This is a genomic window from Sphingomonas humi (genome assembly GCF_039536725.1).
In the GTDB taxonomy this organism is placed as follows: domain Bacteria; phylum Pseudomonadota; class Alphaproteobacteria; order Sphingomonadales; family Sphingomonadaceae; genus Sphingomicrobium; species Sphingomicrobium humi.
On sequence record NZ_BAAAZD010000002.1, the window covers coordinates 839,925 to 892,006 of the forward strand.

Below are 52,082 nucleotides of genomic sequence, written 5' to 3' on the forward strand. Positions count from 1 at the left end.
CGAGGATTTTCCGCACATCGCGCTCCAGTCGCGCTTTACCAACCGGGTCGGCGACAATACCAACGACATCGGCAAGGCCGCCGCGTCCGCCGCGCTCAGCAACGGCCCGTCGGTCACGCTGTGGCGCGCCGACGGTCACCTGCGTCCGCTCGAAGAGATCGAGGCCGACCTCATCCGCCTCGCCATCGGCCATTACCGCGGCAAGATGACCGAGGTCGCCCGCCGTCTCGGCATCGGGCGCTCGACCCTCTACCGGAAGCTCGCCGAACTCGGCATCGACACCGGCGCCTGAAACCCCCACATGGAGCGGCGATGCAGATCGTCCTGCTCCTCGTCCTCCTGCTCGCCGCCTGCAAGCGCCCCGACCCCGCGCCCGAGATGGGCGACGCCGCAGCGCGCGGGCCCTGCCGGTCACTGATCTTCGAAGGCGACCGCTTCACCATCTGCCGCGACCCGGCCATGCAGCTTGCGCTCCAGTCGACGGATCATCACGGCCGTCCACTGCGCAGCTTTGCCGCGCTTGAACAGGTGCTCGGGACCCGCGCCGCGACGGTCGGCTTCGCGATGAACGCCGGCATGTTCGACGATGATGGCCACCCGATCGGCCTGGCGATTGCCGACGGTAAGGTGCTGCGCCCGATCAACCGGCGGAAGGACGGTGGCGGCAATTTCCATATTCAGCCCAACGGCGTCTTCATGGTCCGCGCCAACGGACAAGCGCAAGTGATTGCAACCGAGGACTTTCCGGGGCCTAACAATCTGCGAGTGGCGACGCAAAGCGGGCCGATGCTGGTGAAGGACGGCGCGGTGAACCCGCGCTTCGATCCCGATGGGCGCTCGCGCTATGTCCGCAACGGGGTCGGTGTCGATGCCAGCGGCGTGCCGGTGTTCGCGATCAGCGAGGCGCCAGTCAGCTTCGGCAAGTTCGCGCGATTGTTCGCCGGGCCGCTCGCCTGTCCCAATGCCCTTTATCTCGACGGTGCGGTGTCGAGCCTGTGGGATCCGGCCAACGGGCGGATGGACAGCATCGTGCCGATCGGGCCGATGCTGGTCGGCTTCCTGCCCTGATCAGAGCCGCGGGGTCAGCGCCTGGTCGCGAAGCCCGCGCCATACCCGCATCGCCTGCACGGTCTCGAAAACGTCGTGGACCCTGACGAGGTGCGCGCCCTGCTCCGCCGCCTTGATCGCCAGCGCGATGCTCCCGCCAAGCCGCCGGTCGGCCGGCGCCTCGTTGTGGAGCGCACCGATCGTCCGCTTCCGGCTGGCCCCCACCAGCAGCGGGCATCCAAGCGCATGGAAGGCAGCAAGCCCGTTCATTAGTTCGAGGTTGTGCGCGACGTTCTTGCCGAAGCCGATGCCCGGATCGACGATGATCCTGTCGCGCGAAATTCCCGCATCGACCGCCCGCGCGATCCGATCCTCGAGCCAGAAATAGACTTCAACCAATGACCCACGCGGATAGCTCGGCGCCTCCTGCATGGTTTCGGGCGCCCCTTGGTGGTGCATCAGCACGACCGGCACACCGGCCTTTGCAATTACCTCGGCCGAGCGCTCGTCCCAGCCCAGCGCCGAAACGTCGTTGACCATCGCCGCCCCAGCGCCCAGCGCGGCTTCCATGACGCTGGCCTTGCGGGTGTCGATCGAGACCGCGGCCCCGCCCGCCGCCAGTTGCTGCACCAGCGGAAGCACGCGTTCGACCTCGTCGCCTTCCCAAACGGCGCGGGCACCGGGACGTGTGCTCTCGCCGCCGACGTCGAGGATCGCCGCCCCCGCCTGCGCGGCGGCAAAGCCGTCGTCTGCCGTGGCGGCATGGCCGCCGTCCGAAAAGCTGTCGGGGGTCGCGTTGAGGATCGCCATGACCTGCGGCTGATCGAGGCGAATGGTGCGCTCGCCAAGCTGCAGTGGCGCGCGGGGCCCGGTCAGCGCCTTCCAAGCTGCCGCCATGGCGTCATCGTCGAGCCGCTCCTCGATCCGCTCGACAGGCACGAGGTCCGAGGTCACGCGGCCGTCGTCGCCGACCTTCAGCAGCTCTACCGCCGAGAACCAGCACATGGTGCCGGCGAGGCGCGCGACCTGCCCGTCATAGCCGAAGGGCGCATCGACGAAGCCGGTCGGGCGGAGGATGGTTCGAAAGGTCATGTCTTCTCTGTCAGGCGAGACCGGCCAGATGCTCCTGGCGCAAGGCGTCGATCGGCACGAGCTGCCCCTTCCGCTCGACATGCCAGAAGGTCCAGCCATTGCAGCTCGGCGCCTTGTTGAGCCCTGCGCCGACCTTGTGGATCGACCCCGCATGGGGCCCGCAGCTCAGCGAACCGTCGGCCCGGACGGCGGCCTTCCAGCGCCGCTTGGCATCCATCAGCACCGTGCCCGGCGGAACGAGGCCGCCTTCGACCAGCAGGCCAAAGGCCACGCGCGGCTGGCTGCGCTTGTCCGGAATGGTCTCCATCGCGCTTTCATCGAGCGGCAGGGTGGCGGCGATGCGGGCGCGCGCGACCTCGATATAGTCGGCCTCGCGCTCGATCCCGATCCAGTGCCGGCCAAGCCGCTTGGCGACGGCCCCGGTGGTGCCGGTACCGAAGAACGGGTCGAGCACTGTGTCGCCCGGCTGCGTGCAGGCCAGCAACACGCGGTAGAGCAGGCTTTCGGGCTTCTGCGTCGGATGCGCCTTGTGCCCGTCGCCGCCCTTCAGCCGCTCCGAGCCAGAGCAGATCGGGAGCACCCAGTCCGAACGCATCTGGAGATCGTCGTTCAGCGCCTTCATCGCGCGATAATTGAAGGTGTAGCGGCTGTCCTGCGACTTGGAGCACCACAGCAGCGTCTCATGCGCGTTGGTGAAGCGCGTGCCGCGAAAGTTCGGCATCGGGTTCGCCTTGCGCCAAACGATGTCGTTGAGGATCCAGAAGTCGAGGTCCTGCAGCGCGGTGCCCACCCTGAAGATGTTGTGATAGCTGCCTATCACCCAGATCGCGCCATCGTCCTTCAGGATCCGCCGCGCCTCGGTCAGCCAGGCGCGGGTAAACTTGTCGTAGGCCGCGAGGCTGTCGAAATGGTCCCAGTCATTGTCGACCGCGTCGACCCGGCCGCCCTCGGGCCGGAACAGGTCGCCGCCCAGCTGCAGGTTGTAGGGCGGATCGGCGAAGACGAGGTCCACGCTCTTGGCCGGAAGCTTGCGCATCTCGGCGATGCAATCGCCCGCGATGATCCGCCCGCTCGGATCGTCGACCTTGCGGCGAACACGCGGAAGCGCGTCCTGAACGGGCGTCATGAGGTTCATGGATGCGTGTCCCCTGCTTACGGCCGCCATGGTGAGTCCCCCATGAGTCCGGGTCAACGAGGAAAGGGTTAACGGCCCGAAAGCCACGCCGGGAACGGAACGAGTCCGGAACGAGCCAGGCACAAGATGTTGAGTCCGCGGGCGGCATGGGGACTCAAGAAGATGTGGTGTTGCGGCGAGGACTCAGCCGCGGCTCTTCTATTCCGCGGCAAAGGCCAGCATCGGCTGCGCGGCGGCGGCAAGCACTTCGCGGACCAGTCCGAAGCTGCGGCGATGGAGCGGCGTCGGACCCAGTTCGAGCAGGGCGCGGCGGTGATCGGGCGTCGGATAACCGCGGTTCCGTTCCCACCCATATCCCGGATAAACAGCCGCATGATCGGCCATGATCCGGTCGCGGGTGACCTTGGCGACGATCGACGCGGCGGCGATCGAGCGGCAGCGCGCATCGCCCGACACAATCGCGCGTGACGGGCGCTCCCATTTCGGACAGCGATTCCCGTCGACAAGCACGAAGGCAGGGTCGAAGCCGAGCGCCTCGACCGCCCGCGCCATCGCCAGCATCCGTGCCCAATAGATGTTGAGCGCGTCGATCTCCTCGACGCTGCAGATGCCGACGCCGCAGCGCGCCTGCTGCATCAGCTTGCCGTGCAGCGACTCCCGCGCCTCGAGGCTGAGCTTCTTGCTGTCGTCGATCCCGCGCGGAAACCGCTCACGGTCGAGGATCACCGCGGCCGCCACCACCGGGCCCGCCAGCGGCGCGCAGCCGGCTTCGTCCACTCCGGCGAGCGGCAACGGGTGATCCTTCTCGAGCTTGAAACAGGGTCGAGCCATTTGAGTGACTTAGCACGGCGCCGCGGCGAGGGAAGCAACTCTCCTCACCGCTCGGGCATTCCCGCATCATGCCAATCGCAATTCAAGCAGGTTTGTGGGGATTGCTGTCGGGCTCGGCGCTGCTGCTCGGGGCGATGATCGGCTGGTTCGTGCCCCTCTCCCGCCGGATCATTGCGGCGATCATGGCGTTCGGTGCAGGCGTCCTCATCTCCGCCCTGTCGTTCGAACTGATCGATGAAGCGTGGCGGCAGGGCGGTTTCGCTCCGGTCGCGGGCGGATTTCTTGCCGGGGCGCTGGTCTACACCCTTGCCAACTACTGGCTCAGCCATCGCGGCGCGCGGCATCGCAAACGCTCGCACGAGAAGACCCGCGGCGAACAAGCCGAAAAGCATCCCGACAATGGCGCGGCGCTGGCGATGGGCGCGCTGCTCGACGGCATCCCGGAAAGTATCGTCATCGGGGTCAGTCTGCTGCAAGGCGCTGGCGTCGGACTGGTCGCCGTCATCGCAGTCTTCCTGTCGAACATTCCCGAGGGCCTGTCGAGCGCCGCAGGAATGAAGGCGGAAGGCAAGAAAGCCGTCGGCGTGTTCGCCTTGTGGGCGGCGATCGCCCTTGCGTCAGGCGCTTCGGCGGCGATCGGCTACCTCGCCTTCGACGGCGTGGCGCCGGAAGGCGTGGCCTTTGTCCAGGCCGTCGCCGCCGGCGCCATCCTGGCGATGATCGTCGACACCATGGTGCCCGAAGCGTTCGAGGGCACGCATGACTTCGCCGGGCTGATCGCGGTCAGCGGATTCCTGTCCGCCTTCGCGCTCAGCCGGATCGCCTAGGCGTCCGCCTGGGCCTTCAACCGGTTCTGAAAGCTCTTCCGCAACTTGTTGAGCTTGGGCGGAATAACAGCCATGCAATAGGGATTACGCTGGCCTTCGGTCTCCCAGTAGTTCTGGTGATAATCCTCGGCCGGATACCAGGTGTCCGCCGGCTCGACCGTGGTCACGATCCGCCCGCCCTGCTCCTCGTTCAGCGCCGCGATCTTGGCCCGCGCGTCGCTTTCCTGCTCGTCCGACAGCGGAAAGATCGCACTGCGATACTGGGTCCCGATGTCATTGCCCTGCCGGTTGAGCTGGGTCGGGTCGTGCGTCGCAAAGAAGATGTCGAGGAGGTCGCCGTAGCCGACCACGTCGGGATCGAAGGTCACCCGGATCGCCTCGGCGTGACCGGTGTCACCGCCACAAACCTGCTTGTAGGTCGGGTTGATCGTCTGCCCGCCGATATAACCGCTCTCGACCTTGCTGACGCCCGCCACGTCGAGGAACACCGCTTCGGTGCACCAGAAGCAGCCGCCGGCGAGAATGGCCTGTTGTTCGCTCATCAACCTGCACTCCGTTCGTTCGTTGAAGCGCATGTAGGATCGGCATCCGCCGAATGCGAGCGGTCAGCGGTGGTAGCTGGCCTTCAGGGCCGCGAGTTCAAGGCGCTTGCCGACCCATTCGGCGAGTTCCTCGAAGCCGAGCTCGCGATCGAAGACGATTCCGGCGCGGCGCTCGGAATACCAGCGGACCTCGCCCTTGATCGGGCGCAGGCTTTCCACCACCACGACCACCTTGGCACCGATGCAATAATCGTCGATCGGCCCGACCTTCATCCCGCCGAGCGAGATGTCGTGGACATCGACCTTGTAATAGAGCTTGCCGATCTTGACCGTGGCGGAGCAGCCGACCTCGAGCCGCGGCGGGCGCGGGCGAAAGCCGTGGCGCGGCTTGCGGCCTGCCAAAAGTTCGCCAAGGTCGAGGCTCTGGTCGAACTTGAGACCGATCAGCCCCTCGCGAATCCAGACAACGGTCGCGGGGATTTTCTGGTTGCTGAATTCAACCCGCACTTCGGCGCCGACCGGAGGGCAGCGGCCGCAATCGGCCATCAGCCCGCCCGCGGACATGTTGCGGATGCGGATCAGCTGTTCGCCGACCGCGCTGTCGAGCTTGGCGACGCGCAGGGTGGGATGAACGCGCTCATCGGCCCGGCGTTCGGGCGGACGCGGCACGGCAAGGCTCAGCGACACGGTTGTCGAATCGAAGGCGGCAGCAGCGTCCTCGACAGGGCGTCGCAACTGGCGGCGGATCAGGTCTAACACGCGTTCCCGTCTCCCTTGCGCGATACCGTACGCAATATGCGGTGGAGCGTTTCTACCCGACCCAGGGTTAAGAAGCGGTTGCAACTGTCCGGCAAAGAAAGGAAGGGGAGGCAAGTTTATGTCCAATCTGCCCCGCCTCCTTGTGATCGACGATGAACCGGCGCTCGCCGACTTCATGGCCGCCGCCGCCCGCATGACGGGTTTCGAACCGACCATTGCCGCCGACCAGAAGGGTTTCGTGCGGGCGTATGAGGCGGTGACTCCCGACGTCATCGCGCTCGATCTTGGGATGCCCAATACCGACGGCGTCGAATTCATCCGCTTCCTCGCGGACCATGGATTTGCCGGGCCGGTGCTGATCGTCTCGGGGTTTGACCGGCGGGTGCTGGAAAGCGCGTTCCGCCTCGGCAAGGAGCTCGGACTGCGCATGGCCGGCCCGCTCGAGAAGCCGGTCCGCCTCGACGAACTGGAAGAGTTGCTCGCAACGTTAAAGCCAGGCCAGGTCAGGTGACCGCCAAGGACGTGCGGTTGCTCGACGAGCTGGAGCGGACGCTCAGGCAAGGCGGGCTCCGCCTGGCGTATCAGCCCAAGGTGGACGCGCGTGATGGCTCGCTCGTCCGCGTCGAGGCCCTGATGCGCTGGACCCACAGCGAGCTTGGCGCGATCTCCCCTGTCCGGTTCGTGCCGCTGGCGGAAAAGCACGGGCTGATCGATGACATGACGCAGTGGGCGCTGCGCACCGCGCTGCGACAGTGGCGCGAGTGGAAGTCGGCCGGGCTCGATACGTCGGTGGCGGTCAATATTTCCGCGGTCAGCCTCGAGCAGCTCGACTTTCCCGACCTTGTCGAGCGCATGTGCCGCGCCCTCGACGTGCCGACCGACCGGCTGGTGCTGGAGCTGACCGAAGGCGCGACCCAGCCGCTGATCAACCTGATGGACACGCTGACGCGGTTCCGGATCAAGGGTGTCGGCCTTGCCCTCGACGACTTCGGGACCGGCTACTCGGGGCTGATCCAGCTGCGCAAGCTGCCTTTCAACGAGATCAAGATCGACCGCCAGTTCGTCACCGAGTTGCCGACCAGCCGCGACGACCAGGTGATTGTCCGGTCGGTGATCGAACTGGCCCACGGGCTCGGCCTGCAGGTCACGGCGGAAGGCGTGGAGACCGTCGAGCAACTGGCCGCGTTGCGCGAACTCAACTGCGACCTCATCCAGGGTTACCTGCTTGCCCATCCGCTCGATGCCAGCGAGCTTGTCCCCTGGGCCAGCCGGCACAAGCGCCGCTGGAAGCTGCTTACCCGCCCGCTCCAGGACGAGCTGCAGCGCGTCGGCGCCTAGGCCGAGCGGGCAAGCTCCCGCGCCCTGGCCATGGCGGCGATCGCGGCGTCGATAGTCTCGTCCTTCTTCGCAAAGCACAGGCGGACAAGGCCGCGTTCGGGATCGCGTTCGGTAAATGGCGACAGTGGAATGACGGCGACCCCGGCCTGTTCGACGGCCAGAGCGGCGAAGGCGCGATCGTCGAGATCGATGCCCGACGCCTTGAGGTCTACGCACTGAAAGTAGGTTCCCTCGCCCGGCAGCAAGGCATAGCCAGCCGCCTCGAGCCCCGACGCAAGGTGCTGGCGCGCACGGGCAAAACCCTCGCTGGGTGCGTCGAGCCACTCGGGGTGGGCCAGGGCCGAGGCTACCGCCGCCTGCAGATGCGGCGGGGTCGCGAAGGTCAGATATTGATGCGCCCGCGCGATCACGTCCGCCATCCCGTGAGGGGCTGCGGCCCAGCCCACTTTCCACCCCGTCAGCGAGAAGATCTTGCCGGCAGAGCCGACCTTGATCACCCGCTCGGGGGCGAGGCCTGCCAGTGACGTGAACGTGGTGCCCGGGGCGAGTACTTCCTCCCATACCTCGTCGCTGAGGATGAGAAGGTCGTGGGCTCGCGCCGTGGCAACGATGGCGTCGAGCTCCGCCGCGGAAAGGACCCGGCCGGTGGGATTGTGCGGGTTGTTGATGATGAGAATTCTGGTTTGCGGCGTGATCGCAGCCTCAAGCAGGTTACGGTCGAGCGACCAGTGCGGGGGCCGCAACACGACTTCCTGCACCACGCCACCGGCGCGGCGAATGAGCGGGGCGTAGGCGTCATAGGCTGGCGCAATGATGAGCGCTGCATCGCCAGGTTGAAGCGCAGCGAAGAGGGCCGCGGCGATCGCCTCGGTCGCGCCGCTGGTTACAACGAATTGTCCGGGATCGAGCGCAAGCGATTGGCGCGACGCGTAGAACGCAGACAGACTGTCGCGCAGCGCGGGCAATCCACGTGATGGCGGATATTGATTGCTGCCCTCCCTGATCAGGCGGGCGGCCTCGTCCAGCAGCGCTTCGGGCCAGCCGAAATCGGGAAAGCCCTGCCCCAGGTTGATCGCGCCATGTCTGGCGGCGGCAAGGCTCATCTCCTCGAAAATGCTGACCGGCATGGTCTCGAATTGCGGGTTCACAGCACCACCATCGAATCTCGCAGGTCGGAAATCTCCGCGTCCGAAAATCCGATCCCGGCGAGGATGGCGTCCGCATCCTCTCCTTCCCTCCGGGGTGGTTTGGGCAAGCCGGCCGCTGTGCCCTGGAGGCGTGGCGCGGGGCCAGGCTGCACCACGCCGCCGACCTCGATGAAGGTGCCGCGCTCCTCGTTGTGCGGATGGAGTGGGGCTTCGCCAAGCCCGAGGACGGGCGCGATGCAGGCGTCCTTGCCTTCGAACAGGCCCACCCATTCGGATCGGGTGCGGGACGCAAAGGCGGCAGCGATAGCGTTGCGGTCCGCGCCGGGTGCGACGCCCAGTCCTTCGTAGAGGGCGGCCCGGAATTGCGGCTCGAGCGCCCCGACCGCCACCTCCTTGCCATCGGCGCAGGCATAGCAACCGTAGATCGGGTCACCCCCGTCGAGGAGGTTCGCCTGCCGCTCGTCGCGCCACAGCCCGGCCGCACGCAGACCATAGACAAGAGCGCCGTTCAGCGCAGCGCCATCGGTCATGGCCGCGTCGATCACCTGGCCCTTCCCGTCCCGTTGCGCGGCAATCAGCCCCGCGAGCATGCCGAACGCCAACATCAGCCCGCCGCCCCCATAGTCTGCGACGAGATTGAGCGGCGGGACCGCGGGACGGTCCTTCTCCCCAATGCATGACAGAAGCCCGGTCAGCGCCAGATAGTTGATATCGTGACCTGCGGCCTGCGCGAGTGGCCCGTCCTGGCCCCACCCCGTCACTCGCCCATAGACCAGGCGCGGATTGTCGCCGAGCAGGCGGTCCGGCCCGAGACCGAGCCGCTCCATCACGCCCGGTCGATAGCCTTCGATCAGCCCGTCGGCCCCTGCCGCAAGCCGGCGGACGAGGGCCCTTCCCCCTTGCTGCCGGAGGTCGAGCGCAATGCTTTCGCGGTTGCGGGTCAGCGGGTCGTTCGGCACCGACAGGTTTCCTGGCCGTTCGACCCGGATCACCCGCGCGCCGTGGTCGGCCAGCATCATCGCCGCGAAGGGCCCCGGCCCGAGCCCCGCCATTTCGACGATCGTGATGCCTTCGAGCGCTCCGGCCATTCGCTGCCCTTTCCTTTGCCGCCTTGTCGCCTAGGCTAGGCGAAAGGCAAGGAGGGTAATTCATGCTCGACACTTCATCTCGGTCCCTGTTCGAAGGCGAGCATGACGCGTTTCGCGACACCGTGCGGCGGGTCGTCGCAACGCTCGATACCGATCGCCACGAGCGCGAAGGGATCGTAGAACGCGAGGCGTGGCTGAGGGCGGGCGAAGCCGGGATGCTGTGCCCGACCGTGCCGGAGGAATATGGCGGGCTCGGCCTCGACTTCCGCTTCAACGCCATCGTCTCCGAAGAAGCGTCCTACGCCGGAAGCGCGGTGGGCTGGTCGCTGCAGAGCGACATCGTCGCCGACTATATCCTCGCCTACGGAAGCGAGGAGCAGAAGAAGAAATGGCTGCCGAAGATGGTTTCGGGCGAGGCGATCACCGCCATCGCGATGACCGAGCCGGGCGCAGGCAGCGACCTTCAGGGGATGAAGACAATCGCCCGCAAGTCCGGCAACGGCTGGAAGCTTTCGGGGTCGAAGACCTACATCACCAATGGCCAGGCCGCCGATCTCGTCATCGTCTGCGCTCGCACCACCGAGGATGGCGGCGCCCGCGGCATTTCCCTGTTCCTGGTCGAAACGGGCGATGAAGGTTTCACCCGCGGCCGCAACCTCGACAAGATCGGACTGCACGGCAACGACACGTCCGAGCTCTTTTTCGACGAAGTCCCGCTACCCGGCGACCGCCTCCTCGGGGCAGAGAATGGCGGCTTTGCCATGTTGATGAACCAGCTGCCGCAGGAACGGCTGTCGATCGCGGTGCAATGCCAGGCTGCGGCGCAGCGTGCCTTCGACCTGGCGGTCGAGTTCACCAAGGATCGCAAGGCGTTCGGCAAGAGCGTATTCGACTTCCAGAACACGCGCTTCACCCTCGCCGATCTCAAGGCCAGGCTGCAGGTCGGCTGGGCGCATCTCGACTGGGCGATCCAGCGCCATCTCGCTGGCGAGCTGACCCCGGCCGAGGCGAGCGCGGCGAAGCTGTTCCACTCGGAACTTCAGTTCGCCGCCTGCGACACCTCGCTGCAATTGCACGGGGGAGCGGGTTACATGAACGAATATCCGATCGCCCGGCTGTGGCGCGATGCGCGGGTGACCCGCATTTATGGCGGCACCAGCGAGATCATGAAGGAGCTGATTGCGCGGTCGATCTGACGCCCGTTACCCCACAGAAACCTTCTTCCACTTACATTGTTGTCAGCTATGAGTGGCGGGGGAGGGAAGAGGATGAACGTGACGGCGCAAATGGCAGGCCATCCGGTGCCACCCGGCTGGCTTCCGGAGCCATTGCCGGTTGGTGAACTCGTCGTCCGCAGTGCCGCGCGGCATGGGGATCGCGACGCACTCGACTTCATGGGAAGAACGTGGACCTATCGCGCGCTGCTGAGCGAGGCGATGGCGGCGGCACAGGGCTTCCTCGCGCTAGGCGTCAGGCCGGGCACCCGCGTCGGGCTGTTCCTTCCCAACACCCCGCATTACCCGATCGCTTATTATGGCGCGCTGCTGGCGGGCGCGACGGTGGTCAATTTCTCGCCCCTCTATTCCCCGGAAGAAGTCGCCTTTCAGGCCCGCGATTCGGGCACCGAGTTGATGGTCTGCCTCGACCTTGCCAAGCTGTGGGCGCCCATGCAGCGCCTCCTCGATGACGGTTTGCTGACGCGATTGATCGTCGGCAATCTGCCCGAGGTGCTGCCGGCAGCCAAGGCGCTCGGCTTTCGCCTCCTGAAGCGCAAGGAGCGTCAGCCGCTCCCGCATGATCCGCGTGTTTCGCACTGGCAAGCTTTACTCCGCAGCGGCGGCAAGAAGACTCTTCCGGTCATCGAACCGTCGGCGATCGCCTTGCTCCAATATACCGGCGGCACCACCGGCGTCCCCAAGGGCGCGGCGCTGACCCATGCCAACCTTTCCGCCAACGCCGAGCAGCTCGCCGCGATCGACCCCGGTCACGGAACGCGCGAAGGCCGGGTGCTGGGTGCCCTGCCCCTGTTCCACATCTTCGCCAACAGCTGCGTCCTCAACCGCAGTATCATTTCGGGCGGGACGATCACCCTCCTCGCCCGCTTCGATGCCGGCGAGGCGCTTGCCGCCATCCGCCGCAACCGCCTGACCGACCTCGCAGGGGTGCCGGCCATGTACCAGGCGATGATCGATCATCCCGACGTCGCGAAGACCAGCTTCGCCTCCGTGCAGCAATGCTTCTCCGGCGGTGCCGCCATGACGTCAGCGCTGAAGGCGCGCTTCGAGGCGACCACCGGCGCGCGGGTGCTCGAAGGCTATGGCCTGACGGAAACCAGCGGCGTGGTCTCGGTGAATCCTTATGTCGGCGAAACCCGTGCCGGGACGGCAGGACTGCCCCTCCCCGGCACCGAAATCAGGATTGCCGATCCCGAGGCGCCCGAGCGCGTGCTGAGCCCCGAGGAAACGGGCGAGATCCTGATCCGCGGGCCGCAGGTAATGACCGGCTATTGGCGATCCTCCGAGGGTAAGCCCGAACCGCTGGCCGATGGCTGGTTGCACACGGGCGACCTCGGCTTCGTCGAGCCGGGCGGCTACCTGCGGCTGGTCGATCGTTCCAAGGACATGATCAACGTCGGCGGCTTCAAGGTCTTCCCAAGCCAAGTCGAGGCCGCGCTCCTGAAGGATCCGGCGGTCAAGGAAGCGCTGGTGATCGCCGTCCCGGACGAGCGCGTCGGCGAGCGGCCCAAGGCGTTTGTCGTTCTTCAGGAAGGTGCGGAACGTTCGCCGCAGCAGCTTCTGGCCACGCTATCGGAGCGGGTGGGCAAGCATGAGCGTCCCACCGCACTTGAGATATTGGACGACTTGCCACGAACGATGATCGGGAAGCCGGACCGCAAAGCGCTGAGCAAGATCGAGGCCGAGCGGCGGGAAGCGGCTACCAGGCAGGCCGCTGAAGGACAGTCGTCGGGCCGTGATAATCGACTGATTGCAACGGCTTGAAGCCAAGTCTTGCGGCCAGTTTGAAGCTTGGCTCGTTACCTTGGCTGATGATCGCCCAGATCGGCTGCGACGGCAGGTTCGCCTCGGCCCAGGCCAGCAGCGCCGAGGCCGCCTCATGCGCCATGCCGGTACCATGGGTTTCGGTCGCGAAGATCCAGCCCATTTCGGGCTGATCACCGAATTGCGGTTCGAAGTCGCGCCAGGCGGTGAAGAGGCCGATATTGCCGACCAGCTTGTTGTCGCTCAACCGCTCGACCGCCAGGCCGCCGAAGCCGTTCATCGCCCAATTGCCGTGCGACGCGCAGATGCGGCGCCAGCATTCTTCCTGGCCCATCGGCTCAGGCCCGAAGAAGCGGTGCACTGCCGGCTCGGACATGATGGCGTGGTAGGGGCGAAAATCCTCCCGCCGCCACGCGCGTAAACGAAGACGCCCGGTCTCCAGGGTGGGAGCCGGGCGTCCTTGCGTCATCGGTAAAGGACCGACTTACTTCTTGCCGAGCGACAGGCCGCCGAAGCGCTTGTTGAAGCGCGCCACCTGGCCGCCCGCGTCGAGCATCTTGCCGGTGCCGCCGGTCCACGCCGGGTGGGCGGTCGGATCGATGTCGAGATGGAGGGTGTCGCCTTCCTTGCCCCAGGTCGAACGGGTCTGATACTTCGTACCGTCGGTCATCTCGACAGTGATGAAGTGATAGTCGGGGTGGGTACCGCTCTTCATGGGTCAGTGTCCTTGTGGATGTGGCTGGTTCCGACCAGCCTTGAAAAGGTGTGCGCCCCCTAGCGACTGAGCGCCTGCTTGACAAGGCGCGCCCGCCCCGGCTCCGCCTGCTTGACAAGGCGCCGCCCCTCGGCGGACAAGCAGCGCGGGTTCAGGACCCGAGGAAGCCGGTGAGATTCCGGCGCTCTGCCCGGAACGGTGTGCAGCCAGACGCTGGCTGCAAGTCCGATCGTCGGCCTGAACCGTCGTCCGTTCAACCGTCCGGGGCCAGGCGGAAGACGTGGCAGCAAGCCTCCGCGACGACTTTGTTGTTCAAGTCTGTTGCGGGAGTGCCTGATCCTTGTTCCTGACCGACCTTCCTCTTCCGCCCCCGGCGGCGGACGCCATCATCGTTACCGCCGCGCGGAGCGGCGAGAAACAAGCCACGACGCCGGCCAGCGTCAGCCTGATCGAACCCCCGACGGTGGAGCGCCTGGGCGAGCCCCTGCTTGCAAGCCTGCTCCGCCTCACCCCGTCCGCCAGCCTGTCCACCGCCGGCACCGCAGGGTCGCAGATGCAGGTTCGCCTGCGCGGCGCCGAGGCCAATCACACCCTGCTGTTCGTCGACGGCATTCGCGCCAATGACCCGGCCGCGGGTAACGAACCGCGCTTCGAAGTGCTTTCCGCGGACCTCGGCGACCGGATCGAAATCGTTCGTGGACCGCAGTCGGCTTTGTGGGGAAGCGAAGCGATTGGCGGCGTGATCGCCCTGACCGCAACCCCGCGCCAGGGCGCAAGCGCGTCGGCCGAAGACGGAATCCACGGCTTCGCCCGGATCGGCGGCTCGGCTGGACTGAAGAGCGGCGATGTGACGCTAGGGCTTGGCGGCGGGGTGCAGGGGGCGGGCGGCATCAATGCGTTTGCCGCCGGCCCGGGCGACCGCGACGGCTATCGCAACGCCGTCCTGCGTGGCCGTCTCGACTGGAGCCGAGGTCCAGTCACTCTTTCGGCATCAGGCTTCGGCATCCGTGCGCGAAGCGAATTCGATGGCTCGGACCCGCTGACATTCCAGCGCGCCGACACCGCTGACCTCAGCCGTAATCGGCTTGCCGCAGGCAGGGCGGGACTGCGCTACGAAGAGAATGGCTGGACCCTGGCGCTCGGTGCGTCACGGCTGGGGTCGCGCAATCGCAACTTCCTTGGCAGCGAGGAGCAGAACCGCACCAGCGGGCGCCGTGACAATGTGACGGCGCAGGCCGCTCGCGAGGCGACCCTGCTCGGCATCACGCAGCGCTTTACCATCGCTGCCGAGTGGACGGGCGAGCGCTTCACGGCCTCCGACACCATCTATGGCGGCCTCACCAACCAGCGCCGCAAGCGCGACCAAGCAGCCCTGACCGCCGAGTATCGCGCAGAGGCGGGCCCACTCGTCACCACGCTCGCGCTTCGCCGCGACAGGTTCAGCGATTTCAGGGACGCGACCACCTTCCGCGCGGGCGCGCTGTTGCGGCTGGCCAATCAGCTTTCGCTGGCAGGCAGCTGGGGCGAGGGAATTGCCCAGCCGACCTTCTTCGACCTCTACGGCTTCTTCCCCGGCAGCTACGTCGGCAACCCGTTGCTGAAGCCCGAACGCAGCCGCGGCGGCGAACTTTCGCTCCGCGCGAGCAGCGGGCAATGGCGCGCGGCGGTCACCGCCTATCGCCAGCGCCTGCGCGATGAAATCGTCCCAAGCCCAAGCTTCACCTCGGCGGTCAACGCAGCCGGACGAAGCAAGCGTGACGGGATCGAACTGGAGGGCGGCTGGAGCGGCGGCGAGTGGCTCAACCTGAGCGCTGCCTACTCCTATCTCAAGGCCTCTGAGCCCGCCGGGCGCGAACTCAGGCGCCCGAGGCACAGCGGTTCAATCGCTGCGGATGGCATCGCCGGGCGCATCACCTACGGAGCGGCCCTGAGTTATACCGGATCCCGTCTCGACCGCGATTTCGACCTCTTCCCCTCGCCGCTGGTGCGTTTGGAACCCTATTGGCTCGGCAGCGCCCGGGTCGGTTTTCGCGTGGCGCCGACCGTGGAATTATTCGGTCGCCTGTCGAACGCCTTTGACGAACGGGTCGTCGATGTCGTCGGCTATCGTGCGGAAGGGAGGGCAGTCTTTGCCGGCATTCGCCTTGGCCCTCGCCGCTGACGCGGCCCTTAGGGTCGCTTCCCTTAACCTGTGCACCGACGAGTTGCTGCTACTGCTCGCCGGGCCGGGACAGATCGTATCGGTCAGTCACCTCAGCCAGTCGCCGCGGGAAACGGCGCTGTGGCGGTCGGCCCGCGCCTTTCCAGCTAACGACGGCAAGCTCGAAAGCGTCCTTGCCCGGCAGCCGCAAGTGATCCTGACCATGGGCGGTAGCGGCGGGGCCCGGCAGGCACTTGCCCGGCGCTTCGGCGCGCGTCTGATCGAGCTGCCCTACCCATCGACCCCGGCAGAGGTCGTGAACCAGGTCGAGCAGGTCGCCCGGCTGCTGGGTCGTCCGCAGGCGGCCGCGCCCTACCAGCGTACGCTAGATCGTTTGCAGGCGCGCCGCCCGCCGCTTGCGGAAGGAGCGTTCGTCGGCGGCGGGGGCCTCAGCCTGTCGCCACAAGGGCTTGGTGCCGAGTGGCTGGCCCTGGCGGGTTTCCGCCAAACGATGATCACCGGCGGACGGTTGACCTTGGAAAAGCTCGCAACCAATCCGCCCAAGTGGCTGATCCGAAGCGATTATCGGGCCGACCAAGCCAGTCGCGGCACCGCTTGGCTCAACCACCCGATAGTGACCCGCCTCAAATCCCGCACCATCGTTACCGATGGACGCGCCTGGACCTGCGGCGGCCTCGCCATGCTTGGCGAAGTGGAGCGGCTGCGGGGTGCCAGGACGGCAAGATGACAAGGCTCGTCGCGCCCTTCGTGCTTGTTCTTGTGCTGAGCGCCGCCGCACTGCTGCTGCCCTGGGCACCGCTCGCTGGACCAGAGGAACTGGCGCGGTTGATCGTCATCGAGCTTCGCCTGCCGCGGCTGCTGCTCGGCCTCGGCTATGGCGCGGTGCTGGGACTGACCGGGGCCGCCTTGCAGGCGATGTTCGCCAACCCCCTCGCCTCGCCCGATATCACCGGCGCAAGCAGCGGCGCTGCGCTCGGCGCAGTGGTCGGAACGACCATCCTCGGCTTCGCCAGCCCGATGGCGATGGGGGCCAGCGGAGCCGTCGGCGCAGCGCTTACCCTGCTGCTCCTGTTCGCCGTGGCCGGACGGCGTCCCAACGCCGCCACCCTGCTCCTCGCCGGGCTTGCGATCAGCCTTGCCGCCGGCGCCCTGACCAGCCTCGCCCTCGCGCTCGCCCCCTCCCCGTTTGCGTTTTACGAGGCGTTCGACTGGCTGATGGGAAGCCTGGTCGATCGCAGCCTTGGCCAGGCCGTTGCCGCGCTGGTTCCCGCCGCCCTTGCTGCCGTCTTCCTCCTCCGCAGGTCAGGAGCGCTGGACCGCCTCGCGCTTGGAGAAGATGTCGCGGCATCGATGGGGGTGGTGCCAGGCCGGCTGCGGCAGGAAGTGGTGCTGCTGTCGGCAATCGCGATCGGCGCCTGCGTCGCAGTCTGTGGGGCGGTCGGCTTTGTCGGCCTGATCGCGCCCGTGATCGCGCGCCGACTGACTCGCGGGCATCCCGGGCGCGCCCTCGTTCCAGCAGCCCTGATCGGCGCAGTGATTCTGATCGCCGCCGATCTCCTTACCCGCCTGGCGCCGCTCGGCCGGACGATCCCGCTCGGGGTCGTCACCGCCAGCCTCGGCACCCCCATCTTCCTGTGGGTGCTGCTGGGCATGCGGGGCAAGCTGGCGTCATGACGGCGCTTCTCCACGCCTCGGTCGCCTCGCCTCCGCGCCTTCAGGTGACCGAGGTGAGCCTTGCACCGGGCGAGCGGATCGCCCTGATCGGCCCCAATGGCAGCGGCAAGACTACCCTGCTGAAGGCGCTTGCCGGTATCGAGGGCCAGGCGACCGATCTCCGCCTCGACGGCGAGCGGCTCAGCGACATCCCGCCCGCCCGCCGCGCGGCGCTCCTCGCCTTCCTCCCCGCAAGTCGCGAGGTGCGCTGGCCGATCCCGGTACGCGATGTCATTGCGCTGGGTCTCAACCGGCCGGACCCCGAGCGTGTCGACGAGTTGCTGGATCGGCTAAGTCTCACCGAACTTGCGGAACGGCCGATCGATCTTCTGTCCACCGGAGAGCGCGCCCGCGCCCTGCTCGGCCGCGCGCTGGCGAGCCGCCCGAAGATATTGCTGCTGGACGAGCCCCTGTCGAACCTCGACCCGGCATGGGTGCTGCGAACGCTCGACCTGCTGGACGAGGTGACACACGAGGGATCCGCGGTCGTCCTCGCCCTTCACGACCTGTCGCTGCTGGGGCGGTTCGACCGTGTGCTGATGCTGGACGGGGGAAGGCTGGTCGCCGACATGCCACCGGCGGCGCTTCTCGCGTCTCCCTTGTTCGGTGACGCATTTGGCGTGGAGCCGGACGGCGCCGGCTGGACGCTCAGGCCTTAGGGGGATCCGCGATCATCGCGGTGAAATTGGCTTCGGCGGCGAGCTTGCCGTCGACAAGGGCCTGGCCGGCGAACTTGCAGACGCTGGAGCGCTTTTGGACGAAGCTGACCTTCAGTTCGAGCAGGCATCCAGGTTCGACCGGCGCGCGGAACTTGGCCCCGTCGATCGCCATGAAATAGACGAGCTTGCCCGACCCCGCGAGGCCGAGGCTTTCGACCGCCAGCACGCCAGCGGCCTGCGCCAGCGCTTCGACGATCAGCACGCCCGGCATGATCGGACGGCCGGGAAAATGCCCCTGGAAGAAGCTTTCGTTGATCGTCACCGCCTTGATAGCGGTGATGCGCTCGTCGACCACCAGTTCGGAAACCCGGTCGACGAGCAGCATCGGATAGCGATGGGGCAGCGCCGCCATGACCTGGCGGATGTCCCGCGTCATCGGCGCGGCGGTGCTGCCCCCTTCGCTCATCAGCTTAGCGCCCGGTCGGCTGCTGACCGGCCGGCTGCTGCGGCAGCGGCGTGACGCTTACCGACGGCAGCTGCGTGTTGAGCGCCGTCAGGACGTCGGTCGTGATGTCGACGCCATTGGCGCGGGCCAGCGTGGCATCGGTGTCGAGCGCGACATTGGCGCCGCGGGCGGTCATCACCTGGTTGATGATCGGGCCGAGGCGGGCATCGATCTGCTGGCGAACGTTCGCCTGCGTCGACTGGATATTCTGCTGCAGGCGCTGCAGCTCCTGGTTGGCGGTCTGCTGCGACTGCTGCCACTTCTGGACGCGCTGCTGAAGCGCGGCCGGCGGGCTCTGGCGCTGGGCGGCCGGAAGCGCATTGATGGCGGCCTCGATCGCCTGGCCCTCGGTCTGGATCGGAGCGGCGAGCGCCTGCTGGCGCGCCTGCAGCGAGTTGGCCTGGCCCTGAAGCTGCGAGACGGCGGCGCGGCAGGCGGTGCACTCGGTGTAGATGCGGCCGGTGTCGACCACGGCGATCACGGCAGCCGGAAGGCGAGCCTGCGCCTGGGCGGCAGCCGGCGCTGCAACGGCAGTGGCCGCGAGGAGGCCAAGAAGAAGCTTGTTGGTCATCAGAATGCAGTCCCTACGTTAAATTGGAAGAGCTTGGTGTCGTCGCCGTCCTGCTTGAGCAGCGCCTTCGCAAGGTCGATGCGAAGCGGGCCGAAGGGCGAGGTCCAGTTGACGCCGATACCGATGGCGAGTCGCGGCTTGGCGCTGTTGCCGAGGAATTCCTCGCGATAGCCCGGGCTGAAGCTGAGCGCCGTGTCGGTCGGCGCAGCGGCGCAATTGGCTGCGGTCTGGCCATTCGCCAGCACCTGCGCCGCGGGGGCCGTGACGCCTTCCTTGGTCGGCACGTAGAAACAGGTGCCGGGGAAGTTCACCAGGTTCGGCTGGCGCAGCTTGAACAGCGAACCGACGTCGATGAAGGCCGACGGCCGAAGCCCGAGGTTGCGTGCACCGGCGCCGAGCGGAAGCTCGAGCTCGAGGCGGCCCATGTAATAGGCACGTCCGCCGAGCGCGTCGGTGATCTGGCCCTTCTCCTCGAGCGCCGTCGCATCGACGTTGAAGCTGGTACGACGGATGCGCGGACCAATGCCGCGAATGTCGAAGCCGCGCAGCTGGGGCGTGAAGAAGCGGTCCGAAATGCGGATCGGGTCGAGCCCGGCGCGCTTGGCTTCCTGAAGCGGATGGACGTAGCCGCCCTCGGCGCGTGCCGAGAGGATGAAGCCGCGCCCAAGGCCCCAATATTTGACGCCTTCCGCACGCGAACGGATGTATTTCACGTCACCGCCGAGGCCCGCGAAGTCCTGGCTGAACGACATGCGCTGGCCGCGGCTGGCGCGGATGCCGTTGGTGTTGTCGAATACCAGGCTGTAGCCGACCAGAGAGGTCGTGCGCTTGCCGATTTCGTCGCACAGATACTGGCCCGCCTTGCCCGGATCGCAGACGAGACCGCCTGGGCCCGAACCGTCGAGGTCCGAATAGAACTGCGTCTTGTCGAGCGAGATCTTGTCGAAGTTCAGCGTGTAGCGGGTGCCGAAGTTGACATATTCGTTGACCGGGAAGCCGAGCGAGAAGCCGCCGCCGGTCTGGCCCTGGCTGTAGGTGCGATTGCGCTCGTTGCCGATGAAGTTGAAGCTGTTGAAGTCGCGCCGGTAGACCTGACCGCCGAGCAGGATCTGCTTGTCGAACAGATAAGGCTCGGTGAAGCCCAGCTGGACCGACTTCGAATAGCGCGAATAGTTGACCCCGGCGGACAGCGACTGCCCCATGCCGCGGAAGTTGTTCTGCTCGACGCTGGCGGCGATGATGAACCGCTCGAGGCTCGAATAACCTGCCGACAGCTGCAGCTGACCGGTCGGCTTCTCCTCGACTTCGACATTCAGCGCGACCCGGTCGGGCGCGACCTGCTCCTGCTTGATTTCCAGCTTTTCCTGGAAATAGCCGAGGCTCTGGATGCGGTCCTGGCTGCGCTTAACCTTGATGCTGTTGAAGGCGTCGCCCTCGTTCACGCGGAACTCGCGGCGGATCACCTTGTCGCGGGTGCCGGTGTTGCCCGACACGTTGATGCGATCGACATAGGTCCGCGGGGTTTCTCCGACGCGGAAGGCGATATTCATCGTCTGCGTGTCGGCATTGCGATCGTAATTCGGGTCGATCTCGGTGAAGGCATAGCCGAGCAGGCCGGCCGCCTCGTTCATCCGGGTGACCGAATCCTCGACCGCCTTGGCGTTGAACCAGTCGCCCTTCTTCATCCCGGCAAGCGCGACGATCACCTCGGGCTTGAAGTCGCGCAGTTCGGATTCTGCGGTGATGTCGCCGAACTTGTAGCGCTTACCTTCCTCGACCACGTAGGTGATGACGAAGTCGCGGCGGTCGGGGGTCAGTTCGGCAAGCGCCGAAACGACGCGGAAATCGGCGTAGCCCTGGGTCAGGTAAAAGGCGCGCAGCTTCTGCTGATCGGCAGCGAGCCGGTCAGGATCATAGCTGTCGTTCGACTTCAGGAAGCCGAGGAAGCCCCCGCTCTCGCGTGTGTACATTTCCTTGCGGAGACGGCCATCGGCAAACTGGTTGTTGCCGATGATATTGATCGCGCGAACCTTGGACTTGTCGCCCTCGCTGATCTCGAACACCAGGTCGACGCGGTTCTGGTCGAGCGTGACGACCTTGGGCTCGACCCGGGCGGCGAAGCGGCCCTGGCGCTTGTAGAGCTCGATGATCCGCTCGACGTCCGAACGGGCCTTGGAACGGGTGAAGATCTGCCGCGGCGCAAGCCGGATTTCGGGCAGGATCTTGTCGTCCTTGATGCGCTTGTTGCCTTCAAGCACGATGCGGTTGATGACCGGGTTCTCGCGCACCACCACCACGATGTTGCCGGTGTCCGCGCCCTGAATCTGCGCATCGGCGAACAGTTCGGTGTCGTAGAGCGCCTTGATCGCGGTATCGAGCGTCTCGCTGTCGTAGGTCTGGCCAGGCGAAAGCCCGGCATAGGAGCGCACCGTATCCGCCTCGAGCCGCTGGGCACCCTGGACGGCGATCGAACGGATCACGCGCTGCTGTGGCTGCTGCACGGGCGCCGGCGCTGGCGAAGGAGTGGCAGGACCCGTTGCGGGCTGCGCCGCAGCGGCAGGTGCCGGGGCCGCGGCCTGCTGCGCCAGGACGGGCGCTGCCCAACCCCCAGCGATGGTACCGAGCAGGAGTGACGCCCTCATCCGGATGATCAAAGCCCTATCGCCTTTCAAGCTGACGTCGCCTTTTGAACTCACGTAAATCTTTCCCCGCCTTCGCACTGGGTGGCTGGTGCTGCATCCGGCCCGCCCAAAGTGGGCCGCGACGCTACTAGACGCGGGCCCCTGCCGCGCCAACCGATATTGTTCAAGCCGGGATCAGCCCAACAATCGCCCCAATGTCTGCCACAGGCCAACCGACCCGAGGTCGTTGATGGTGGCAACAAGCATCAAGGTGATCAGCGCAGCGAAACCGCCGCGGAACAGCCACTCCTGCGCCTGGTCCCCAAGTGGCCGGCGGCGTGTAGCCTCGACCGCATAGAGCGCCAGATGACCCCCGTCGAGCATGGGAACTGGCAGCAAGTTGATGAACCCGAGGTTTATCGAGAAGAAGGCGATTAGCTGGATGAATTCGAACCAGCCGATGCTTGCGACCTGCCCGGCGACCTGCGCCATCTTGATCGGCCCGCCAAGCTCCTGGAGAGGGCGGCGGCCGGTGATGATCTGCCACAGGCCGACCGCGGTATTCTCGATCGTCGACCAGGTGATGCGGGTGGCCTCGGGGATGAGCTGCAGCACCGGCACGGTCTCGAACACGCGCTCACCCGTGCCGATCCCGAGACGGCCGATGCGATAGGTCTGCCCGAAGCGATCCTTTTCGATCACTTCCGACAGTCGGGTCGCGGCGGTGAACAGCTGCCCGGCGCGTTCGACCTTGAGCGTGACCTCTTCACCGGGACGAAGCCGGCTGTAGTCGGCAAGATCGTCGAACCGGCTGATCTCCTTGCCGTCGATACCGACGACGCGGTCGCCCTTGATCAGCCCGGCGCTCGCAGCAGGCGAACCGGGGAGCACCACAGCAACCACCGCTGGCGTGCGCGGCGCGCCGTTGGCGGCGATGAAGGCTGCGAAAATCAGGATCGCCAGCAGGAAATTGGCGGCGGGTCCTGCGAACACGACCAGGGCGCGCTGCCACACCGGCTTGGCGTGGAAGCTCCTGGCGCGCAGCTCGGGGCTCAGCTGATCGAGGTTCTGCCCCATGCTGGCCGGGTTCATGTCGCCGGTGAAGCGCACGTAGCCCCCAAGCGGCAGCCACCCGACTTTCCACCGCGTTCCCCGCTTGTCGGTCCAGCCGGCGACTTCCTTGCCGAAACCGATCGAAAAGGTGTCGGCCCCGATGCCGAACCAGCGCCCGACGATATAATGGCCGAACTCGTGGATGAAGACGAGCGGACCGATCGCCGCGAAAAAGGCGATGGCGATGAACCAGATCGGCGGCGTTTCTAGCATGAGGGCGCACCAGTCCCGAGCTGCGCGCGGGTCGCTCGGCGCACTTCCGCATCGAGTGCGAGCACGTCGTCGATCGAGGCAGGGAGAGGCTTGTCCATCCGCGTCAGTTGCTCCTCTACGTGGGAAGCAATGTCGCCGAAGTGAATGGCGCCCGCAAGGAAAGCCTCGACCGCCACTTCATTGGCGGCGTTGAGCGTGAGTGGCCCCGCCCCGCCGCGCCGAAGCGCCTCACGGGCAAGCCTGAGCGCCGGAAAGCGAACCGGGTCGGGCGCTTCGAAATCGAGCCGGGCAACCTCCAGAAGGTCGAGCCGCCGAGCGCCGGTCGCCATCCGTTCGGGATAAGCGAGGATATGACCGATCGGCACCCGCATGTCGGGCGAGCCAAGCTGCGCCAGCATCGAGCCGTCCGCATATTCGACCAGGCTGTGGATTACCGACTGCGGATGAACCAGGATGTCGATCCGCTCCTCGGGAAGCGCGAACAGGTGATGCGCCTCGATCAGTTCGAGGCCCTTGTTCATCATGGTCGCGCTGTCGACGCTGATCTTGGCGCCCATCGACCAATTGGGATGCGCGACGGCCTCAGCCGCCGTGGCCCGCGCCATTTCCTCGGCGCTCCAGGTGCGGAAAGGACCGCCGCTGGCAGTCAGGATGAGCCGTGAGACCTGTCCGCAATCCTGACCCGCAAGACATTGAAAGATCGCATTATGTTCGCTGTCGATCGGAAGCAGGACGGCGCCGGTGCGACGCGCTTCCTCGATCATCAGCGCGCCCGCCGAAACCAGCGCTTCCTTGTTGGCGAGGCCGATCGTCTTGCCGGCCCGCACCGCCGCCATCACCGGCGCAAGTCCCGCGGTTCCGACGATCGCGGCAATGACGAGGTCGGCAGATACCGCCGCTTCGGCCAGCGCCTCGCCGCCCGCCGCCGCCTGGATGTTCGATCCTGACAGCGCTTCACGCAGTTCGCTCAGCCGGCTCTCGTCGGCGATTACCGCCAGCGAAGCACGCGTTCGGCGCGCGATGGCGGCAAGCTCGGCGACATTGCTGGAAGCGGTCACGGCGGTGACCTCGAAGCGCTCGGACGCGGCCTCGAGCAGGTCGAGCGTCGAAGTGCCGATCGAGCCTGTCGCTCCAAGGATAGCGACCCGCTTCATCAGCTCAGTCCCGCGACGACGGCGAAAGCGGTCAGGACCGACACCGGGACGAGCCCGTCAAGGCGGTCGAACACGCCGCCGTGGCCCGGGAGGATGCGGCCGCTGTCCTTGACCCCTGCCCGACGCTTCATCCAGCTTTCGAACAGGTCGCCGATGGCCGACGCCAGTGCGAAGGGAGCAGCGAGCAGCAGCCAGCCCCAGTGCAGCCCTTGGCTCTGCGCCCAGATCCCGCCAAGCAGCGTCGCGGCGACCAGCCCGCCGATCAGGCCCGAGATGGTCTTGTTGGGGCTGATGGTCGGCGCGAGCTTGGGTCCGCCAAAGGTGCGTCCAGTGAAGAAGGCGCCGATATCCGCGCTCCAGGTAACGATGAACGACCACAGCACCAGTTCGAAGCCCTGGCTGCCCGGTGGGTTTCCGCCCCGCTCGCGCACCCACAGCAGCGACAGCGCGGGCAGCAGCGCGAAGATGAAACCGGCAAGGTGCCAGGCAAGGCCCCAGCCCCGCACCATCTTCGCCCATTCGTAATAGATGGCAGTGGCGGCAAGCGCGACCAGCAGGGCGAAGGCGGTGCCGCCGAACCATTCGGCGGTCAGCGCGGTCAGGATCATCAGCACGCCGGTGATCGTGCGCAGCCAGATTTCGCTCATCGGCCGCCGAACCGCCTTTGCCGTCTCGAAAATTCGGCCAGCGCCGCGGCAAAGGCCGCTTCGTCGAAGTCCGGCCACAAGGTGTCGACGAAGTGCAGCTCGGCATAAGCCGCCTGCCACAGAAGGAAGTTCGACAGGCGCACTTCGCCGCTGGTGCGGATCAGGAGATCGAGCGGCGGGAGGTCGCGGGTGTGGAGCAAATTCTCGATCGCCCCGATATCGATCGTGTCGGGATCGACCGTTCCGTCCCTTGCGCCCTGCGCAAGCGCCCGGGCAGCAGCGGCCAGTTCGGCCTGGCTGCCGTAATTGAGCGCGATGACGAGGGTCAGCCGGTCGTTGCTGGCGGTTTCCGCGACCGCCTTCTGCAACCGGTCATAGAGTTCGTTGCCGAAGGCCGCGGGCTCGCCAATCAGCTTGAGGCGAACCTTTTCCTTCTGCAGCGTTCCAAGCTCGCGCTCGAGGTAGAAGCGCATCAGCCCCTTGAGGTCGCTGACCTCGTCCTCGGAGCGACGCCAGTTCTCGCTTGAGAACGCATAAAGCGTCAGCACCTCGACGCCATTGTCGACCGCGGCCTGCATGGTCCGGCGGACGGCCTCGGCGCCGGCGCGATGGCCGGCAACCCGCGGGAGGGAGCGCTTGGCGGCCCAGCGGCCATTGCCATCCATGATGATGGCGACATGGCGCGGAACCGTGACGGGAGCGGACGGCCCCTCGACGACGCTCGAGGCAGAGGGGGTGAGGTTCATCGCACCACATCCTCTGTCATTGCGGACGCAGCGAAGCAATCCATCGTCAGATCCCGGGATGCTTCGCCTCCTTGCCCCTCGCAATGACGAAGAAGGGCGGGCCTCACTTGTTGAGGATTTCCTTTTCCTTGGCCGCGGCCGCCGCGTCGATCTCCTTGATCGTGTCGTCGGTCATCTTCTGGACCTCGGTGTCGAGCCGCTTGTGCTCGTCCTCGCTGATTTCCTTCTTCTTCTCGTCGGTCTTGAGCGCGTCCATCGCATCGCGGCGCACGTTGCGGGCGGCGATCCGGGCCTTTTCGGCATATTGGCTGACAAGCTTGGCGAGCTCCTTGCGGCGCTCCTCGGTCATGTCCGGAATGGGAAGGCGGATCATCTGCCCGTCGGTGATCGGGTTGATCCCGAGGCCAGCCGAGCGGATCGCCTTTTCGACCGCATTGAGGTTCGACCGGTCCCACACCTGGACCGACAGCATCCGCGGCTCGGGTACCGAGACGGTCGCGACCTGGTTCAGCGGCATCTTGGCACCATAGACCTCGACTTGGACCGGATCGAGCAAGGCGGACGAGGCGCGGCCGGTACGAAGGCCACCAAGATCACTCTTGAGCGCTTCAACCGACCCGCTCATGCGGCGCTGGGTATCGGCCTTGTCATAGGCTGGCATTGGTCTGTTCCTCCTGGTTCTGAACGATCGTTGCGGTCCCCTCCCCAGCCAGCACCTTGGCAAGATTGCCCGGCTGACGGATGTTGAAGACGACGATCGGAATGTCGTTGTCGCGGCACAGCGCGACCGCGGCCGCGTCCATGATCTTGAGGTCCTCGGCCAGGACCTTGTCGAAGCCGATGGTGTCGTAGCGCTTGGCGTCCTTCACCTTCTTGGGATCGGCCGAATAAACGCCGTCGACGCTGGTGCCCTTGAACAGCGCGTTGCACTTCATCTCGGCCGCACGAAGCGCAGCGCCGGTATCGGTGGTGAAATAGGGCGAACCGACGCCGGCGGCGAAGATCACCACCCGCCCCTTGGCAAGGTGGCGCTCGGCGCGGCGGCGGATCACCGGTTCGCACACCTGATCCATCTTGATCGCCGACTGGACCCGGGTGTCGACCCCGATCTGCTCCAGCGCATTCTGGACGGCGAGCGCGTTCATCACCGTTGCGAGCATGCCCATGTAGTCGGCCTGGGCCCGGTCCATGCCCTTGGCGGCGCCGGCCATGCCGCGGAAGATGTTGCCCCCGCCGATGACTAAGCACAGCTCGAACCCGGCTTCCTTGGCGGCCTTTACCTCGGAGGCCATGGCAGCCACCGTGTCGGGATCGATCCCGAACTGTCCCGGCCCCATCAACGCCTCGCCCGACAGCTTCAGGAGAATGCGGTTGAAGCGGCGAGGCATGGGGCTGGCTTGTCTCTCGAATAAGAAAACGGACGGCAGCGCTTCTATAAGCGCCGCCGCCCGCTTTGGAAGTGCCTTCTCCCCTCGACGCGAGAGGAGGAGGAAGGTCAGCCCTGCTTGACGCCCGACACGGCGGCAACTTCGGCAGCAAAGTCGCTCTGCTGCTTTTCGATGCCTTCGCCGAGCTGGAAGCGGACGAAGTCCTTGACCGCGACCGAGCCGCCCGCCGCCTTGGCTTCGGACGCGACCCAATCCTGGACCGGGGTCTTGCCGTCGAACACGACCGCCTGGCTCAGCAGCGCGCTTTCCTTGCGGAACTTGTCGACCGGACCCTTGAGGATCTTCTCGGCAATGTCGGCGGGCTTGCCGGCAATCTTGTCGGCATTCTTCTCGCGGGCGATCGCCGCTTCACGCTCGATCACGGCCGGGTCGATGTCGTCGCCGGTCAGCGCGAGCGGATTGGCGGCGGCGATGTGCATCGCAAGCTGCTTGCCGAGCGTTTCGAGCTTGTCGGCCGGGGCGTCGCCCTCGAGCGCGACGAGCACGCCAATCTTGCCCATGCCCGGGGCCGCGGCGTTGTGGACGTAGGACACGACCGCGCCGTTCGCCACCTCGAGGCTCTTCATGCGGCGCAGGTTCTGGTTCTCGCCGATGGTGGCGATGTTCTCAGTCAGCGCTTCGCCGACGGTCTTGCCCGACGGCATGGCCGCGTTCTTGAGCGCTTCGACATCGTCCTCGCCAGTGGTCAGCGCAAGCGCGGTGACGTCACGGACGAAGTTCTGGAACTGGTCGTTCTTGGCGACGAAGTCGGTTTCCGAGTTGACCTCGACGACAACGCCCTTCTTGCCATTGACGGCAACGCCGACCAGGCCTTCGGCAGCAGTGCGGCCCGCCTTCTTGCCCGCCGACGCGAGGCCCTTGGCGCGCAGCCAGTCGATCGCCGCCTCGATGTCGCCGCCAGTCTCGGCCAGCGCCTTCTTGCAGTCCATCATGCCGGCGCCCGAGCGCTCGCGCAGTTCCTTGACCATCGCGGCCGTGATGTCAGCCATGTCCAATTCCTTTTGCTCCCCTCCCGCTGTCGGGAGAGGCTGGGGGAGAAATGTAAAAAGCAGTGGAGAGCGTCACGCCTGTGACAGCCCTCCACTGAAGATCCCCTCCCGCAGGCGAGAGGGGGAAAAGGCTTACGCCTCGAGCGCGGCTTCGGCCGGCGGCTCGGCCATGGCGCCGATGTCGACACCCTGGCGCTGCTGGTTGCCGGTCTTGCCCGAGGTGGCCGCCTCGGCGACCGCATCGGCGTAGAGGCGGATGGCGCGGCTGGCGTCGTCGTTGCCCGGGACCGGGAAAGCGATGCCTTCCGGGTTCGAGTTCGAATCGAGGATCGCGACGACCGGAATGCCAAGGACGTTGGCTTCCTTGATCGCCAGCTCTTCCTTGTTGGTGTCGATCACGAACATGACGTCGGGCAGGCCGCCCATGTCGCGGATGCCGCCGAGGCTCTTCTCGAGCTTGTCGCGCTCGCGGGTGAGCTGAAGGACTTCCTTCTTGGTCAGACCGGCGGTGTCACCCGACAGCTGCTCCTCGAGGCTCTTGAGGCGCTTGATCGAGTTGGAGATGGTCTTCCAGTTGGTCAGCATGCCGCCGAGCCAGCGGTGGTTGACGAAGTGCTGGCCCGAACGACCGGCGGCTTCGGCCACCGCGTCCTGCGCCTGGCGCTTGGTGCCGACGAACAGCACCTTGCCGCCGCGGCCGACGGTCTGCTGGACGAAGTCGAGCGCGCGGGCGAACAGCGGAACGCTTTGCGACAGGTCGATGATGTGGACACCGTTGCGGTCGCCGAAGATGTACGGCTTCATCCGCGGGTTCCAGCGGTGGGTCTGGTGGCCGAAGTGAGCTCCGGCTTCGAGCAATTGCTGCATGGAGACGAGCGTGCTCGCCATAGGATAATTCCTTTCCGGTTGTTCCTCTGGGGGGCGGGAACGGGCGACCGGTAAGGCCACTCGCACCGGGCTATGATGCCCCCCATGCGGGTTTTGCGTCGCCGTCCCTGGCACATCCGAATGGTAGCGGAGGAGGGACTTGAACCCCCGACACGCGGATTATGATTCCGCTGCTCTAACCAGCTGAGCTACTCCGCCCCTGTTCGGGGTGCCGTGACGGCGGGCGGGCCTATACGCGGCAGGTCCCCCACCGTCAACGCCAAGGAACCGTCCTCTTCCAACCTTGTTAGGCTGCGCAAAGGAGACACACCACCATGGACCCGCTCACGCCGCTCGATACTCTTTGCCGGATCATTCTCAGGGCGCGCGAATATGAAGCGCAGACGCCGTCGGATTATGACGAGGGCGAAGGCGCCGACAATGTCGACGACGACAGCAGCGGTGAAGCGCTGTCGGTCCTCGACGACGATATCAACGACGGCGTGGAGGAAGAACTTCGCGCGGTGATCGACGATCTCGCCGAAGATCAGCAGGCCGAACTGCTTGCCTTTTGCTGGGTCGGCCAGGGCACCTACGACGCGTCCGACTGGGACGAGGCGATGGCCGAAGCCACCGACGAGATCCGCGGCGGCGACGTGGTCGACCAGTTCCTCGAGATGCCGATGCTGGCAAGTGTCCTGGAAGCCGGCATGGCCGCCTTCGAACTCAGCTGCGACGGGGTCGGCGACCTCAGCTAACCGCGGAAGCTCCACCGCCCGAGGCGTTCCCACGGACCGCCAAGGTAGCGGTGGAGCTCAAGCCCGGCGATCTTGAGCGGTCGCGGGCTGAAGCCCGCCTCCAGCTCGCGCAGCAGCGCCTTGGCCGCCTTGGGCTCCGCCTTGTTCATGATGGTGACGTGCGGACGCCAGCCCTGCCCGTCCTGCGCCGTCAGAAATCCATGGAAATGGTCCGCGATACTGCGGCGGACGGCCTCCAGTTCATCCGACACAATGCGGTAGGCGACGCCGCGGCCAAGGTTCATCAGGCCGGCGACCTTTGCCGCCGGCGCCGGGGTGCTCGCTTCGCGGGCCAGCACCCTCCCCGCTTCGGCTTCGGCGCTCGGCGGGAGCGCGTGGAACATGGTGAGATGCGCGGAAAGCTGGTTGCGCTCGGGCGGAAAATAGGTCCGGCGCTGCCCGTCGAGCCAGGCGAAATCCTCGGCGCCAAGAGCCGCGGTGACGATCAATGCGCCGCTCATCGGTGATCCTTGCTTGCGATGTGGGTCACGCTCCCGGCCAATTGTCCTTCTGGAGTTCGGGCAGGCGCTCGAACTGGTCGGGGCAGATGTCGGTCTTCACCGCCCCTTCCTCTACCCCCGCATAGTGCCAGTCGACCCGGCGGAAGGTCTCCCCCACCCCGGCGACACCTCCCTGCGCCACCACGAGATAGCAAAGCCGCCCGCCATCGCAGCTGATCATCGCGTCGACCGTGGAGCCGAGCACCTCCCCGCCGCGACCGAGCAGGTGCGCGGCGGTCAGGCTGGATGCCGGGAAAAGATTGTCGCCCGGCAGCGCGGTGCTGGCCTCGGCAGCCTTGCTTGCGCCTTCCTCCAGCTTGGCCTGCCGCCCGAGCCAGCGATAGACACCGAACAGGTTGAGCAAAGTCATGACGACATTGGTCCACATCAGGGCCGGCTGTCCGGTCAGATAGCCGGTGGTGAACCAGGCGATCGATCCGACGGTGAAGATGATGAAGCCGATGCCCGTGACCCGGCTGCCAAGGTTGGAAGCGGTGAAACAGGCGGCGATGATGGTGGCGGCAGTGGCGATCCACGAAGCGGTTTGATCCATTCGCCGCCAATGCCGGAACCACACTCAATGTTTCGTCATGCGGACCTTAGGCGAAGCAAACAGCTCAGACTGCTCCGCTTCCCTGACGACGGGCGTCAGATTTCGACCTGGCTGCCGAGTTCGACCACGCGGTTGGGCGGAAGCTTGAAGAACTCCATCGCGCTTTCCGAATTGCGCAGCATCCAGGCGAATAGCCGTTCACGCCAGCCTGCCATGCCGGGCCGGGCCGTCGAGATGAGGGTCTGGCGCGCAAGGAAGAAGCTGGTGTCCATCATCTTGCACTTTGGCCCGCAGCCCTCGAGCTTGCTCAGCTCCTCGGGCACGTTCAGTTCGTCCATGAAACCATAGCGCAGGACCACGCGGAAGAAGCCGGCGGTATAGTCCTGCGTTTCCATCCGCTTGGCGACCGGCACGTAGGGCACGTCCTCGATCTTCACGGTCAGCAGCATGATCCGCTCGTGAAGCACCTTGTTGTGCTTGAGGTTGTGGAGCAGCGCGTGGGGCACTCCCTTGGCCGAGCTGGTCATGAACACCGCGGTGCCGGGAACGCGGGTCGCGCTGCCGGCGGCGGACTTGACGAACACTTCCATCGGCAGGCTCGCTTCGGCCATCCGGTCCATCATCAGCTTGCGGCCCTTGGCCCAGGTCGTGAGGAGCGTGAAGGCGACCACACCGACCACCAGCGGGAACCAGCCACCGTCGGGGACCTTGAGCAGGTTGGCGCTGAAATAAAGGATGTCGACGAACAGGAAGAGGCCGATCAGCGGCCAGGCCTTCCACGCCGGCCACTTCCACAGTGCCCCGAACACCACCGCCAGCAGCAGCGTATCGATGAACATCGCGCCGGTCACCGCGATGCCATAGGCCGCGGCGAGGTTGGACGAGGTCTGGAAGGTGATCACCAGCAGGATGACCATCACCATCAGGGCCCAGTTGATCACCGGGATGTAGATCTGGCCCGCCGCCGTTTCGCTGGTGTGAAGGATCCGAAGGCGCGGGATGAAGCCAAGCTGGATCGCCTGCTGGGTGACCGAGAAGGCACCGGTGATGACCGCCTGGCTGGCGATGATCGTCGCGCAGATGACCAGCAGCACGATCGGCAAGCGGAACATCTCGGGCGCGAGATAGAAGAACGGGTTCTTGACCAACTCGCGCGCCTGCTCGGGCGTCTGCGCCAGCAGCATGGCGCCCTGCCCTAGATAGTTGAGCAGCAGGCAGATCAGCACCAGCACCCAGGCATAACGGATCGGACGGCGCCCGAAGTGGCCCATGTCGGCATAAAGCGCTTCGGCGCCGGTCACCGCCAGCACGACCGAACCCATGGCGATGAACGCCTTGACCGGCTCCGCCCAGAAGAAGCGGAAGGCGTTCAGCGGGTTCACCATGTGCATCAGCAGCCCGGGGCTGTCGGCAAGGTGATAGATGCCAAGGATCGCCAGCACCGCGAAATAGAGCAGCATCACGGGCCCGAACAGGCTGCCGACCGTCCCCGTCCCGCGGCTCTGGATCGCGAACAGGCCGAACAGGATTGCGACCGCGAGCGGGATGACGAAGGGGGTGAAGGCCGGGCTGACCGTCTCGAGGCCCTCGACCGCTGACAGGACGGAGGTCGCGGGCGTGATCATGCTGTCGCCGTAGAACAGCGCCGTTGCGAATACGCCGAGCAAGACGATCCCGCCGGTCCAGCGTCGCTTGTTGCTGGTCGAGCGGTTGATCAGCGCCAGCAGCGCCAGGCTGCCGCCCTCGCCCTTGTTGTCGGCGCGCATGATGATGGTGACGTATTTGAGCGTCACGATGATCATCATCGACCAGAAGATCAGGCTCAGCACACCGTAGATGTGGAGCACGTCGGGCTCGAGCGTGTGGTGGCCGGCGAAGGTTTCGCGGAAGGCGTAGATAGGCGAGGTGCCGATGTCGCCGAACACGACTCCGACCGCGCCCACCATCAGCTTGGGGAGCGATCCCTGGACATGGTGATGGCCATGGCTGTCCTCGGTCACCGCCGGGGGGGCGGGCTGGGCAGCGCCTTCAGCGGTGACGTTCATCGGGCGCGGCCACTAGCAGCGGCGTTCAAGCGCTGCAATCGGCTGGTGCAACCGCTGGTTTCAGGTCTATAGGCGCGCGCAACCACCAGACATCAACTCTCGAAAAGGCGACTGTTCCCATGCGCGTCGGCGTGCCCAAGGAAATCAAGAACCACGAGTATAGAGTCGGCCTGACGCCGGCGTCCGTCAAGGAGCTGGTCGCAGCCGGCCACGAGCTGTTCGTCGAGACCGGCGCCGGCATGGGGATTGACTGTCCCGATGCGGCCTACGTCAAGGCGGGCGCGACCATCCTGCCCGACGCCGCCGCGGTGTTCGATACGGCCGAGATGATCGTCAAGGTCAAGGAACCGCAGCCGGGCGAGATCGCGATGATCAAGCCTGACCACCTCCTCTTCACCTACCTCCACCTCGCCGCCGACAAACCGCAGGCCGAGGGGCTGATGAAGTCGGGCGCGACGTGCATCGCCTATGAAACGGTGACCTCGCGCTCGGGCGCTCTGCCGCTCCTCAAGCCAATGAGCGAAGTCGCAGGACGGCTGAGCATTCAGGTCGGCGCCCATTATCTTGAAAAGGCGCAGGGCGGCCGCGGCGTTCTCCTCGGCGGCGTTCCGGGTGTCGCCCCGGCCAAGGTCGCGATCCTCGGCGGCGGCGTCAGCGGCGTCAACGCGGCGCAGATGGCGGTCGGCGCGCGGGCCGACGTCACCGTCTACGACATTTCGAACGAACGCCTCGCCGAACTCGACATGTTCTTCGGCAGCCAGATCAAGACCGCTTATGCCAGCCGGGCGGCGATCGCGCAGGCCGTGGAAGAAGCCGAACTGGTGATCGGCGCGGTGCTGGTCCCCGGGGCTGCGGCGCCCAAGCTGGTCAGCCGCGAAATGCTCAAGACCATGAAGCGCGGCAGCGTGCTGGTCGACATCGCGATCGACCAGGGCGGCTGCTTCGAGACGAGCCATGCGACGACCCACGCCGACCCGGTCTACGAGATCGATGGCGTCATTCATTATTGCGTCGCCAACATGCCGGGCGCGGTGGCGCGGACCAGCGCCTTTGCGCTGAACAACGCCACCCTGCCCTTCGCGCTCAAGCTTGCGAACCTGGGGGCCGAAGCGGCGATGGCGGCCGACCCGCACCTCGCCAACGGGCTCAACGTCAGCGGCGGGAAGATCCGCCATCAGGCAGTCGCCGAAGCGCTCGACCTGGAATTCGTGCCCGTCTGACCTGACGGAACATAAGCGGAACGTCGTCGTTCTTCCGGCAACTCAATCCTTTGAGAAGGCTGGAAGAATGACGACGATGCCCGACTCCGATCCCAAGGCCCATCCGACCGGCAACGCGGTCAAGGATCCCGATAACTGGACCACTGGCGGCGAGCCGATGACCGGCGCGCAGGCTTCCTACCTGCAAACGCTCAGCGAAGAAGCCGGCGAGGAATTCGATCCCGAACTGTCCAAGGCCGAAGCGTCGAAGAAGATCGATGCCCTGCAGGAAGAAACCGGACGCGGGGAGTAGGCTTCCCGCTCTGAAATCAGGGCCGGGGCGGCGGCGCGGCGGCTCCGGGCGGAGGAGCAGCTGCCCCCTGCCCTGGCCCAGGCACCGTCTGCTGTTCCGCCAGCGCCGTGCCGACCATGATGACGCCCTGTTCGATCATCGGCCGATAGCTCGTTCCCGCCGGCGTCAGGGCGAGCGCGGCGCGGAAGCTCGCCAGGCCACCTTCAAGATCACCCGAACGGGCCCGAGCCAGGCCTTCGAAGAACAACGGCGCCGGATGCTTGGGAGCGATCCTGCGGGCCTGCTCGAACGCCAGTTCGGCAGCCGGCGTGATCATCTGGGCATGGTCGACCAGGGCATTGGCGAGCCCGATGTGGAGCGCGAGGTCGTTGGGATAAGATTTGAGGCCGGCCCGGATCGCGCCGAGCTCCTCGGTCGTGTTGCCGCGCCGGGCGAAGCTGTCGGCGATCAGGAGATAGCGCTCACCGGCGGTGAACTGGCCGAGCATCGCTTGCCGCGCTTCGGTCAGCGGGACCGCCGGACGGCTAAGCTCGCCTTCGCGCGGGGTTCCGGCCAGCTCGGGCCGGCCTTGGAAGGCATAGCCGGCAGCGCCCAGCATCAGTGCCGCAAGGGTCACCTGCAGCGCCGCGCCGCGCATCCGGCCCGCGACCCACAGGCCGCTTGCCGTTGCGGCCAGCAGCAGGAACAGCCACAACCAGCCCATCAGCGCCTGACCTTTATGCGCCGCAGCACGAGCACTGCGCCGCCGAGCAACAGGACCAGCGGCGCCAACCACAAGACATAGGTTTCGCGGTCCAGCCGCGGCTGATAGCTCACCCAACTGCCATAGCGATCGATCAGAAAGGCGCGGACCTGGTCGGGGGATTCCCCGGCCTCGATCCGGGTGCGGACGAGATGCCGCATGTCGCCCGCCATCTCGGCGTCGCTGTCGTGGATCGACTGGCCCTGGCAGACGAGGCAGCGGAGCTCGGTCATGAGCGCGGTTGCCTCGGCTTCCTTCCGCGAGTCAGCGAGCTGCTTGTATGCATAAGGCGCCGGCGGGCGGTTCGATTCGGCGGTGGCCGGCTCACTCCACGCCGTCGTCATCGCAAGAAGTGCTAGCGCCGCGGCAATCCATGCGCGCGGCTGGTAGAACGCTGCGCTGCGCCCGGCATGACGACCAGAGGTCATGAGCGAGCCTTTTCCCATTCGGCCATCACCTCGGCAACCTGTTCGGGCGCGATCGGGCCGATGTGCTGATAGCGGATCACGCCCTTGCCATCGACGATGAAGCTTTCGGGCACGCCCGATGAGCCGAACGCGATCTGCGTCTCGCCGATCGGATCGCTGCCGATGGCGGCAAAGGGATCGCCGTTTTCGGCCAGGAACTTGCGAATGTCGTTCGGGTCGTCGCGAAGGGCGATGCCCTCGATCACCACGCCGCGCTTCTGGAGGTCGAGCAGGACCGGCGCTTCGGCGATGCACGGAACGCACCAGCTGGCAAAGAAATTGACGAGCCGCGGCTTGCCGTTCTTGAGGTCGGCGGCCGCAACGCCGGGGCGCTCGGGAAGCATCGGGGCGGCGGCAAAGCTGGGCGCGTCACGCCCGACCATCCGTGATCGGACGCTGGTGTCCGACGGAGCGCTCAGCCGCCATGCCGCAGCAGCAACGAAGCCGATGAACAGCAGCAACGGCAGGAGCAGCCAGGCGCGCCGGCTCATGTCCGAACTTCCGCGAGGGGGAGCGGCTTGCCGCGTTCACGGCGGAGGCGTCCGATCAGCGCCAGGAAGCCGCCGAATGCGATCAGCGCGCCGCCGAGCCAGATGAAGGTGACCATCGGTTTCCACCACAGGCGCATCTGCCAGCGATCGCCGTTGCGCTTGCCAAGGACGGTGTAAAGCTGCCCGTCGAGCCGCGTGGTGATCGCCGCCTCGTTGGTCTCGGTCGGCGGTGAGCTGAAATAGCGGCTCTGCGGGTTGAGGCGGATCGAGCTGCTCCCGCGGGTCGCGACGAGATGACCTTCGACGGCGGTCCAGTTGGGGCCCGCGACCGGGTCGACGCCCACGAGGCGGACCTGCCACGGGCCGACAGTCAGCGACTCCCCGATCCGCGCCGCGGCGAGCGTTTCCTTGGTCATCGACGCGTCGGACGCCGCCCCAACCATCGCGACCGCGATCCCGAGATGGCTGATTACCATGCCCCAGATCGTCAGCGGCGTGCGCCGCAGGTCGCGTCCGGCGAGCGGAAGGAAACTTGCGGTGGCAAGGCCGGCGGCGAAAGCCAGTCCCAGCCGCGGCAACCAGCCCATGTCGGAATTGATTAAGGTCAGCCCGAGCGCGACCAAAGTGACGATCGCAGGACCTGCGATGCGGCGGAGATTGGGGCGGCTGTCACGCCGCCAGCGGAGCAGCGGACCGATGAACAGCAGTGCCGCCAGGATCAGCACGAGCGGCCCGCTGACCGCATTGAAATAGGGCGGACCGACCGAGATCTTCTCGCCCGACACCGCTTCGATCAGCACCGGATAGAGGGTGCCGACGAACACCGTGCCAAGGATGACGGAAAGGATCAGGTTGTTGGCGACCAGCGCGCCTTCGCGGCTGACCGGGTCGAAGCGCGCGCCTTCGCGGACCGAGGCGACCCGAAGCGCGAACAGCAGCAACGCGCCGCCGGTGTAGAACACCAGCAGGCCGAGGATGAAGCTGCCGCGGGTCGGATCGACCGCAAAGCTGTGGACGCTGGTGAGGATGCCGGAGCGGACCAGGAAGGTCCCGATCATCGACATCGAAAAAGCCACCACCGCCAGCATCACTGTCCAGGCGCGAAGCGAGCCGCGCGCCGCCAGCACGTTGATCGAATGGAGCAGCGCCGTGGCGGCCAGCCAGGGCATCAGCGAGGCGTTCTCGACCGGATCCCAGAACCACCAGCCGCCCCAGCCGAGCTCGTAATAGGCCCAGTAGCTGCCGGCGACGATGCCGATGGTGAGGAGCACCCAGGCGCCAAGCACCCAAGGGCGCATCGCGCGGGCCATGGCCGGACCCACTTCCCTCGTCACCAGCGCGCCGACGGCGAGGCTGAAGGCAACGCTGAGCCCGACATAGCCGAGGTAGAGCGTGGGCGGATGGAAGGCGAGACCGGGGTCCTGAAGCAGCGGATTCAGTCCCTGCCCGTTGAGCGGTGCAGGATCGAGCCGGGTGAAGGGATTGGAGGCGATCAGCAGGAAGCCGAAGAAGCCGAGCGCCAACAGCGCCTGTGCGCCCAGCGTCGCGCGAAGCGAGCGCTCGGGCAGCCGGCGCTCCACCAGCGCGAGCAACGCGCCGGCGGCCGACAGCACGGTCACCCACAGCAGCATCGAGCCTTCGTGGTTCCCCCACGTTCCCGAGAAGCGGTAGATGAAGGGCTTGGCGCTGTGGCTGTTGGCGGCGACCAGCTGGACGCTGGTGTCGGTACGCACGAACAGCCAGATCAGCAAAAGGAAGGCAAGCAGGGTCAGCAGTCCCTGCGCCACCGCCACCGGAGCGACCAGGGTCTTGAGGTCACCCAGCCGGTTACCCGCGGCGGCGAGGCCGAATTGCAGCAGCGCCAGCGCAAAGGCGAGCCACAGCGCGGCGAGGCCGGTTTCGGCGATCACTTGGCGGTCTCGCGCGTCTTCAGCTCCGCCGCCTGGTTGCCCATCTGCGGCGGCATGTAGCGCTCGTCATGCTTGGCGAGGATGTTGTCGGCAACGAAGGTACCGTCCGGGCCAAGCTGCCCCTCGGCGATCGCGCCGCTGTTTTCCTTGAACAGGTCGGGGACGATCCCCTTGAAGCGGACCGGGACCTGCCCGACCCCATCGGTCAGCACAAAGGCGACGCTGACCCCGTCGGGCTGACGCTGGATCGAGCCCTTCTCCACCATCCCGCCGAGCCGCAGTGGAACCCCAACTTCGGCGCGGCCGGCGGCGACATCCTGCGGCGTCCGGAAATAGGCGGCGCGGTCGGCAAGGCCCCACATGGCGAGCACGGCCGCGCCGATCAGGGCGACTACCGCCAGGAGGACCAGCACCAGCCTCTGGTGCTTGGGCGCGAGGGTCATTGCCGGCGGCCGATCCTTGTCGCCTGATCCTCTGCCTTGCGGCAGGCGGCAAGCGACCAGGCCAGCAGCCCGCCCGTGCCGCACAGGAATATCGCATAGGCCGCGATGACGAAGGGCCACTGGTTCATGCCGCCGCCGTCCGGCGCAGGCGCGCCTCGATCTTGGTCGCCGCAAGCTCGGCCCGCATCCGCAATAGGACGATCGCGCCGAACAGAGCCGAGAAGCCGAACAGCGTGAAGCCGAGCGGCCAGAGGATGGAAGGAGCGATGGTGGTGCCGGTCAGCTGGATGCTCTCACCCTGGTGAAGCGTGTTCCACCATTGCACCGAGAAATGGATAATCGGGATGTTCACAGCGCCGACCAGCCCGAACACCGGAGCAGCGCGGCCGTCGGGTCCCCGCTCCTTTTCTGCCGCGGCCAGCGCCATGTAGCCGCAGTACAGGAAGAACAGCACGAGCATGGAGGTCAGGCGCCCGTCCCATTCCCACCAGGTGCCCCAGGTCGGGCGCCCCCAGATCGATCCGGTCGCGAGACACAGAAAGGCAAAGGTCGCGCCGGCGGGCGCAATGGCGCGAGCAGCGACGCCGGCCAGCGGATGGCGCCAGATGATCTGCATCGCCGAGGCCACCGCGATCCCGGTCCAGCCCCCCATGCCGAGCCAGGCGGCAGGCACGTGAATATGGAGGATCCGCACCGTCTGCCCCTGCAGATAATCCTGCGGGATGAAGAAGAGCGCGCCGACGATTCCGATCGCGCTCAACACCAGTCCGATCGCCAGCAGCCACGAGGTGACTGGCTTCGCGATTTTCAGGAAACGGGCGGGATTGGCGAAGCGATGCATGGGATTGTTCCGCACTCTTATTACGGTTCAATCCGCTTTGCACTAGGCGGTTGGTCGGGGTTTTTATCGCTTCGGCTCGTCATTGCGAGCCGAAGGCGAAACAATCCACGCTCTTGTGGGGTGAATTGCTTCGCTACGCTGCCGATGATGCCGCGAAAGGCTCAGCCGCGGCCGATCAGCTTGCGGGCCATGGCGTCCGACACGGTCGCGGGGTCGCGGCCGCTCGCGGCGCTTTCGCTCCAGATCGCTTCGAGGCGATCGGGAATGCCCTCGATCCTGCTGCGCACGACGTCGGCGTCGCCGTCCTGCAGATATTCGGTAGAGACGTTGATGATCCCGCCGGCGTTGATGACATAGTCCGGTGCGTAGAGAATGCCGCGCTGCATCAGCGCCGCCCCATGTTCCGACCGGGCCAGCTGATTGTTGGCGCCGCCAGCGACGATCGGCGCGCGCAGGGCCGCGATGCTCTCTTCGTTGAGGATCGCGCCGAGCGCATTCGGGCTGATCACGTCCGCTTCGAGCGACAGGATGGTCGCCGGATCGCCGACGCTACCGCCGACTTCGCTAGCCAGCTGCGCCGCCTTGGCCTGATCGACGTCGGCGATGGTCAGGCGGGCGCCTTCCGCGGCGGCACGACGAGCTACGCCGCTGGCGACGCTCCCTGCACCCTGGATCGCGAGATGGAGCCCGGAAAGGCTGTCCTTGCCAAGCGCGCGGCGAACCGCAGCCTTGATCCCGAGGAACACGCCGAGCGAGGTGTGCGGTCCCGGATCGCCGCCAACCGCACCGGCTTCGACCGGCAGGCCAGCGACATGGCGGGTTTCGCGGCGCACGGTCTGCATGTCGGCGACATTGATCCCGACATCTTCGGCGGTGACGTAGCGCCCGCCGAGCATGTCGACCGCTCTGCCGAAGGCGGCGATCATTGCCGGCGTCTTGGTCCGCTTGTCGTCGGCCAGGATCACGGCCTTGCCGCCACCCAGCGGAAGCCCCGCCATCGCATTCTTGTAGCTCATTCCGCGCGACAGGCGCAGCGCGTCGTTCAGCGCATCCTCGCCCTTGGCATAATGCCAGAAGCGGGTTCCCCCGGCCGCCGGCCCGAGATGGGTGCTGTGCATCGCGATGATCGCCCGAAGCCCGCTCGCGGGGTCGGAAACATGGGTCACGGCCTCGTGCCCGTCGAAATCGGGCAGGCTCCAAAGATCGGTCATGAGCGGGGTGAAATCCGGATCGCTGGAAGGGAAAGATGGGGCGATCGACGGGACTTGAACCCGCGACCCTCGGTACCACAAACCGATGCTCTAACCAACTGAGCTACGATCGCCACGATCATGACATAACGGTTCCAAAAACCGCTTGGCATGGCGCGACAGCCCCTTAAGGGGGGTCGCCACGCGATGCAAGCAATGTCCTCCACCTGATGCGTACCGATCCGCCGAACGCCACCCTTCTCAAGTTCGGCTATCCCGCAACCTTGCTTCACGAGGGTCGGCACTGGGCTGTTCTGGTCCGCCCGGCCCAGCCCACCCTTGGCAGTCTCGTGCTCTGCGCGCTCGGCGACTTCCGCTCCTACGGCGACCTTCCTGCCGAGGCCTTCACCGAGCAGGGACAGCTCGTTGCACAGATTGAGCGGCTGCTCCGTAGCGTCAGCCGATATGATCGGATCAATTATCTCATGCTAATGATGGTTGATCCGAACGTTCATTTCCACGTCCTGCCGCGCTACGAGGGTGCTCGGCAATTCGACGGAACAAGCTTTCCCGACACGGGATGGCCGGGCCAGCCTGACCTCTCTGCGACTCAGCCTGCCAGCCCCGCGCTGGTGACGGCGCTCCGTTCCTCTTGGCAATCAGAAATGAGCCAAGAGGATGAAATTTAACCTGTGTTAATTCGCTTGCAGAACAAGGCGGGAAAGCCGATATTCCTTGCTGCAGGGGTTGAAAGGTAACGACGATGAGCAAGCGCTCACAAGCCGTTGCCGGAGAAGTCCGGCTCGGCGCTGCCCTGATCAAGGCAGGCCTGCAACCAGAACTCGCGGCGCTGATCCAGGATCTGCCCTGCAAGGCGGTCGAGGCGGATTCGCGCCGGCCGTTCCGCGAAGCGGGCATCGCGCGCAACGAGTTCTTCTTCGTCGAGAGCGGCATTCTCGCCAAGTACAAGACCGACGGCGCCGGGCGACGGCAGATCATCGCACTGCGCTTCGCCGGTGACTTCGTGCTGCCGCGCGACACCGCCGCCGATTACGCGATCCAGGCGATCGTCCGCAGCAGGATCGTGATCGTCCAGAAAGCCGATTTCGACCGGGCCATCGACACTCATCCCGAGCTTGCGCGCTTCTTCTGGACGATGACGCAGCGGCATGCCTCGATCGGTTATGAATGGCTGCTCAATTGCGGCCGCCGCGATTCGACCGCGCGTGTAGCCCACCTGCTCTGCGAGCTTGCCGAGCGCAGCGGTGTCGATCCTGCCGAACGCCGGCTGGCTAACCCGTTCACCCAGCAGCAGATCGCCGACATCACCGGCCAGACCAGCGTCAACGTCAACCGGGTCTTCGCCGATCTCGAGCGGCAGGGCCTGATCCGCCGCGAAGGCCGCGAAATCCTGTTCGAGGACTGGGACGAGATGCGCCGGGTGGCGAGCTTCTCGTCGACCTACCTGCAGTAGAAATGCGTGTGCTGAGGGCCGCGGCAGCCTATGCCGCTGCGGCCTTCGCGTTTGGCTTTCTCTTAGGCACCATTCGCGCACTTCTCGTCGTACCGCGGCTCGGCGATGTCCGGGCGGCGATGCTCGAAGTTTGGATCATGCTTGCCGCAAGCTGGCGCATCTGCGGCTGGTGCATGGAACGCCTCGGCGTGTCACCAAAGCGCAAGGTCAGGGTCGCCGTCGGCGCGCTAGCTTTCCTCTTTCTCATCGCCTTCGAGGCGATCCTTGGCGTGCTGCTGCTCGGCCGCTCGGCAAGCGAACAGCTGCAATCCTTCACCGCCCCCGCAGGGCTGATCGGATTAGGCGCGCAACTGCTGTTCGCGGCAATGCCGACGCTGCATGCCGCAAGAGATGAAAGGAGAAAGCGTGGTGGGCGCGGTAGGGATTGAACCTACGACCCCACCCGTGTGAAGGGTGTGCTCTACCACTGAGCTACGCGCCCACGCCTGATGGGAGGGGCGGTTAGCCGAGGCTCCGCACCCTGTCCAGCGTGATTACTGCACTGCTTCCTTGAGCAGCTTGCCGGCCCGGAATTTGGGCTGGGCGGTGCTGTCGATCTGCAGCGGTTCGCCGGTCCGCGGATTGCGGCCGACCGAAGCCTTGCGGCGGGTCACGACGAAATTGCCGAAACCGACCAGGCGCACCTCGTCACCGCGGCGAAGTGCGTCGGTGACCACTTCCAGCATGGTTTCAACGGCACGTGACGCGTCCGTCCGGCTGAGGCCCGCACGTTCGGCAACCTGCCCGATCAGATCCTGCTTGTTCATTCACTCTTCCCCTACCCGCCGGCAACGGCCGGCGGGGTACTAAACAATGGTAAGTCCGGTGCCTCGCTCCGCGCCTCGGCGCTAGTGGCGAAGCGTTGAAGAGGCCTGTCCCTGCGTTGGCGCGACGGCCTCGGCGGCATGTTCGTCCGCTTCGGTCCACTCGATCGGCTCGAGTTTGGCACTGAGCGCGCGGCTCAGCACCTCGTCGACATGCGCGACGGGAACGATGGTCAGCCCTTCGCGCAAGTTGGCCGGTAGCTCGGCCAGGTCCTTTTCATTCTCCTGCGGGATGAGCACGGTGGTGATCCCCCCGCGCAGCGCCGCCAGCAGCTTCTCCTTGAGGCCGCCGATCGGAAGCACCCGCCCGCGCAGGGTGACTTCGCCGGTCATCGCCACATCGCGCCGGACGGGCACGCCGGTCAGCGTCGAAATGAGCGCGGTGACCATGCCGATACCCGCCGACGGACCGTCCTTTGGCACGGCGCCTTCGGGCAGGTGGACGTGAACATCCTTCTTCCCGAACACGCTCGGCTTGACGCCATAGGCAGGACTGCGCGCCTTGACGAAGCTCCAGGCGGCCTGGACGCTTTCGCTCATCACCTCGCCGACCTTGCCGGTGGTCTTGATCTGGCCCTTGCCGGGAACGGTCACCGCTTCGATCGTCAGCAATTCGCCGCCGACTTCGGTCCAGGCAAGCCCGGTCACCGCGCCGATCTGGTCCTCTTCCTCGCTGACGCCGAAGCGGTAGCGCTGCACCCCGAGGAAGTCGTTGAGGTTCTCGGCGGTGACGACCACCTGTTCGGCCTTGCCCTCGAGGATCTGGCGAAGTGCCTTGCGGGCGATCTTGGCGAGTTCGCGCTCGAGGGTGCGGACACCTGCTTCACGCGTATAGTAGCGCAGGATGCCGCGCAGGCCGTCGTCGGCGATGGTCAGTTCGCCATCCTTCAGTCCATGCGCTTCGAGCTGCTTGGGAATGAGGTGGCGGTTGGCGATCTCGACCTTCTCGTCCTCGGTATAGCCTTCGAGACGGATGATCTCCATCCGGTCGAGCAAGGGCTGCGGCATGTCGAGGCTGTTCGCGGTGGTCACGAACATGATGTCGCTAAGATCGTAGTCGAGCTCCAGATAATGGTCCTGGAACTTGCTGTTCTGTTCGGGATCCAGAACCTCAAGCAGCGCCGCCGCGGGGTCGCCGCGGAAATCCTGGCCAAGCTTGTCGATCTCGTCGAGCAGGAACAGCGGGTTGGACGTTCCCGCCTTCTTGAGGTTGGCGATGATCTTGCCCGGAAGCGAGCCAATATAGGTCCGGCGATGGCCCCGGATCTCTGCTTCGTCGCGCACGCCGCCAAGGCTCTGGCGCACGAATTCGCGCCCGCAGGCCTTGGCGATCGAGCGCCCAAGCGAGGTCTTGCCGACGCCGGGCGGGCCCACGAGACACAGGATCGGCCCCTTGAGCTTGTTGGTGCGCGCCTGAACCGCAAGATATTCGACGATCCGGTCCTTGACCTTCTCAAGCCCGTAATGATCATCGTCGAGCACCTTTTCGGCGACCACGATGTCCTTGTTGAGCTTCGATTTCTTGCCCCACGGCAGGCCGAGCAGCACGTCGAGATAATTGCGCGCAACGGTCGCTTCGGCGCTCATCGGCGCCATCGCCTTCAACTTCTTCAGCTCGGCATTGGCGCGGTTGCGGGCTTCCTTGCTGAGCCGCGTCTTGCGGATCTTGGCCGCCAGTTCGAGCAGCTCATCGCCGCCATCCTCGCTCTCGTTGCCGAGTTCGCGCTGAATCGCCTTCAGCTGCTCGTTGAGATAATATTCGCGCTGGGTCTTCTCCATCTGCCGCTTCACGCGGCTGCGGATCTTCTTCTCGACCTGCAGGACCCCAAGCTCACCTTCCATGAAGGCAAACACCATCTCGAGCCGGCGCGCGGGGTTGAGTTCGCCCAGCAGCGCCTGCTTGTCGGCGACCTTGACCGACAGGTTGGACGCGACCGCATCGGCGAGGATCGAAGGCTCCTCGATCTCGGCCAGCTGCACCCCGGTCTCGGCCGGCAGGCGCTTGTTGAGCTTCGCGTAATTTTCGAACTGTTCGAGCACCGAGCGCATCAGCGCCTGTGCTTCGGGGCCCTCGGCGGGCTCCTCCTCGACCTCCTCGATCTCGGCGGTGAGGTGACCCTCGTCATTCGAAAGAGCGATCAGCCGGGCGCGCTTCACGCCCTCGACCAGCACGCGAACGGTGCCGTCGGGCAGCTTCAGCAGCTGCATGGCGGTGGCGATCACGCCAAGGTCGTAGAGCGCGTCCCGGTCGGGATCGTCCTCCGACGGATCGAGCTGGGCTACGAGGAAGATCTGCTTGTCCTGCCCCATCGCCGCCTCGAGCGCGGCAACCGATTTCTCGCGGCCGACGAACAGTGGGACGATCCGCTTCGGGAACACCACGATGTCGCGAAGAGGCAGGATGGGCAAGGTAAGGGTCAACGTAAACAAGCTCCTTCGAGCCGTCCGAGGCGGCGGCTCGCTTCCCCGCACATATGGGACGGGCCGCCTGCCTAATCAATCGAGACTGGAACCAGTGTCGCCTTGCGAACTTAAGTCTTTCGTCCAGCGGCAAGGAGACAGGATCATGCAGGAAAGCGAGAAGATCAGCACCGGCCCGAACGAATCTCCCAAGAACGAGACGATTGCCGGCACAGGTCCCGGCATCCCCGACGAGGCCGCCTCACCCGGGCGCGACATCCCCGGCCTGCCGAGCGACGAGGAAATCCGTCGGATCGCCGAGAAGCTCGGCGCGCCGGTCCCGATGTGACTGGCTAGTTCAGCCCGCTGACCAGCAGCAGCGCGGGTCCCAGATTCTGGAGCCCGTGCACCAGCATGGGAAGGCCGAACGCGACGGCAAGGCTGCGCTGCTTCCAGGTCAGGAAGACGATCGAGAAGATCAGGAAAGGCCACCAGATCACCAGCCCCCAGGCCGGCGCCTGGAGGGAATGGGCGATTCCCCACCCGAGGCTGCTCATCAGCACCGCCGGGACGAAGCCAAAGAGCCGCTTCAAGATCAGCAGGATCCCGCCCATGATAAGGGTCTCAACCACCGGCGCGAAGACCACCAGCAGGAACAGGAGCAGCCCGGGATGTACCTCGGGAAAGGCCGGCGCGTGGTCGGGGAGAATGCGGCTGGCGATTGCCGAAAGCAGCAGCGAGGGGAAGAAAGCGCAGGCCCACGCCAGCGCGACATAGCGCAATGGCCGTTCCGGCGTGAACAAGCCGGCCGGAAGAAAGCCGAGTGCTCTCGGCCGTTCGCGATGCGCCAGTGCTGTCGCCACGATCAGCCCTGTCGCGGCCCACGCGGGCCGCGGGGCCCACGCGGTGCGCCGCCGCCGGGACGGCCACCGCCCGGACGGTCGCCGCGCGGCCCGCGGGGGCCATCGCTGCGCGGACCTCTTGCCGGCGGACGCGAGGGACGATCGACCCCGCGGGCGACGACTTCACCCTGCCGCATCTGCGGACGGGCCGGACCCGCATCGCGCGGCGCAATCGAATAGCCTTCCTTCAGCAGCCCGGCGAAGGCGGCGCGGGTGCTTGCGGCGATCGCGTCCTGCAATTCCTTGGGCAGATCGGCCATGGTGACATTGCCGTGGATCGCCTGCACCTGCCGCAGCAGGTTGTTCGGCAGGTTGCCGCTCGCGCTCTTCAGCGCCGCGATCGCGTCGAGCACCGCAGAGAAGATCAGGCTCTGCATGACGTCTTGGGCAGCGCGGGGCATTGCCGATATACTCCGGAAAAGTGGACTAAGGTTCGCCGCCCCCCTAAGTCGCCGATGATGCTTCGGCAATTCCACAAGATGCATGGCCTCGGAAACGACTTCGTCATCCTCGACGCGCGCGCAGAGCCGCTCGAGATAACCGAAGGGCTCGCCCGGCACATCGCCGACCGCCGCGACGGCGTTGGCTGCGACCAGCTGATTCTGCTCGAACCGAGCACGCTGGCCGACCTTCGCATGCGCATCTTCAACGCCGACGGCAGCGAGGTGCAGAGCTGCGGCAACGCGACCCGTTGCGTCATCAGCCTGACCGGCGCCGCCACGATCGAAACCGCCGGCGGTCTCCTTGAGGGTGCAACCCACGGTGACGAGGTCGAAGTGACCCTGATCGAACCGCGGTTCGACTGGGACGCGATCCCCCTCGCCTATCCGATGCCGACCAATCCCATGCCGATGGGCTGGGAAAACCTCGACCGCCCGCAGGCGATCAACGTCGGCAACCCTCACCTCGTCTTCTTCGTCGAGGATCTCGACGATATCGACATCGAAGGCCTCGGCCCCGGGATCGAGACCGACCCGGTCTTCCCCGAACGGATCAACGTCAACGTCGCGAGCATCGAGGGCGGCGCTATCCGTCTGCGCACCTTCGAGCGCGGCGCTGGCCTGACCCGCGCTTGCGGCACCGGGGCCTGCGCCACCGCCATCGCCGCCATCCGCGCTCGCCTTGTCACGTCGCCGGTGACCGTCCACATGGCTGGAGGCAGTCTCGCCATCTCCTGGGTTCCCGGGCAGCCCGTGCGCATGCGCGGCGCCGCAACCCACGTCTTCAAGGGCATGATCGACCTTTAAATGAGCTGGATCGACAAACTTACCGGTGGCTTCAAGAAGACCGCCGACCGTCTCGGCGACAATATCGGCGGGCTCGGCACCGGCGCGAAGGCCGCTCTCGATACCGCGACACTCGACGACATCGAGGAAGCGCTGATCGCGTCGGACATCGGCCCCGAAGCTTCAAAACGCATCCGCAACGCCATCGCCGCTCGCAAGTTCGAACAGCTGGACGAGCGCGGCCTGCGCACCATCCTCGCCGAGGAGATGGAAGCGATTCTCGCCCCCGTCGCCAAACCGCTCGACATCTGGGGCTTCCCCCGCCCGCACGTCATCCTGGTGATCGGCGTCAACGGTTCGGGCAAGACCACCACCATCGGCAAGCTCGGCGCCTGGCTCAAGGAGCAGGATTATGGCGTCATGCTGGCGGCCGGCGACACCTTCCGCGCGGCGGCGATCGAGCAGCTGCGCATCTGGGGTGAACGGATCGACGCGCCGGTGATCAGCGGCAAGGAGGGCGGCGACGCGGCGGGGATCGTGTTCGACGGCGTCCGCCAGGCGACCGAGACGGGCATCGACTGCCTGATCGTCGACACCGCCGGGCGCCTCCAGAACAAGACCCACCTGATGGAGGAGCTTGCCAAGGTCCGCCGTGTCCTCGGGCGTCTCAATCCGGAAAGCCCGCATGACGTCATCCTCGTGCTCGACGCGACCACCGGCCAGAATGCGCTTAATCAGATCGAGGTGTTCCGCGACCTCGCCGGGGTCACGGGTCTCGTCATGACCAAGTTGGACGGCACCGCCCGCGGCGGGATGCTCGTTGCCGCTGCGGAAAAATACAAACTGCCGATCCACGCCATCGGGGTGGGCGAAGGGGTGCAGGATCTGCGCCCATTCGATCCCCGCGCGGTCGCCCGCGCCATCGCGGGGCTGACCCAATGAGCGGCGCGCAGGCAAACAAGCGGGCAGAACCCGCCGGCGGCGCAAAGCTGCTGATCGACTTCGGGCCGCTGCTCGTCTTCTTCCTGGTGAACGCGCTCGCGCCTGTTCCTCCGCTGGTAAAGATCTTCGTCGCGACTGGTGCCTTCATGGTCGCGATGATCGCGGCGGTGGCCTTTTCGGCGATCCGCTACCGGTCGGTTTCGCCCCTCCTGTGGTTCAGCGGGTTCATGGTCGTCGTCCTCGGCGGGTTGACGCTGTGGCTGCACGATGAGACCTTTATCAAGCTCAAGCCCACCATCTATTACCTGCTGGTCTCGTCGCTGCTCGGCTTCGGGCTGTGGAAGGACAAGCCGCTGCTGAAGATCGTGCTCGGCAGCGCCTACCCCGGCCTCGACGAGGAAGGCTGGCGCAAGCTCACCCGCAACTGGGCACTCTTCTTCCTGTTCATGGCCGCGCTGAACGAGGCGGTGTGGCGCAACAGCAGCACCGATTTCTGGGTCGGCTTCAAGCTGTGGGGTGCGATCCCCCTCACCTTCCTGTTTGCCGCGGCCAACGTGCCGATGCTGCTGCGCCATGGCCTCACCGCCGAACAGCCCGAACCGCTCGAGCCGGGACCAGTCGAATGAGCGTTCCAGCCCTCTCCATCCGCGGCCTTCGCAAGGCCTATGCCAGCGGCACCGAAGCGCTGAAGAGCGTCGATCTAGACATCATGCCGGGCGAGATCTTCGCCCTGCTCGGGCCCAATGGCGCCGGCAAGACGACGCTGATCTCGATCGTCTGCGGGCTGGTCCGCTCGACGTCGGGCGAGGTGCTGGTCGAAGGCAAGCACTGGCACCGCGACTACAAGGCTGCGCGGCGGCGGATCGGTCTCGTCCCGCAGGAAATGAACATCGACGTGTTCGAGCCGGTCTGGAACACCGTCGCCTTCAGCCGCGAGCTGTTCGGCCTGCCGCGCAACGACGCGCATATCGAGCAGGTGCTGCGCGACCTCACCTTGTGGGACAAGCGCAAGAACATCCTCAAGGACCTGTCCGGCGGCATGAAGCGGCGCGTCATGATCGCCAAGGCGCTCGCCCACGAGCCCGACATCCTGTTCCTCGACGAGCCCACCGCCGGCGTCGACGTCGAGCTGCGCAAGGAGATGTGGGCGATGGTCCGCCAGCTGCGCGAGCGCGGCGTCACCATCATTCTCACCACCCACTACATCGAAGAAGCCGAGGAGATGGCCGACCGGGTCGGCGTCATTAACAAGGGCGAACTGATCCTGGTCGAGGACAAGGACGCCTTGATGAAGAAGCTCGGCCGCAAGACGCTGCACCTGCAGCTGGCCGAGCCGCTGACCGCGGTTCCGGCGGCCCTTGAGGACTGGCGGCCGCAACTGAGCGAGGACGGGCTAACGCTGACCTACGATTTCGACCGCCATGCCGAGCGGACCGGCGTGCCCTCGCTGCTCGCGGCGATGCGCGACGCGGGGATCGCCTTCAAGGACCTCGACACCAAGCAGTCGAGCCTCGAGGACATCTTCGTCGGCCTGATCCACGGAGGCGCGAAATGAACGCTCGCGGCATCTTCGCCATCTACAAGTTCGAGATGCACCGCTTCCGCCGCACCTTGTGGACGGGGCTTGCTGTGCCGGTGATCACCACCTGCCTCTATTTCATCGTGTTCGGCTCGGCGATCGGCAGCCGGATGACCGAGGTGAACGGCGTCCCCTACGGCGCCTTCATCGTGCCCGGGCTGATGATGCTGAGCCTGTTCACCGAAAGCATCTTCAACGCGAGCTTCGGCATCCACATGCCGCGCTTCACCGGGACCATCTACGAGATCCTTTCGGCGCCCCTGTCGGCGGTCGAAACGGTGATCGGTTATGTCGGCGCCGCGGCCAGCAAGGCGACCATCGTTGCACTGGTGATCTTCGCCACCGCCCACCTGTTCGTACCGGTGCGGGTGGAGCATCCCCTGCTCGCGCTGGCGTTCCTGATGCTGGTCGCCGTGACCTTCTGCCTGTTCGGCTTCATCATCGGGGTCTGGGCCAAGGGGTTCGAGCAGCTTCAGGTCATCCCTCTGCTGGTCGTCACGCCGCTGACGTTCCTCGGCGGTGCCTTCTATTCGATTGACATGCTGCCTGAACCGTGGCGCACGGTGACCCTGTTCAACCCGGTGGTCTACCTGATCAACGGCTTCCGCTGGTGCTTCTTCGGCACCGCGGACGTCAGCTTCGGGGTGGCGCTGGCGGCGACGCTGGCGTTCGGCGCGGTCTGCCTGACCGGCATCTGGTGGATCTTCCGGACTGGCTACCGGCTGAAAGCATAAGGGCCCCGGTTTTCACCGGAGTCCCTTGCATGGTCAAGCGCTGGCGAGCCGCTCGCTCGCCTTGTCCCAGTTCACCACGTCCCACCAGGCCTTGAGGTAGTCGGCGCGGCGGTTGTTGTAGGTCAGGTAATAGGCGTGTTCCCACACGTCGTTGCCGAGGATCGGCGTACCCTTGACCTCGGCGACGTCCATCAGCGGATTGTCCTGGTTGGGGGTCGAGCTCACTACCAGGCCCTGCCCGGGCACCGCGACCAGCCACACCCAGCCCGAACCGAACTGGCCGGCACCGGCGGCGTTAAACTTTTCCTTCAGACCATCGAGCGAACCGAACGCGCTGTCGATCGCCTGGGCCAGCTCGCCCGACGGGCCCTGCCCGCCAGCGGGTGCCATGATCTCCCAAAAGAAACTGTGGTTCCAGTGACCGCCGCCATTGTTGCGGACCACCTTGGAGCCGCTGCCGGCGCTCGCGACCAGCTCCTCGAGGCTCTTGCCCTGCAGCGAGGGATCGCCGTCGACCGCCCTGTTCAGATTGTCGACGTAGGTCTGGTGATGCTTGTCGTGGTGCAGCTTCATCGTCGCCGCGTCGATGGTCGGCTCGAGCGCCGCATAATCATACGGCAGTGGGGCGACGGTGAAGGCCATGATCAAGCTCCTTGGCTGGGTAAGACGTAGCGGCCATGTGGTCGGCGACCCCCTGACTGTCAACGAGCAGTCAGGCCGGTTCGCTGTCCATCAGCTTGTGGCGCTTCAGCGCATGGCGCAGCTGGTCGTAGCTGAGGCTGAGCGCCGCCGCGGTCGCGCGCTGGTTGAAGCGATTGGTCTTGAGCGCCTGCTCGAGGATCGCGCGCTCATAGGCGTGGACCGCGCCGCGAAAATCGTTGGTTTCGATTGCCGGTCCTGTCGCAGGGGCAGGCGCTTCACCCCCCTCACCCGGTTCTGCAATCGCGGACGGCACTGCCGGCGCTGACGGCGCAGCCGGCGCCGCTCCCAGCGACCAGGGTGAGGCGAACGGATCGAACTGGATGGCGGAGATCGGCTTTTCCGGATGGTCCCAGCGGTAGACCGCCCGCTCGATCACGTTGCGCAGTTCGCGGACATTGCCCGGCCAGCCATAAGCCTCGAGCGCCGCCATCGCCTCCCTGGAAAAGCCCGGCCAACCGCTCCACTCCAGCTCGGCCGCCATCCGCCGCCCGAAATGCTCGGCCAGCAGCGGCACGTCGCCCTGGCGAAGCCGCAATGGTGGCAGCGTGACCACCTCGAAGCTCAACCGGTCGAGCAGGTCGGCGCGGAACTTGCCCTCCTCGGTCAGGCGAGGCAGATGTTCGTTGGTGGCAGCGACGATGCGGACATCGACCTTGACCGGACGGCTGGCGCCGATGCGCGTCACCTCGCCATATTCGACCGCGCGCAGTAGCCGGTCCTGCGCGGGGCTGGCCAGCGTCGCCAGTTCGTCAAGGAAGAGGGTGCCGCCGTCGGCTTCCTCGAACCGGCCCTTGCGGGTCTTGGCGGCGCCGGTGAAGGCGCCCGCCTCGTGCCCGAACAG

60 protein-coding genes, 3 tRNA genes and 1 riboswitch (2 of these 64 cut by a window edge) are annotated in these 52,082 nt (G+C 66.1%); of the genes, 23 read left to right on the top strand and 40 right to left on the bottom strand.

What is annotated here, in order from left to right; all coding sequences use genetic code 11:
- On the top strand, positions 1 to 292 hold the final stretch of the coding sequence (locus ABD729_RS12005; RefSeq protein ID WP_344710584.1) for a sigma-54-dependent transcriptional regulator. It extends 1,145 nt beyond the left edge of the window; only the last 292 of its 1,437 coding nucleotides appear in the window; the start codon falls outside the window, past its left edge; it ends in the stop codon at positions 290 to 292.
- A gap of 20 nt (positions 293 to 312) precedes the next feature.
- Positions 313 to 1,068, top strand: coding sequence for a phosphodiester glycosidase family protein (locus tag ABD729_RS12010; protein WP_344710586.1), 756 nt, complete (start codon positions 313 to 315; stop codon positions 1,066 to 1,068).
- Here ABD729_RS12010 and folP read toward each other — a convergent pair whose 3' ends face one another.
- From folP to ABD729_RS12025, 3 genes are all read right to left on the bottom strand, one after another.
- Positions 1,069 to 2,139, bottom strand: coding sequence for a dihydropteroate synthase (gene folP, locus ABD729_RS12015; RefSeq protein WP_344710588.1), 1,071 nt, complete (start codon positions 2,137 to 2,139; stop codon positions 1,069 to 1,071).
- 10 nt (positions 2,140 to 2,149) lie between these two features.
- The gene (locus ABD729_RS12020; RefSeq protein WP_344711439.1) at positions 2,150 to 3,265 is read right to left on the bottom strand and encodes a site-specific DNA-methyltransferase; all 1,116 of its coding nucleotides are present in this window, start codon (positions 3,263 to 3,265) and stop codon (positions 2,150 to 2,152) included.
- A gap of 207 nt (positions 3,266 to 3,472) precedes the next feature.
- On the bottom strand, positions 3,473 to 4,105 hold the full coding sequence (locus ABD729_RS12025; RefSeq protein ID WP_344710590.1) for a ribonuclease HII: 633 nt from the start codon (positions 4,103 to 4,105) through the stop codon (positions 3,473 to 3,475).
- Between the two features lie 68 nt (positions 4,106 to 4,173).
- Here ABD729_RS12025 and ABD729_RS12030 point away from each other — a divergent pair, with 68 nt between their 5' ends.
- Positions 4,174 to 4,932, top strand: a complete 759-nt coding sequence (locus ABD729_RS12030; protein WP_344710592.1) for a ZIP family metal transporter — start codon at positions 4,174 to 4,176, stop codon at positions 4,930 to 4,932.
- On the opposite strand, the gene msrA is transcribed toward ABD729_RS12030, so the two are convergent.
- Together msrA and ABD729_RS12040 are read right to left on the bottom strand one after the other, a co-directional pair.
- Positions 4,929 to 5,474, bottom strand: coding sequence for a peptide-methionine (S)-S-oxide reductase MsrA (msrA, locus tag ABD729_RS12035; RefSeq protein WP_344710594.1), 546 nt, complete (start codon positions 5,472 to 5,474; stop codon positions 4,929 to 4,931). The genes ABD729_RS12030 and msrA overlap by 4 nt on opposite strands.
- A gap of 63 nt (positions 5,475 to 5,537) precedes the next feature.
- Positions 5,538 to 6,233 (bottom strand): PilZ domain-containing protein, encoded by a 696-nt coding sequence (locus tag ABD729_RS12040; RefSeq protein ID WP_344710596.1) that lies wholly within the window; start codon positions 6,231 to 6,233, stop codon positions 5,538 to 5,540.
- A 118-nt stretch (positions 6,234 to 6,351) separates the two neighbouring features.
- Between ABD729_RS12040 and ABD729_RS12045 the strand changes: the two genes are divergently transcribed.
- A complete protein-coding gene (locus ABD729_RS12045; protein ID WP_344710598.1) occupies positions 6,352 to 6,744 on the top strand; it encodes a response regulator in 393 nt (130 codons plus the stop codon).
- Positions 6,741 to 7,571 carry an EAL domain-containing protein gene (locus tag ABD729_RS12050; protein WP_344710600.1) on the top strand — a complete coding sequence of 277 codons (831 nt, stop codon included), beginning with the start codon at positions 6,741 to 6,743 and terminating at the stop codon, positions 7,569 to 7,571. Before ABD729_RS12045 ends, ABD729_RS12050 begins: the two co-directional genes overlap by 4 nt.
- Here the strand turns inward: ABD729_RS12050 and ABD729_RS12055 are convergent.
- Together ABD729_RS12055 and ABD729_RS12060 are read right to left on the bottom strand one after the other, a co-directional pair.
- Positions 7,568 to 8,719, bottom strand: coding sequence for an aminotransferase class I/II-fold pyridoxal phosphate-dependent enzyme (locus ABD729_RS12055; protein ID WP_344710602.1), 1,152 nt, complete (start codon positions 8,717 to 8,719; stop codon positions 7,568 to 7,570). The genes ABD729_RS12050 and ABD729_RS12055 overlap by 4 nt on opposite strands.
- Positions 8,716 to 9,807, bottom strand: coding sequence for a CaiB/BaiF CoA transferase family protein (locus ABD729_RS12060; protein ID WP_344710604.1), 1,092 nt, complete (start codon positions 9,805 to 9,807; stop codon positions 8,716 to 8,718). Before ABD729_RS12060 ends, ABD729_RS12055 begins: the two co-directional genes overlap by 4 nt.
- A 62-nt stretch (positions 9,808 to 9,869) precedes the next feature.
- Here ABD729_RS12060 and ABD729_RS12065 point away from each other — a divergent pair, with 62 nt between their 5' ends.
- Both ABD729_RS12065 and ABD729_RS12070 read left to right on the top strand, forming a co-directional pair.
- The gene (locus ABD729_RS12065; RefSeq protein ID WP_344710606.1) at positions 9,870 to 11,003 is read left to right on the top strand and encodes an acyl-CoA dehydrogenase family protein; all 1,134 of its coding nucleotides are present in this window, start codon (positions 9,870 to 9,872) and stop codon (positions 11,001 to 11,003) included.
- Between the two features lie 72 nt (positions 11,004 to 11,075).
- Complete coding sequence (locus ABD729_RS12070; RefSeq protein ID WP_344710608.1) at positions 11,076 to 12,806, top strand: AMP-binding protein; 1,731 nt, start codon at positions 11,076 to 11,078, stop codon at positions 12,804 to 12,806.
- On the opposite strand, the gene ABD729_RS12075 is transcribed toward ABD729_RS12070, so the two are convergent.
- Both ABD729_RS12075 and rpmE read right to left on the bottom strand, forming a co-directional pair.
- Positions 12,742 to 13,182 carry a GNAT family N-acetyltransferase gene (locus tag ABD729_RS12075; RefSeq protein ID WP_344710610.1) on the bottom strand — a complete coding sequence of 147 codons (441 nt, stop codon included), beginning with the start codon at positions 13,180 to 13,182 and terminating at the stop codon, positions 12,742 to 12,744. The two genes, ABD729_RS12070 and ABD729_RS12075, sit on opposite strands and share 65 nt — an antisense overlap.
- 108 nt (positions 13,183 to 13,290) lie before the next feature.
- The gene (gene rpmE / locus ABD729_RS12080) at positions 13,291 to 13,521 is read right to left on the bottom strand and encodes a 50S ribosomal protein L31 (RefSeq protein ID WP_168069369.1); all 231 of its coding nucleotides are present in this window, start codon (positions 13,519 to 13,521) and stop codon (positions 13,291 to 13,293) included.
- A gap of 149 nt (positions 13,522 to 13,670) precedes the next feature.
- Positions 13,671 to 13,764, top strand: a riboswitch (adenosylcobalamin-variant (AdoCbl-variant) riboswitch).
- Between the two features lie 97 nt (positions 13,765 to 13,861).
- Between rpmE and ABD729_RS12085 the strand changes: the two genes are divergently transcribed.
- The 4 genes from ABD729_RS12085 to ABD729_RS12100 are packed head-to-tail and all read left to right on the top strand — an operon-like array spanning position 13,862 to position 18,054.
- Positions 13,862 to 15,682 (top strand): TonB-dependent receptor plug domain-containing protein, encoded by a 1,821-nt coding sequence (locus ABD729_RS12085; RefSeq protein ID WP_344710616.1) that lies wholly within the window; start codon positions 13,862 to 13,864, stop codon positions 15,680 to 15,682.
- Complete coding sequence (locus ABD729_RS12090) at positions 15,666 to 16,409, top strand: ABC transporter substrate-binding protein (protein ID WP_344710618.1); 744 nt, start codon at positions 15,666 to 15,668, stop codon at positions 16,407 to 16,409. The genes ABD729_RS12085 and ABD729_RS12090 overlap by 17 nt, the downstream gene beginning before the upstream one ends.
- Positions 16,406 to 17,356, top strand: a complete 951-nt coding sequence (locus ABD729_RS12095) for a FecCD family ABC transporter permease (protein WP_344710620.1) — start codon at positions 16,406 to 16,408, stop codon at positions 17,354 to 17,356. Before ABD729_RS12090 ends, ABD729_RS12095 begins: the two co-directional genes overlap by 4 nt.
- Positions 17,353 to 18,054, top strand: a complete 702-nt coding sequence (locus tag ABD729_RS12100; RefSeq protein ID WP_344710622.1) for an ABC transporter ATP-binding protein — start codon at positions 17,353 to 17,355, stop codon at positions 18,052 to 18,054. Before ABD729_RS12095 ends, ABD729_RS12100 begins: the two co-directional genes overlap by 4 nt.
- On the opposite strand, the gene fabZ is transcribed toward ABD729_RS12100, so the two are convergent.
- From fabZ to ABD729_RS12160, 12 genes are all read right to left on the bottom strand, one after another.
- Complete coding sequence (gene fabZ / locus ABD729_RS12105) at positions 18,044 to 18,520, bottom strand: 3-hydroxyacyl-ACP dehydratase FabZ (protein WP_344710624.1); 477 nt, start codon at positions 18,518 to 18,520, stop codon at positions 18,044 to 18,046. The genes ABD729_RS12100 and fabZ overlap by 11 nt on opposite strands.
- 4 nt (positions 18,521 to 18,524) lie before the next feature.
- Positions 18,525 to 19,130 carry an OmpH family outer membrane protein gene (locus ABD729_RS12110; RefSeq protein WP_344710626.1) on the bottom strand — a complete coding sequence of 202 codons (606 nt, stop codon included), beginning with the start codon at positions 19,128 to 19,130 and terminating at the stop codon, positions 18,525 to 18,527.
- On the bottom strand, positions 19,130 to 21,772 hold the full coding sequence (gene bamA, locus ABD729_RS12115) for an outer membrane protein assembly factor BamA (protein ID WP_344710628.1): 2,643 nt from the start codon (positions 21,770 to 21,772) through the stop codon (positions 19,130 to 19,132). The genes ABD729_RS12110 and bamA overlap by 1 nt, the downstream gene beginning before the upstream one ends.
- Before the next feature lie 174 nt (positions 21,773 to 21,946).
- Complete coding sequence (locus ABD729_RS12120; RefSeq protein ID WP_344710630.1) at positions 21,947 to 23,077, bottom strand: M50 family metallopeptidase; 1,131 nt, start codon at positions 23,075 to 23,077, stop codon at positions 21,947 to 21,949.
- Entirely contained in the window at positions 23,071 to 24,231 is a 1,161-nt protein-coding gene (locus tag ABD729_RS12125; protein ID WP_344710632.1) for a 1-deoxy-D-xylulose-5-phosphate reductoisomerase, read from the bottom strand. Before ABD729_RS12125 ends, ABD729_RS12120 begins: the two co-directional genes overlap by 7 nt.
- Complete coding sequence (locus ABD729_RS12130) at positions 24,231 to 24,878, bottom strand: phosphatidate cytidylyltransferase (RefSeq protein ID WP_344710634.1); 648 nt, start codon at positions 24,876 to 24,878, stop codon at positions 24,231 to 24,233. Before ABD729_RS12130 ends, ABD729_RS12125 begins: the two co-directional genes overlap by 1 nt.
- The gene (gene uppS / locus ABD729_RS12135) at positions 24,875 to 25,624 is read right to left on the bottom strand and encodes a polyprenyl diphosphate synthase (RefSeq protein ID WP_344710636.1); all 750 of its coding nucleotides are present in this window, start codon (positions 25,622 to 25,624) and stop codon (positions 24,875 to 24,877) included. The genes ABD729_RS12130 and uppS overlap by 4 nt, the downstream gene beginning before the upstream one ends.
- 103 nt (positions 25,625 to 25,727) lie before the next feature.
- Positions 25,728 to 26,285, bottom strand: coding sequence for a ribosome recycling factor (gene frr, locus ABD729_RS12140; protein ID WP_344710638.1), 558 nt, complete (start codon positions 26,283 to 26,285; stop codon positions 25,728 to 25,730).
- Positions 26,272 to 27,012, bottom strand: a complete 741-nt coding sequence (gene pyrH / locus ABD729_RS12145; RefSeq protein ID WP_344710640.1) for a UMP kinase — start codon at positions 27,010 to 27,012, stop codon at positions 26,272 to 26,274. The genes frr and pyrH overlap by 14 nt, the downstream gene beginning before the upstream one ends.
- 107 nt (positions 27,013 to 27,119) lie before the next feature.
- Complete coding sequence (gene tsf, locus ABD729_RS12150; RefSeq protein ID WP_344710642.1) at positions 27,120 to 28,061, bottom strand: translation elongation factor Ts; 942 nt, start codon at positions 28,059 to 28,061, stop codon at positions 27,120 to 27,122.
- A 132-nt stretch (positions 28,062 to 28,193) separates the two neighbouring features.
- A complete protein-coding gene (gene rpsB, locus ABD729_RS12155) occupies positions 28,194 to 28,949 on the bottom strand; it encodes a 30S ribosomal protein S2 (protein WP_344710644.1) in 756 nt (251 codons plus the stop codon).
- A 121-nt stretch (positions 28,950 to 29,070) separates the two neighbouring features.
- Positions 29,071 to 29,147 (bottom strand) — tRNA-Met (locus ABD729_RS12160).
- 116 nt (positions 29,148 to 29,263) lie between these two features.
- On the opposite strand from ABD729_RS12160, the gene ABD729_RS12165 reads away from it, so the two are divergent.
- On the top strand, positions 29,264 to 29,686 hold the full coding sequence (locus ABD729_RS12165) for a DUF3775 domain-containing protein (protein WP_344710646.1): 423 nt from the start codon (positions 29,264 to 29,266) through the stop codon (positions 29,684 to 29,686).
- Here the strand turns inward: ABD729_RS12165 and ABD729_RS12170 are convergent.
- The 3 genes from ABD729_RS12170 to ABD729_RS12180 form a co-directional block, all read right to left on the bottom strand.
- The gene (locus ABD729_RS12170) at positions 29,683 to 30,186 is read right to left on the bottom strand and encodes a 2'-5' RNA ligase family protein (protein ID WP_344710648.1); all 504 of its coding nucleotides are present in this window, start codon (positions 30,184 to 30,186) and stop codon (positions 29,683 to 29,685) included. The two genes, ABD729_RS12165 and ABD729_RS12170, sit on opposite strands and share 4 nt — an antisense overlap.
- 25 nt (positions 30,187 to 30,211) lie before the next feature.
- On the bottom strand, positions 30,212 to 30,778 hold the full coding sequence (locus ABD729_RS12175; RefSeq protein ID WP_344710650.1) for a PRC-barrel domain containing protein: 567 nt from the start codon (positions 30,776 to 30,778) through the stop codon (positions 30,212 to 30,214).
- 95 nt (positions 30,779 to 30,873) lie between these two features.
- Complete coding sequence (locus ABD729_RS12180) at positions 30,874 to 32,823, bottom strand: potassium transporter Kup (RefSeq protein WP_344710652.1); 1,950 nt, start codon at positions 32,821 to 32,823, stop codon at positions 30,874 to 30,876.
- Between the two features lie 119 nt (positions 32,824 to 32,942).
- Here ABD729_RS12180 and ald point away from each other — a divergent pair, with 119 nt between their 5' ends.
- Positions 32,943 to 34,043, top strand: coding sequence for an alanine dehydrogenase (gene ald, locus ABD729_RS12185; RefSeq protein WP_344710654.1), 1,101 nt, complete (start codon positions 32,943 to 32,945; stop codon positions 34,041 to 34,043).
- A 76-nt stretch (positions 34,044 to 34,119) separates the two neighbouring features.
- Positions 34,120 to 34,335 carry a DUF3072 domain-containing protein gene (locus tag ABD729_RS12190; protein ID WP_425564914.1) on the top strand — a complete coding sequence of 72 codons (216 nt, stop codon included), beginning with the start codon at positions 34,120 to 34,122 and terminating at the stop codon, positions 34,333 to 34,335.
- A gap of 16 nt (positions 34,336 to 34,351) precedes the next feature.
- Here the strand turns inward: ABD729_RS12190 and ABD729_RS12195 are convergent, their stop codons facing one another.
- The 9 genes from ABD729_RS12195 to ABD729_RS12235 all read right to left on the bottom strand — a co-directional run bounded on the left by ABD729_RS12195 (position 34,352) and on the right by ABD729_RS12235 (position 40,553).
- Positions 34,352 to 35,038 carry a tetratricopeptide repeat protein gene (locus tag ABD729_RS12195; RefSeq protein WP_344710658.1) on the bottom strand — a complete coding sequence of 229 codons (687 nt, stop codon included), beginning with the start codon at positions 35,036 to 35,038 and terminating at the stop codon, positions 34,352 to 34,354.
- Positions 35,038 to 35,310, bottom strand: a complete 273-nt coding sequence (locus ABD729_RS12200) for a cytochrome c-type biogenesis protein (protein WP_425564894.1) — start codon at positions 35,308 to 35,310, stop codon at positions 35,038 to 35,040. Before ABD729_RS12200 ends, ABD729_RS12195 begins: the two co-directional genes overlap by 1 nt.
- Before the next feature lie 191 nt (positions 35,311 to 35,501).
- Positions 35,502 to 36,035: a DsbE family thiol:disulfide interchange protein gene (locus ABD729_RS12205; protein ID WP_344710660.1), complete on the bottom strand. Its 534-nt coding sequence runs from the start codon at positions 36,033 to 36,035 to the stop codon at positions 35,502 to 35,504.
- The gene (locus ABD729_RS12210) at positions 36,032 to 37,945 is read right to left on the bottom strand and encodes a heme lyase CcmF/NrfE family subunit (protein ID WP_344710662.1); all 1,914 of its coding nucleotides are present in this window, start codon (positions 37,943 to 37,945) and stop codon (positions 36,032 to 36,034) included. Before ABD729_RS12210 ends, ABD729_RS12205 begins: the two co-directional genes overlap by 4 nt.
- On the bottom strand, positions 37,942 to 38,388 hold the full coding sequence (gene ccmE, locus ABD729_RS12215; RefSeq protein WP_344710664.1) for a cytochrome c maturation protein CcmE: 447 nt from the start codon (positions 38,386 to 38,388) through the stop codon (positions 37,942 to 37,944). Before ccmE ends, ABD729_RS12210 begins: the two co-directional genes overlap by 4 nt.
- Positions 38,385 to 38,516, bottom strand: a complete 132-nt coding sequence (locus ABD729_RS12220) for a hypothetical protein (RefSeq protein WP_344710667.1) — start codon at positions 38,514 to 38,516, stop codon at positions 38,385 to 38,387. The genes ccmE and ABD729_RS12220 overlap by 4 nt, the downstream gene beginning before the upstream one ends.
- Positions 38,513 to 39,229 carry a heme ABC transporter permease CcmC gene (gene ccmC / locus ABD729_RS12225; protein ID WP_344711443.1) on the bottom strand — a complete coding sequence of 239 codons (717 nt, stop codon included), beginning with the start codon at positions 39,227 to 39,229 and terminating at the stop codon, positions 38,513 to 38,515. Before ccmC ends, ABD729_RS12220 begins: the two co-directional genes overlap by 4 nt.
- A 161-nt stretch (positions 39,230 to 39,390) precedes the next feature.
- Positions 39,391 to 40,440, bottom strand: a complete 1,050-nt coding sequence (locus tag ABD729_RS12230) for a Glu/Leu/Phe/Val family dehydrogenase (protein ID WP_344710669.1) — start codon at positions 40,438 to 40,440, stop codon at positions 39,391 to 39,393.
- Between the two features lie 36 nt (positions 40,441 to 40,476).
- A tRNA-His gene (locus tag ABD729_RS12235) sits at positions 40,477 to 40,553 on the bottom strand.
- A 96-nt stretch (positions 40,554 to 40,649) separates the two neighbouring features.
- Between ABD729_RS12235 and ABD729_RS12240 the strand changes: the two genes are divergently transcribed.
- From ABD729_RS12240 to ABD729_RS12250, 3 genes are all read left to right on the top strand, one after another.
- A complete protein-coding gene (locus ABD729_RS12240) occupies positions 40,650 to 41,108 on the top strand; it encodes an HIT family protein (RefSeq protein WP_344710671.1) in 459 nt (152 codons plus the stop codon).
- 74 nt (positions 41,109 to 41,182) lie between these two features.
- A complete protein-coding gene (locus tag ABD729_RS12245; RefSeq protein ID WP_344710673.1) occupies positions 41,183 to 41,893 on the top strand; it encodes a Crp/Fnr family transcriptional regulator in 711 nt (236 codons plus the stop codon).
- Between the two features lie 2 nt (positions 41,894 to 41,895).
- Positions 41,896 to 42,321: a hypothetical protein gene (locus ABD729_RS12250; RefSeq protein WP_344710675.1), complete on the top strand. Its 426-nt coding sequence runs from the start codon at positions 41,896 to 41,898 to the stop codon at positions 42,319 to 42,321.
- Here ABD729_RS12250 and ABD729_RS12255 read toward each other — a convergent pair.
- The 3 genes from ABD729_RS12255 to lon form a co-directional block, all read right to left on the bottom strand.
- Positions 42,300 to 42,374 (bottom strand) — tRNA-Val (locus ABD729_RS12255). The two genes, ABD729_RS12250 and ABD729_RS12255, sit on opposite strands and share 22 nt — an antisense overlap.
- A gap of 52 nt (positions 42,375 to 42,426) precedes the next feature.
- Positions 42,427 to 42,699, bottom strand: a complete 273-nt coding sequence (locus ABD729_RS12260) for an HU family DNA-binding protein (RefSeq protein ID WP_344710676.1) — start codon at positions 42,697 to 42,699, stop codon at positions 42,427 to 42,429.
- 81 nt (positions 42,700 to 42,780) lie between these two features.
- Positions 42,781 to 45,177 (bottom strand): endopeptidase La, encoded by a 2,397-nt coding sequence (gene lon / locus ABD729_RS12265; RefSeq protein ID WP_344710678.1) that lies wholly within the window; start codon positions 45,175 to 45,177, stop codon positions 42,781 to 42,783.
- Between the two features lie 145 nt (positions 45,178 to 45,322).
- Here lon and ABD729_RS12270 point away from each other — a divergent pair, with 145 nt between their 5' ends.
- Entirely contained in the window at positions 45,323 to 45,505 is a 183-nt protein-coding gene (locus ABD729_RS12270; protein WP_344710680.1) for a hypothetical protein, read from the top strand.
- Between the two features lie 4 nt (positions 45,506 to 45,509).
- Here ABD729_RS12270 and ABD729_RS12275 read toward each other — a convergent pair whose 3' ends face one another.
- Together ABD729_RS12275 and ABD729_RS12280 are read right to left on the bottom strand one after the other, a co-directional pair.
- Positions 45,510 to 46,019 (bottom strand): CPBP family glutamic-type intramembrane protease, encoded by a 510-nt coding sequence (locus ABD729_RS12275; protein WP_344710682.1) that lies wholly within the window; start codon positions 46,017 to 46,019, stop codon positions 45,510 to 45,512.
- Between the two features lie 2 nt (positions 46,020 to 46,021).
- Entirely contained in the window at positions 46,022 to 46,459 is a 438-nt protein-coding gene (locus ABD729_RS12280) for a hypothetical protein (RefSeq protein WP_344710684.1), read from the bottom strand.
- 57 nt (positions 46,460 to 46,516) lie between these two features.
- On the opposite strand from ABD729_RS12280, the gene dapF reads away from it, so the two are divergent.
- Genes dapF through ABD729_RS12305 form a run of 5 tightly spaced genes read left to right on the top strand, consistent with a single transcriptional unit; the run spans position 46,517 to position 50,539 of the window.
- Complete coding sequence (dapF, locus tag ABD729_RS12285; protein WP_344711445.1) at positions 46,517 to 47,305, top strand: diaminopimelate epimerase; 789 nt, start codon at positions 46,517 to 46,519, stop codon at positions 47,303 to 47,305.
- Positions 47,306 to 48,226, top strand: a complete 921-nt coding sequence (gene ftsY, locus ABD729_RS12290; protein WP_344710686.1) for a signal recognition particle-docking protein FtsY — start codon at positions 47,306 to 47,308, stop codon at positions 48,224 to 48,226.
- Complete coding sequence (locus tag ABD729_RS12295) at positions 48,223 to 48,852, top strand: septation protein A (protein ID WP_344710688.1); 630 nt, start codon at positions 48,223 to 48,225, stop codon at positions 48,850 to 48,852. Before ftsY ends, ABD729_RS12295 begins: the two co-directional genes overlap by 4 nt.
- Positions 48,849 to 49,781 (top strand): ABC transporter ATP-binding protein, encoded by a 933-nt coding sequence (locus ABD729_RS12300; RefSeq protein ID WP_344710690.1) that lies wholly within the window; start codon positions 48,849 to 48,851, stop codon positions 49,779 to 49,781. Before ABD729_RS12295 ends, ABD729_RS12300 begins: the two co-directional genes overlap by 4 nt.
- Positions 49,778 to 50,539 (top strand): ABC transporter permease, encoded by a 762-nt coding sequence (locus ABD729_RS12305; protein ID WP_344710692.1) that lies wholly within the window; start codon positions 49,778 to 49,780, stop codon positions 50,537 to 50,539. The genes ABD729_RS12300 and ABD729_RS12305 overlap by 4 nt, the downstream gene beginning before the upstream one ends.
- Positions 50,540 to 50,572: 33 nt before the next feature.
- On the opposite strand, the gene ABD729_RS12310 is transcribed toward ABD729_RS12305, so the two are convergent.
- On the bottom strand, positions 50,573 to 51,181 hold the full coding sequence (locus tag ABD729_RS12310; protein WP_344710694.1) for a superoxide dismutase: 609 nt from the start codon (positions 51,179 to 51,181) through the stop codon (positions 50,573 to 50,575).
- Positions 51,182 to 51,251: 70 nt separating this feature from the next.
- Positions 51,252 to 52,082, bottom strand: partial view of a phage shock protein operon transcriptional activator gene (pspF, locus tag ABD729_RS12315; RefSeq protein ID WP_344710696.1) — the 3' portion only. Its footprint extends 225 nt past the window's final position; only the last 831 of its 1,056 coding nucleotides appear in the window; its start codon lies off the right edge, out of view; its stop codon occupies positions 51,252 to 51,254.

What these genes read in the sequence shown, in the direction of transcription:
- ABD729_RS12010 (WP_344710586.1), top strand. Translation starts at nt 313, where the DNA reads ATGCAGATCGTCCTGCTCCTCGTCCTCCTGCTCGCCGCCTGCAAGCGC.
- folP (WP_344710588.1), bottom strand. Translation starts at nt 2,139, where the DNA reads ATGACCTTTCGAACCATCCTCCGCCCGACCGGCTTCGTCGATGCGCCC.
- ABD729_RS12020 (WP_344711439.1), bottom strand. Translation starts at nt 3,265, where the DNA reads ATGACGCCCGTTCAGGACGCGCTTCCGCGTGTTCGCCGCAAGGTCGAC.
- ABD729_RS12025 (WP_344710590.1), bottom strand. Translation starts at nt 4,105, where the DNA reads ATGGCTCGACCCTGTTTCAAGCTCGAGAAGGATCACCCGTTGCCGCTC.
- ABD729_RS12030 (WP_344710592.1), top strand. Translation starts at nt 4,174, where the DNA reads ATGCCAATCGCAATTCAAGCAGGTTTGTGGGGATTGCTGTCGGGCTCG.
- msrA (WP_344710594.1), bottom strand. Translation starts at nt 5,474, where the DNA reads ATGAGCGAACAACAGGCCATTCTCGCCGGCGGCTGCTTCTGGTGCACC.
- ABD729_RS12045 (WP_344710598.1), top strand. Translation starts at nt 6,352, where the DNA reads ATGTCCAATCTGCCCCGCCTCCTTGTGATCGACGATGAACCGGCGCTC.
- ABD729_RS12060 (WP_344710604.1), bottom strand. Translation starts at nt 9,807, where the DNA reads ATGGCCGGAGCGCTCGAAGGCATCACGATCGTCGAAATGGCGGGGCTC.
- ABD729_RS12065 (WP_344710606.1), top strand. Translation starts at nt 9,870, where the DNA reads ATGCTCGACACTTCATCTCGGTCCCTGTTCGAAGGCGAGCATGACGCG.
- ABD729_RS12070 (WP_344710608.1), top strand. Translation starts at nt 11,076, where the DNA reads ATGAACGTGACGGCGCAAATGGCAGGCCATCCGGTGCCACCCGGCTGG.
- ABD729_RS12075 (WP_344710610.1), bottom strand. Translation starts at nt 13,182, where the DNA reads ATGTCCGAGCCGGCAGTGCACCGCTTCTTCGGGCCTGAGCCGATGGGC.
- rpmE (WP_168069369.1), bottom strand. Translation starts at nt 13,521, where the DNA reads ATGAAGAGCGGTACCCACCCCGACTATCACTTCATCACTGTCGAGATG.
- ABD729_RS12095 (WP_344710620.1), top strand. Translation starts at nt 16,406, where the DNA reads ATGACAAGGCTCGTCGCGCCCTTCGTGCTTGTTCTTGTGCTGAGCGCC.
- ABD729_RS12100 (WP_344710622.1), top strand. Translation starts at nt 17,353, where the DNA reads ATGACGGCGCTTCTCCACGCCTCGGTCGCCTCGCCTCCGCGCCTTCAG.
- fabZ (WP_344710624.1), bottom strand. Translation starts at nt 18,520, where the DNA reads ATGAGCGAAGGGGGCAGCACCGCCGCGCCGATGACGCGGGACATCCGC.
- ABD729_RS12110 (WP_344710626.1), bottom strand. Translation starts at nt 19,130, where the DNA reads ATGACCAACAAGCTTCTTCTTGGCCTCCTCGCGGCCACTGCCGTTGCA.
- bamA (WP_344710628.1), bottom strand. Translation starts at nt 21,772, where the DNA reads ATGAGGGCGTCACTCCTGCTCGGTACCATCGCTGGGGGTTGGGCAGCG.
- ABD729_RS12120 (WP_344710630.1), bottom strand. Translation starts at nt 23,077, where the DNA reads ATGCTAGAAACGCCGCCGATCTGGTTCATCGCCATCGCCTTTTTCGCG.
- ABD729_RS12125 (WP_344710632.1), bottom strand. Translation starts at nt 24,231, where the DNA reads ATGAAGCGGGTCGCTATCCTTGGAGCGACAGGCTCGATCGGCACTTCG.
- ABD729_RS12130 (WP_344710634.1), bottom strand. Translation starts at nt 24,878, where the DNA reads ATGAGCGAAATCTGGCTGCGCACGATCACCGGCGTGCTGATGATCCTG.
- uppS (WP_344710636.1), bottom strand. Translation starts at nt 25,624, where the DNA reads ATGAACCTCACCCCCTCTGCCTCGAGCGTCGTCGAGGGGCCGTCCGCT.
- frr (WP_344710638.1), bottom strand. Translation starts at nt 26,285, where the DNA reads ATGCCAGCCTATGACAAGGCCGATACCCAGCGCCGCATGAGCGGGTCG.
- pyrH (WP_344710640.1), bottom strand. Translation starts at nt 27,012, where the DNA reads ATGCCTCGCCGCTTCAACCGCATTCTCCTGAAGCTGTCGGGCGAGGCG.
- tsf (WP_344710642.1), bottom strand. Translation starts at nt 28,061, where the DNA reads ATGGCTGACATCACGGCCGCGATGGTCAAGGAACTGCGCGAGCGCTCG.
- rpsB (WP_344710644.1), bottom strand. Translation starts at nt 28,949, where the DNA reads ATGGCGAGCACGCTCGTCTCCATGCAGCAATTGCTCGAAGCCGGAGCT.
- ABD729_RS12165 (WP_344710646.1), top strand. Translation starts at nt 29,264, where the DNA reads ATGGACCCGCTCACGCCGCTCGATACTCTTTGCCGGATCATTCTCAGG.
- ABD729_RS12170 (WP_344710648.1), bottom strand. Translation starts at nt 30,186, where the DNA reads ATGAGCGGCGCATTGATCGTCACCGCGGCTCTTGGCGCCGAGGATTTC.
- ABD729_RS12175 (WP_344710650.1), bottom strand. Translation starts at nt 30,778, where the DNA reads ATGGATCAAACCGCTTCGTGGATCGCCACTGCCGCCACCATCATCGCC.
- ABD729_RS12180 (WP_344710652.1), bottom strand. Translation starts at nt 32,823, where the DNA reads ATGAACGTCACCGCTGAAGGCGCTGCCCAGCCCGCCCCCCCGGCGGTG.
- ald (WP_344710654.1), top strand. Translation starts at nt 32,943, where the DNA reads ATGCGCGTCGGCGTGCCCAAGGAAATCAAGAACCACGAGTATAGAGTC.
- ABD729_RS12190 (WP_425564914.1), top strand. Translation starts at nt 34,120, where the DNA reads ATGCCCGACTCCGATCCCAAGGCCCATCCGACCGGCAACGCGGTCAAG.
- ABD729_RS12195 (WP_344710658.1), bottom strand. Translation starts at nt 35,038, where the DNA reads ATGGGCTGGTTGTGGCTGTTCCTGCTGCTGGCCGCAACGGCAAGCGGC.
- ABD729_RS12200 (WP_425564894.1), bottom strand. Translation starts at nt 35,310, where the DNA reads ATGACCGAGCTCCGCTGCCTCGTCTGCCAGGGCCAGTCGATCCACGAC.
- ABD729_RS12205 (WP_344710660.1), bottom strand. Translation starts at nt 36,035, where the DNA reads ATGAGCCGGCGCGCCTGGCTGCTCCTGCCGTTGCTGCTGTTCATCGGC.
- ccmE (WP_344710664.1), bottom strand. Translation starts at nt 38,388, where the DNA reads ATGACCCTCGCGCCCAAGCACCAGAGGCTGGTGCTGGTCCTCCTGGCG.
- ABD729_RS12220 (WP_344710667.1), bottom strand. Translation starts at nt 38,516, where the DNA reads ATGAACCAGTGGCCCTTCGTCATCGCGGCCTATGCGATATTCCTGTGC.
- ccmC (WP_344711443.1), bottom strand. Translation starts at nt 39,229, where the DNA reads ATGCATCGCTTCGCCAATCCCGCCCGTTTCCTGAAAATCGCGAAGCCA.
- ABD729_RS12230 (WP_344710669.1), bottom strand. Translation starts at nt 40,440, where the DNA reads ATGACCGATCTTTGGAGCCTGCCCGATTTCGACGGGCACGAGGCCGTG.
- ABD729_RS12240 (WP_344710671.1), top strand. Translation starts at nt 40,650, where the DNA reads ATGCGTACCGATCCGCCGAACGCCACCCTTCTCAAGTTCGGCTATCCC.
- ABD729_RS12245 (WP_344710673.1), top strand. Translation starts at nt 41,183, where the DNA reads ATGAGCAAGCGCTCACAAGCCGTTGCCGGAGAAGTCCGGCTCGGCGCT.
- ABD729_RS12250 (WP_344710675.1), top strand. Translation starts at nt 41,896, where the DNA reads ATGCGTGTGCTGAGGGCCGCGGCAGCCTATGCCGCTGCGGCCTTCGCG.
- ABD729_RS12260 (WP_344710676.1), bottom strand. Translation starts at nt 42,699, where the DNA reads ATGAACAAGCAGGATCTGATCGGGCAGGTTGCCGAACGTGCGGGCCTC.
- ABD729_RS12270 (WP_344710680.1), top strand. Translation starts at nt 45,323, where the DNA reads ATGCAGGAAAGCGAGAAGATCAGCACCGGCCCGAACGAATCTCCCAAG.
- ABD729_RS12280 (WP_344710684.1), bottom strand. Translation starts at nt 46,459, where the DNA reads ATGCCCCGCGCTGCCCAAGACGTCATGCAGAGCCTGATCTTCTCTGCG.
- dapF (WP_344711445.1), top strand. Translation starts at nt 46,517, where the DNA reads ATGCTTCGGCAATTCCACAAGATGCATGGCCTCGGAAACGACTTCGTC.
- ftsY (WP_344710686.1), top strand. Translation starts at nt 47,306, where the DNA reads ATGAGCTGGATCGACAAACTTACCGGTGGCTTCAAGAAGACCGCCGAC.
- ABD729_RS12295 (WP_344710688.1), top strand. Translation starts at nt 48,223, where the DNA reads ATGAGCGGCGCGCAGGCAAACAAGCGGGCAGAACCCGCCGGCGGCGCA.
- ABD729_RS12300 (WP_344710690.1), top strand. Translation starts at nt 48,849, where the DNA reads ATGAGCGTTCCAGCCCTCTCCATCCGCGGCCTTCGCAAGGCCTATGCC.
- ABD729_RS12305 (WP_344710692.1), top strand. Translation starts at nt 49,778, where the DNA reads ATGAACGCTCGCGGCATCTTCGCCATCTACAAGTTCGAGATGCACCGC.
- ABD729_RS12310 (WP_344710694.1), bottom strand. Translation starts at nt 51,181, where the DNA reads ATGGCCTTCACCGTCGCCCCACTGCCGTATGATTATGCGGCGCTCGAG.